Genomic DNA, 56746 nt, shown 5'->3' on the forward strand with positions numbered 1-56746 from the left:
GAGAAAGTCTTCGACACGACGGAGCCACTCGAGATAATCCCCGAAGTGATCAAACAGGGGGAGATCCAGATCACGGCCGAGCAGCGCCGCGAGATGCAAGAACAAAAGCGTAAGCAGTTGATCGACACGATCACGCGCAACGCGGTCAACCCGCAGATGGACAACGCGCCCCATCCGCCCGAACGGATCGAGAACGCCTTAGAGGAAGCTGGTTTCACCGTCGATCCGATGGAGCCAGTCCAAGCACAGGTCGACGACGCGCTCGACGCGCTGCGGCCGGTTATTCCGATCCGGTTCGAAGAAGTGACCGTCGCGGTTCAGGTCCCCGCCGACTACGCCGGCAGCGCACAGGCACAGATCCGTCAGTTCGGCGACTTAGAGCGCGAAGAGTGGCAAAACGACGGCTCGTGGATCGGCGTCCTCACCTTCCCGGCGGGACTGCAAAACGAGTTCTACAACGAGGTCAACGAATACACCAGCGGCAAAGCCGAAACGGAGATCATCAAGGACAAAGACGACCTGTCGACCCAATAGCGCTCAGGCGGCGCATTATCCTCGTTTGAAGCCGATCACGAAGCCGCCGGTAAAGCCCGCACCGAGTGACAGTGTCGAAATGAGTGACTGAACCACGCTGGTCGCTGTGTCCTGTGCCTGTGCTTGTGTTTGCAGGATTCCCGCCGAGAGTCGGTTCCAGTCGACGATGATGATGTCCTGCGACTCGAGATAGCGAAAGACCATCAACTGGACGCCGACGATGACCGCAAGCAGCTTTGCGATCTTTTTCGCGGCAAAGCCCATGAGGCCGCCGATAACGGCACCGCCCCCGAACTCGAGGCCGAGTGCGGTCGGATCGAGATCGATCATTATCCGCACCCATTCGAGTCGGTTCCTATGTCTGTTGTGATCGCACGATGCGCACGACACTGGTGGATTGGACTCGAGACGTGGCTCCCGCGACACCACGGTGGGGTACACGTAGGGACACCGAGCAAATCGGACGACAGGGCCGGGCACTGGATTCAAGACGATTCGTCACGTACGAGCGGATATGAGCCACGTCCGTCCAACGGAGGTGTTCGACCGGCATCGATAGCGGAACCGGGCCACTGTGGCAGTGTCCGTCTCGTCGAGACGCTCGGCGCGTGCAATCGATGCCGTGTCGAGTCGACGAGCAACAGCACTTGAGCGAACATGCCCGACCGCGCCCGGCGGACGCAGCTCTCTCTGTATGAACACGATAATCGTCAAACGCGTTGATTCAGGCACGCCCGATACGAGCGAGATCCGCGATCTGGCCCGGGCGGCGGGGTACACCGTCGTCGGTGAGGTCACACAGTCCAGACGCGCCGACCCAGCCCTTCAGATCGGCGAGGGGAAAGCCGAGGAACTGGCCGCGCTAGTCGAGGAAACCGACGCGACGACCGTCATCTTCGACAACCGGCTCGGTCCCTACCAGACGTACAACCTCGGCAAGCTCCTGCCCGAGGGCGTCGAGGTCAGCGATCGATTCACGCTCATCCTCGAGATCTTCGGCCAGCGCGCACAGACGCGCAAGGCCCAGCTGCAGGTCGAACTGGCCGAACTCAGATACGAACTGCCCCGCGCGGAGGCAAAGACCAGCCTCGCAAAGCGCGAGGAACACCCCGGGTTCATGGGGCTGGGCGAGTACGACGAGAGCCGCGAGCAGGACATCAAAGCCCAGATCAGCCGGATCAAAGACGAACTCGAGCGGATCGAGCAGACCGAACAGCACCGCCGGGAACGCCGGCGCGATTCGGGGTTCGATCTGGTTGCACTCGCAGGGTACACTAACGCGGGTAAATCAACCCTGTTGCGCCGGCTTGCGGCTGATCTCGACGTTTCCGAAAACGAAGATCTCCATCCCGATCTGGACGCGACGGCCGAATCCAAGGACAAGCTCTTTACCACGCTTGGGACGACAACCCGGCGTGCGGACATCGATCGTCGGGACGTGCTGGTGACCGACACCGTCGGGTTCATCAGCGATCTCCCCCACTGGCTGGTCGAGTCGTTCAAGTCGACGCTCGACTCGGTCTACCGAGCGGATCTGGTCTTGCTCGTCGTCGACGTCAGCGAGCCGATCGACGAGATCCACGAGAAGCTCGTAACGTCTCACGACACGCTCTACGAGCGTAACGAGGCGCCGATCGTCACCGTCCTGAACAAGATCGATCAGGTCAGCGACGCGGAACTGGCCGAGAAACGCGAGGCGCTCGCGTCTCTCGCGCCGAATCCGGTCGCGGTCAGTGCCAAGGAGGGACAGCACGTCGACCGGCTGCTCGAGCGAATCGACGAGGAACTGCCCGACTGGGAGGAAGAACGGCTGTTGTTGCCGATGACCGACGACACGATGAGCGTCGTCTCGTGGCTTCACGACAACGCACACGTCGATGATGTCACCTACGGAGACGAGGACGTCGTCGTCTCCTTCGAGGCTCGTCCCGCTGTGGTCTCGCAGGCGCGCTCGCGCGCAAGCGAGTTGCGGACGGCTGCAGCCGAATCCGCGTGAGCCTCGAGTCGGTGTCGACCACGGTCGATTACTGGTGGGTGGTATCGTGGGCTCATGTTGAAATAGTGAGTCAAGCAGCGAACACTGTCACGACCCCCCACATATAAATCACTGACTAGAGTCACCTGAGATATGGAACGTGTTGCGATCATTGGCGCCTCAATGACCCAGTTCGGGCAACGCGAGGGCGAGTGGATCACGGACCTCCTCGCGGAGGCTGGTATCGAGTGTCTCGAGGATGCAGGTGTCGACGCCGACGACGTCGAACATCTGTACGTCTCGAACATGGCAAGCGGCGAGTTCGAGGGACAGACCGGCGTCCCGAACGCGCTGGCACACGACCTCGATGCGATGCCGGCGTACACACAACGGATCGACCAGACGAGTTCTAGCGGCGGTGCAGGGATCTTCGCCGCCTGGCAGTCGGTCGCCAGCGGGGCCAGCGACATGACGCTGCTCGTCGGCGGCGAGAAGATGACCCACAAGACCACCGGCGAGGCAACCGACGTGATCGCGTCGCTGACCCACCGCGACGAGTACAAAACCGGCGTCACGCTGCCGTCGTTTGCCGGCCTGACCGCACGCCACTATCTCGAGCGATTCGATGCGCCTCGCGAGAGCCTGGCGAAAGTCGCGTCCAAGAACCACAAAAACGGCGTCGACAACCCCAAGGCCCAGTTCCAGAAGGAAGTCGACGTCGAGACGATCCTCGAGTCGCCGATCATCGCGGACCCGCTGCGACTGTACGACTTCTGTCCGATCACGGACGGCTCGGCGGCGCTGATGCTCTGTCCCGAGTCGGTCGCCGAGGAATACACCGACGACTACGTCGTCATCTCGGGGATCGACGGCGCGACGGACACCCACGTCGTCCACGAACGCGAGGACCCGACCGTGATGGGCGGCGTCGTCGAGAGCGGCAAGGGTGCCTACGAGATGAGCGGGCTCGGACCGGACGATATCGATGTCGCCGAACTTCACGACATGTTCACCATCCTCGAGTTCCTCCAGATGGAGGGACTCGGCTTCGCCGAGCACGGCGAGGCCTGGAAACTCGTCGAGGAGGGGTACACCGAGCGAGACACCGGCGAACTACCGATCAACACCTCGGGTGGCCTCAAGTCGAAGGGCCACCCACTGGGGGCAAGCGGCGTCGCACAGGCAGTTGAGATCTACGAACAGCTCATGGGCGAGGCGGGCCCGCGCCAGGTCGATGCTGAGACCGGCCTGTGCTGTAACGTCGGCGGCTTTGGTAACTGTGTGATTACTACGATTATGGAGGCAGCACAATGACGATGGACGCGACACGCTACGAGGACGGTTCGATCAGCTACCCCGGCCACCCGCGCGGTCCCGGTGGCTCGAATCCGGCGGAAACGATCGATCTCAGCGAGTACACCGCTGAAGTCGTCACGTGGACGACCAGCACCGCGACGCCGCCAGGCGTCCGCGAACCAAACCACCTCGCGATCGTCGAGTTCGACGTGGATGGCGAGTCGGTTCGTGCAATCGGTCAACTGACCACCGGCGATGTCGAAACCGGCGACGAGGTCCAGCCGGTCCACGTCGACGAACTCCGTGAACCCGGCGCTGGCATTCGCGAACCCGAGAGTCAGGACTGGGACGGCTATCGGTTCGAACCGGTCTAAGGTCGCTCGGCTCCGTCACCGCTGTTTTCTGAGCCGTCAGTCTCGTCACTAGTGTCCGGCTCGTCTCCAGTGCTGTCAGTTCCGTTCGTCTCCGCGTCGTCGGCGCCCTCGGTATCCTCACCGTACTGATCCCGAAGCGTCTCGAGTTCGGCGTCGACGTCGACAGCCGAGTTGGAGTCGTCGCGGTCCTCATCGGACGACTCTCCAGCGTTTCCCGGAGACCCATCATCGATGTCGATCGTGATCCCGGTCGCCGCCGATGGTGGCTCCGACGTGCTCGACTGAGGGGCCCGATCGGCGGCCTCTCGGAGGCGCGCGTCAACGTCGTCACGGAGCTCGAGTGCTTCCGTGAGCAGTTCGCGTGCCCCCTCGTCCGCCGGCAGGCTCCCCTCCGAGACGGCCCGGTTGAGTTCGACCAGCACCGTATCGAGTTGGGAGAGCGTCGTCTCACGGAGTGCGCTCGCGCGACTGCTCGTCGCCTCTGCAGCCGCCGTCGTCCGGTCACGGGCTGCCTCCTCGGTCCGGACGATTTGCAGGCCGCGCTGGAACGCCTCGAGCGTATGAACGCTGGCCTCGAGGATAGCCAGCGCGGCGGGAAGCGCTACCTCGTCGGTGAGTCGGAGCAACTCTCGCGGTGTCGGCGGTCGGAGCGGCGGCCGAAAGCGCCGGCGGGGCTCCTCGAATTCCGTGCGAAGTTCGTCGATCGTTCTCGTCAGTTCGCGAACGGCATCGACGAGTTCGTCGTCGCGGTCGGTCATACGAGTTCTACGGTCGCCCACATCAAAAAGCGGGCGCCCGGATCTACAACTCCAGTGTCGCGCTCACAGCCGATCCAAGCGCTTTTAGCCCCACCGGACCCCTGAACGGGTGTGCGAATCGAGAATAGCTTCATTCCCGTGCGTGGCGTCGGGGAAACCACGGAACGACGCCTCTGGGAAAACGGCGTGACTCACTGGGACGAGTTCGACGGCAGCGTCGTCGGCTCGACGCTCGCGGATCGGATCGAGACGTTCATCGACGAAGGCCGGACCCACCTGCAACGTGGCGATGTTTCCGTCTTCGCGGAGGCGCTGCCTGCCTCGAGTCGCTGGCGGTGCTACGAGAACGTCCGCAGCGAGACCTGCTTTCTGGACATCGAGACGACCGGCCTCAGCGCCGAGACGAACCACGTGACGACCGTCAGCCTCCACCAGGGCGGCGAGACGAAGACGTTCGTCAAAGGACGCGATCTGACGAGCGATCGCCTCACACGTGAACTCGAGGAATCGGCCCTGCTCGTCACGTTCAACGGACAGCGGTTCGACGTGCCCTTCCTCGAGACGTGTTTCGACGTCGAGATCGACGTCCCCCACGTCGATCTCATGTATCCCTGCAAGAAACTGGGGCTCGACGGCGGACTGAAAGTCATCGAGCAAAACCTCGGGATCGACCGGGACATGCCCGACATCAGCGGTCGCGACGCGGTTCGGCTCTGGCACGAGTACGAACGCGGCGATGAGCGGTCCCTCGAGACCCTTATCGAGTACAACCGCGCGGATACGGTCAATCTGGAACCGTTGATGGAGACCGTTGCCGACAGACTCCACGAGCGCGTCTTCGAGGCTGCGATGGCCGACGAGTGAGACGGCTGCTGTCCCGAGATCCCGGGCAACCGCGACCGTCTCAGTTGTTACTACAGGGGCGTAGTGAATCCCGGATGTGCTTAGGGAGCGCCGTCTTCATTCGAGATCGGAAACCTCGACATCGCCGTCACTCGTGACGACAACGTGATAGCCACAGAAGGGGAACTCGATGCGACCGGTTGGTCGCTCTCGACCGTTCTCGCGGGTCGCAAAGAGCGCGTCGAGCGCCTCGGGATTGATCACGTCGTAGAGGGCATCGTATTCGGGTGGCTCGAGGTCGATCGGGTCGACGCCTTCACGCTCGGCGACGGCCTCGATCACGTCGAAACTTACTGACTGCCCGACTGTCGGTTCCGAGCGATCGACTGAGAGTAGCATTGGCCGGACTCTTACATCGATCCAGTATAAATCCTCTGACCTCAACCTGATCGCAAAATCCAATTCTGGCCGTTAGCGTCCGAATGTGTGCGATAATGTATTTGTTGTCCCTTAATACAGCCATCATTTTATTGATTTCACACGATCTAAAACTGTTCAAGGACCGACATCAATCGGACAGTCATCGGTTGTAGCGGCGGGAAAACCGCAAGCCTGCAGCCCTATTTGAATTGATTGCGTTACATGTTCGGCAGGGACCACCTCATCGTCCGCACCGTGTCCGCGCTGGCGAGAGTTAGATTTCGAGGTAGCGGACGACTGGCAGCCACGGCCACCCCCCGAACATATTCGCAATGATGTGTTTACACGTGTGAGCCGTATCGTTCCCGTATGGGAGCCAACCGAGCCACCGGCACCGAGACCGACAGTCGAAGCGATGCTACGACGACAGTGACAGTCCGCTGTACTGGTCACGTCCGCGACGCTGTCGGCAGTCACGAACTCGAGTTTACCTTCGACGGCGACCGACTTCGTGACTTCCTCGAAGCCTTTTTCGAGGAGTACGGGCTCGAGGATATGCTCATTGCGGAAACCGAGTCCGAGGCGACCCACAGCGGGTGGGCACCGGTCCCCGATGACCTGCCCGGCACGTGGCGCAAGAATCCGGAGGGTGACCAGACCCGACCGTATGCGCGGGTCTGTGTCAACGGTCGGTTCAACGAACACCTCGGTGGGTTCGAGGCGGAACTGACCGATGGTGACCGCGTCGCGCTGATCTATCCCTTCATGTTCTGCTGTTGAGCGACCCCGCGTCGACGGTGACGGACTCAGTCTGCGGCACCGCCGACCATCGATCCCACTTCTCCACCGCGGACCTCGTCGTCGGAGAGGTAACACTGCGGGTCGGGTTCAAAGAGGTCGCCGGTCGATGCCAGCGCGCGCAACCGCGAGGCGCCGCGACAGATCGACTGATACTGGCAGTCCGAACACTTGCCTTTGAGGTGGTCCTCGCGGTTGCGAAGCGCCTCGAGCAGGGGGTTCGACTCGTCTTCCCAGATCTCGCCGAAGGGCCGATCCCGGACGTTGCCGAGGCTGTACCCCTGCCAGAACTGAGTCAGGTGGACGTTACCCTGATAATCCACGTCGGCGATCCGCTCGCCGGTCGGGTCGCCGCCGTTTCGCTCGAGGTAGTTGTAGACCGCCTGCGCTTTCGCCTCGCCGAACTCCTCGCGGGCGTACTCCACGAGGAAGGCCGCGTCGGCGTAGTTGCCCACCAGCAGCGTTTCGATTTCCTCGTCGCGATCGTGATACTCGAGCGTTAGATCTGCCACGCGCCGAACCGCTTCGCGTTTCTCCTGTGGGGAGAGATCGGCGTCGACGATTTCAGCTCCGCGACCGCCGTAATCGAGATGGTAGAAACAGAAGCGATCGAGCCCTTTCTCGGCGAGCAAGTCGACGACCCCCTCGAGATCGGGCGCGTTGGCTTCGGTGATCGTATAGCGTAGCCCGGTCTTGAGACCGACATCGAGACAGTTCTCGATGCCGCGGACGGCGGCGTCGAACGCGCCCTCCTCGCCGCGGAACCGATCGTTTCGCTCGGGGAGACCGTCGACGGAGATGCCGGCGTACTGAAGCCCGGCGTCGCGCAGCGCCGCGGCTTTCTCGCAGGTGATGAGCGTCCCGTTGGAGGATAGCACTGGCCGGAGTCCCTGATCGGCTGCATAGGAGACGAGTTCGACCAGATCATCACGCACGAGCGGTTCGCCGCCGGAGAAGAGCACGACCGGCGCGCCGTACTCGGCAAGCTGGTCGAGGAACGCCTTGCCTTCGGCAGTCGTGAACTCGCCGGCTGCGGGCTCGAGGTCCGCACCGGCATAGCAGTGCGAACAGTAGAGATTACACCGACGGGTCGTATTCCAGACGACGACCGGTCGTCGCTGTTTCTCCTCGGTGATCTGGGGCTTTTTCGAGCCCTCGGCGGCGTCGTAGCGTAGCCCATCGCCTTCCGCGTCGAGGTCACAGAGGAGTTTACTGATCGAGATCATGCGTCTTGGACCTCCGTGGCGTGCTCAGGGTTCGATTCTCTGTGTGGTTCATCGCTGTCGTCGTCGGCCTCGTTCGATCGGCTGTCGGCCGTCGCCGCGAGTCCGCGCGTCGAATGCCGTTCGACCGCCTCGGCCGGACAGAGCCAGATGTCGGCGGCGTCCCAGCCGAACAGCCGGGATGCGTGTTCGTGCGCTTCCGTCCCGCTGGCGGCAGCGACGCTCCCGACGTGGCGGAGTGGCTCGTCCGTCTCGGCGCGGATGAAAACCTCCCACTGCGGCGTTGGGTTCCCTCGGTCATCGCGTTCGGCAGATGACCCACGTGCGTTCTCGACCATATCGACACCTACGAGACGATACCGAAGGCCGTTCCGTCACCTCCCAGTGCGCGGGAATACCTCACCTTGCTACCCGGTCGAGCCGTCACCGTTGTGACTCGAGGCCGACTCCAGCTCAAACGGTCGGGTAACTCCAGTGCTTCTGATCGGCAAAAAACGAGATCGACTGAGTCGCTCGGCTGCGTTACTCGAGGACGACCAGCGTGTCGCCCATGTCGACGCTCTCGCCTTCTTCGACGGCGATCTGCGTGACCTCACCGCCCTGTGAGGCGACGATGTCGTTTTCCATCTTCATGGCTTCGAGGACGACCAGCACGTCGCCGGCGGCGACCTCGTCACCGATCTCGACTTCGACGTCGAGGATCGTGCCCTGCATCTCGGCGTCGACGGTCTCGCCGTCGCCTGCGATTTCGGCCTCGTCGCTGCTCGAGCCACCTGCTGGCTCCGGACGGCTGGCCTGTGCGCCGCCGGCGTCGATGTCGCCGGCCGGGATCGCGGGTGCGCCGTGTTCCTCGAGTTCGACCTCGAAGCGCTTGCCGTTGACTTCGACGGTGAACTCGCGTTCGACGGCCTCCTCGTCCTCTTCGCTGGCACCGTCGCCGGTGTCACCGCCCCACTGCTCCTGGGCCTCTTCGATACGCGTCTCGTCGAGTTCCTCGTCGAGGTACTTCGTGGTGTGGGTACTCGCGACGAACTCCTCGTCAGTCAGCATCAGCCGGTGGAACGGGATGATCGTCGGGATGCCCTCGATGTCGTACTCACGGAGGGCACGCAGCGACCGCTCGATACACTCGTCGCGGTCTTCGCCCCAGACGACGAGTTTGGCGATCATCGAGTCGTAGTCCGTGACGAGCTCGTCGCCCTGTCGGAGCGCGTCGTCCATCCGGACGCCGATCCCGCCTGGTGGGTCGTACGTCTCGAGCGTGCCGCCGGTCGCGGGCGCGAAGTCGTTGGCCGCGTTCTCGGCGTTGATCCGGAACTCGATCGCGTGGCCGTCGATGTCGACGTCCTCCTGTGCGAAGTCGAGTTCCTCGCCGGCGGCGATCTCGAGCTGGCGCTTGACGATGTCGATGCCGGTGATCTCCTCGGTGACCGTGTGCTCGACCTGAATCCGCGTGTTGACCTCGAGGAAGTAGAAGTTCGCGTCGGGACCGAGCAGTTCGCCCGCCTCGCGGCCAGGGTCCTCCTCGACGAGGAACTCGACGGTGCCGGCGTTGGTGTAGTCGGCCGCCGCGACGCCGCGACGGGCGGCTTCGCCGATCTTCTCGCGGAGCTCGTCCGACAGCGCCGCCGAGGGACCTTCCTCGATGACCTTCTGGTGGCGGCGCTGGAGCGAACAGTCACGCTCGCCGAGGTGGCGCACGTTGCCGTGCTGGTCGGCGACGATCTGGACCTCGATGTGACGAGGCTGCTCGAGGTAGCGCTCGAGGTAGACCGAGGCGTTGTCGAAGTAGGCTTCACCCTCGCGCTGGGCGCTCTCGAACTGGTCTTCGACTTCGCTTTCGTCCCAGACGACCTTCATCCCGCGGCCGCCACCGCCACCTTCGGCCTTGATGGCGATCGGGTAGCCGTGTTCCTCGCCGAACTCCTTGATCTGCTCGGGGTCGGTGACGGGGTCGGTCGTCCCGGGGACGATCGGCACGTCCGCGTCCTGCATGATCGTGCGGGCCTTGGTCTTCTCGCCGAGGGCCTCCATCGCGTCGCCGGATGGACCGACCCAGGTGATCCCCTCGGTCTCCTCGACCTTGCGGGCGAACTCGGCGTTTTCGGCGAGGAAGCCGTAGCCGGGGTGGATGGCGTCGGCGTCGGCCTTGCGCGCAGCCTCGATGACGGCCTCGTGATCGAGATACGAGTCAGCCGCTCGAGCCGGCCCCACGTTGTACGCTTCGTCGGCGTACCGGACGTGACCCGAGTCCTTGTCGGCCTCGGAGTAGACGGCGACGGTCCCGATATTCAGTTCTTCACACGCCCGCATGACACGGACGGCGATCTCCCCGCGGTTCGCCACGAGAACCTTCCTAAACATTCCTGTCGAAACCGTCGTGAGGGGCCTACCTTACTTTTTCGCAACTGATTCGTCGCGACGACCGTTTTTGTTACGTAGCGAACCAGTCTCACACACGGAAGACAGTGGAGTATGCTAGTTATGGACAAGCGTTATCCGAACTGAACCCCTCAATCACACGATGGACGAGCTGGTAGCCACTCCACTCCAGACACAATCGGTGCTCGAGGACCCGATCCTGCTGGTCGGGTCGATCGGGCTCGTACTCGTCGTGATCACGGTCTGGCAGATGGTCGAGATCGTCGACGCCTACGACAGAGCCGCGCTGACCGTCTTCGGCGAGTACCGCGAGCTCTTAGAGCCGGGCCTGAACATCGTCCCGCCGTTCGTCTCGCGGCTCTACACGTTCGATATGCGCACGCAGACGATCGACGTGCCGAGCCAGGAAGCGATCACGCGGGACAACTCCCCGGTGACCGCCGACGCCGTCGTCTACATCCGGGTGATGAACGCCAAGCGCGCGTTTCTCGAGGTCGACGACTACCAGCGGGCGGTCTCGAACCTCGCCCAGACGACGCTACGTGCAGTGATCGGCGATATGGAACTCGACGACACGCTGAGTCGACGCGAGCTGATCAACGAGCGTATCCGCACCGAACTCGACGAACCCACCGACGAGTGGGGCATCCGCGTCGAATCAGTCGAAGTCCGCGAGGTCACCCCCTCCCAGGGCGTCAAGGGTGCGATGGAAGAACAGACCTCCGCCGAGCGTCGCCGCCGGGCGATGATCCTCGAGGCCCAGGGTGAACGCCGTAGCGCCGTCGAGAAGGCCGAAGGTGACAAACAGTCGAACATCATCCGCGCCCAGGGTGAAAAACAGAGCCAGATCCTCGAAGCGCAGGGGGATGCGATCTCGACTGTCTTGCGCGCGCGCTCGGCCGAGTCGATGGGCGAACGTGCCGTCATCGACAAGGGCATGGAGACACTCGCCGACATCGGCCAGGGTGAGTCGACGACGTTCGTCATGCCCCAGGAACTCACCTCGCTGGTGGGCCGCTACGGCAAACACCTCTCGGGCAGCGACGTCAAAGAAGACGGTGCGGACCTCGAGAGCCTCGAGTTCGACGAGGAAACCCGCGAGCTGATCGGCCTCGATGACATCGCCGACATCATCGGCGAAATCGACGAGCAAGCAGAGATGGACGTCGAGGCGATGGAAGAACAGGCGCGTGCGATCAAAGAGGGCGGCGATGTGGGAACGGAGATCGACGTCTCCGAACCGTCGTCGGCTGCCGACTCGGAGTCGACTCCGGAATCGAAGTAGGACGGCTGTTTCTCTCGAGGGTCGATCTTTCTGAAATCCGATTCCGGTCGTGTCCGATGCGTATTTGGATTAACAGTAACTCACTCACTTGTTCAGCAGCGAACTATCGTTGCTACGGTGCAGCCCATCCATGCCAAGAGAACAAATAGCCATCATCCTCATATTCAATATATAAATGGCTTGTACCTGGCGGATGAGACCCGAATTCTAGATCTTCGTCAGTATTCTCCCAAAACTCCCTAGCTCTGGTTCGGATCTGGTCGAGAATCTCTCTTTGTGATTCGAATTTTTCATCATCTCTCGAGATAGAGTATCTTCCACCATTCTTTGCTACTCTGCCGAGGAACTCTCGGATATCCGCACTAAGGTCAGCTGCCGCAATAGCATAGTTCTCAGTAATATACTCACCAAACGAAGCGGAGTCTTTCGCAACAGGTGTCGCTGAATACCGAACCCGTTCCATCGATGTTGAATGCTGCCCTTTCTCTTCTAGCTTGATGTATCTATCGTTGAATTTTACAAACTCCTGATCGATACCATTGGCAAGCAGTGAATTTGATTGATAGGCTGAATCAAGATATCCTGACACAAACGTATCTGAAAATGGAATGACTCCGCCACTCTCTGAGAGAGTGAGCGAATTATGAAGTTGCCATTGATCATAATATGGGAGTTCTGTAAGTTGTAGGACCTCTCCTTCCGATGGATCTGGTTGGATCCCGCTCCGGGATATTTTATATTCTAAGCCAGTAACTGTCCCTGTCTCAAGCGTCGTTTTATCGATTCGGTAGAATGACTGTTCTTCGATATAGTGAAAAAACGATTCATACGTTGCTCGTTCGAAGAGCTCGAGATTACTTACTTCAAGCGTGATTTTGTCTCCGGTGAGCAATCTAGAAACAAAGTCTAGAATAAGTGGGGATGGAATCAAATCATCTTCGCGGCCTGCTATGCGGTCTTCGAACTTCCCGGCGGTTAGCGGCGTTAAAGAAAAGGAATACCCCGATTCATTGTACGATCCAATACAGCCAGCGACAGAAGAGATTGCAACCACAGGAACACTTCTCAGAAGATTTCTACGTTGCATATACATATCGAATTATCAAAAACATATATGTTTTGTGATGGGAAAGGGAGTTGGAATAAATAATATTAGAATGACATTTTTGCTGATCATTTTGCACACCGACGTTCTGGTTGACCCACAGGTAACCGAAACACGCCGTCAAAACAGGCCTCGAGCGACGTCCGTCTCGAAAAAACGGCTACCGGTGCGTTCAGAACCGGTCGGTCCGTCCCGCTGCCGACCACGCGTTGGTCGGCGCGTCACGCGGAACGCGAACGGTCCGGTGTTGCTGTGCGCGCACTCGACCGGCGAAGGCCCAGCGCTTGTCGTCCCACGTCTCCTCGCCGCCGGCCGCCGCTGCGGCGACTGCGAGCGCGTGATCGTGGAGATGGGCACCGATGGCGGCCGCGATCGCCGCGGCCTCCTCCTCGTCGGCGTCGTCGGGCAAGTCGATGGAGACGTCGCCGGGCAAGGCTGCCTCGAGGCCGGGCGCGGCGCCGTCGGCAACGGTCGTCTCGTCCGCCGGCGCTGACGCGGTCCCGCCGTCGGCGGTGGTCTGTTGCTGTGAGGTCATACTACAGCGGGATGTTGCCGTGTTTCTTGTCGGGCTTGTCCTCGCGCTTGGACTCGAGCATTTTCAGGTCGTCGATCAGCCGCGGGCGGGTCTCGGTTGGGACGATGACGTCGTCGAGGAAGCCCTTGTCCGTTGCAGTGTATGGGTTGGCGAACTCCTCGCGGTACTCTTCGATGAGTTCGTCGCGGAGTTCGTCGGGGTTGTCGGCTTCGGCGAGTTCCTCGCGGTAGAGGATGTTGACCGCGCCCTGTGGGCCCATGACGGCGATCTCGGCGGTCGGCCAGGCGTAGTTGACGTCTGCGCCGAGGTTCTTCGAGGCCATGACACAGTAGGCACCACCGTAGGCTTTCCGCGTGATGACGGTCAGCAGTGGGACGGTCGCCTCGGAGAAGGCGTACAGCAGTTTCGCGCCGTGGCGGATGATCCCACGGTGTTCCTGGTCGGTGCCGGGCATATAGCCGGGGACGTCGACGAACGTGACGATCGGGATGTTGAAGGAGTCACAGAAGCGGACGAACCGCGAGCCCTTCATCGAGGCGTCGACGGTGAGCGTGCCGGCGTTGACCCGCGGCTGGTTGGCGACGATCCCGACGGAACGGCCGTCGAGACGGCCGAAGCCGACGACGATGTTCTGTGCGAAGTTGTCCGCGACCTCGAAGAACGAGCCCTCGTCGACGACCGAGTCGATGACGTCGTTCATGTCGTAGGGCTTTTGCGGACTTGGCGGGACGATGTCTTTGAGTTTCTCGTCGCGTCGGTCGGGGTCGTCCCACGGCTCGACGCGCGGCGGGTCCTCGACGTTGTTCTGCGGGAGATACGAGAGGAGGCGTTTGATATCGTCGAGTGCCTGTTCCTCGCTCTCGCAGGCGAACTGGGCGACACCGGTCTTGTCGGAGTGGGTCATCGCGCCGCCGAGTTCCTCGTGGGTGACGTCCTCACCGGTGACGGTCTTGGTGACGCCGGGCCCGGTAATGTACATGTGGCTCGTGTCTTTCACCATGAAGATGAAGTCGGTGATCGACGGCGAGTAGACCGCCCCACCGGCACACGGCCCCATGATACCCGAAATCTGGGGAATGACACCGCTTGCTTCCTGGTTGCGTCGGAAGATTTCGGTGAAGCCGGCGAGGCTCTTGACACCCTCCTGAATGCGCGCGCCAGCGGAGTCGTTGAGCCCGATGACGGGCGCGCCGACCTCCATCGCCATGTCCATGACTTTGCAGATCTTCTCGGCGAAGACCTCACCGAGCGAGCCACCGAAGACGGTGAAGTCGTGGGCGAAGACGAAGGTGGTCCGGCCGTTGACCTCGCCGTAGCCCGTGACGACGCCGTCGCCCGGCACTTTCTTCTCTTCCATGCCAAACTGGCTCGTCTGGTGGGTCCGGAGCTGGTCGAACTCCGTGAAGGTCCCCTCGTCGAGGAAGTAGTCGATCCGCTCGCGGGCGGTCATCTTCCCCTTATCGTGTTGTTTTTCGATCCGTGCTTCGCCACCGCCCTTGCGGGCCTCTTCGCGGAGCTCCTCGAGTTCGTCGATGCGATCCTCCATCGTCATGCTGGGAACACCCCTGCGCGATTCATACCGCGTTGTGTGAGGACCAACTGCAAAAGGATTCCGTAACTCCCTCACGATTATTGGCCATTACTCACTACATGAGGGATTGCCCAAGGAAAGCTATATGGGCGTATCATAGATAACAGCGGGTATGGCACAACGCGAATCATGGGCAACACGAACAGGGTTTATTCTGGCTGCAGTGGGGAGCGCAGTCGGACTAGGTAACATCTGGCGGTTCCCCTATCAGGTGGGTGAACAGGGTGGAGCAGGATTCCTCTTTATTTACCTCCTGTTGATCGTCGGGATCGGGTTCCCAGTGATCCTCGTCGAATTCGTCGTCGGTCGGAATACCGAACGAAATCCCGTTGGAGCACTGAAACGGATCGGAAGCGGCGCGTGGACGAAGATCGGCTGGGTCTTCGTCACGGCTGGGTTCGTCATCCTTTCATACTACAGCGTCGTCGCCGGCTGGACGCTCAGATACGTTCTCCTCGGATTGCAAGGGGACTACACGGCTGATGGGGCACTCGAGCAGTTCCTCGGGGCCGCAAGCGGCATGGACGCTGTCGTCCTGCACGCGATCTTCATGGCCGCAGTCATCGCGATCGTGGCACTTGGTATCGAGCGTGGGATCGAACTTTCTGTCAAGTTGATGGTACCCGCGATTATCATCATTTCGGTCGGTCTCGCCGCGTACGCGTTTACCCTCGACGGAGCGACTGAGGCCTACGCGTACTATCTTTCGCCGAACTTCAGCACCATCGCGTCGAACTGGACGACGATTCTCCCGGCAGCAGCCGCACAAGCGTTCTTTACGCTGTCACTCGGGATGGGTGTGATGATCACGTACGCCTCCTACCTCGGTGAGGACCGGAACCTCGCCGAAGACGCCGGTATCATCGCCGTCCTCGACACCTTTATTGCCTTTACCGCCGGGTTGATTGCGTTCCCCATTCTGTTCGCAGCGGGGATCGAGCCCGGCGCGTCCGGTCCGGCGCTCATCTTCGTGAGTCTCGCTGCGGCGTTTGCCGAACTCCCGTTCGGTGGCATCCTCGGTGCGATCTTCTTCGGCACGGTCGCCATCGCCGCGCTCTCGAGTGCGATCAGTATTATGGAGGTCGTCGTCTCCTACTTGATCGACGAACGTGGCATCGGTCGCGTTCCTGCGACGGCTGCACTGGGCGTGGCCATGTTCCTCGTCGGAACGCCGGCCGCGCTCGACCTCGTCTTCATCGACCTCTACGACGGCTTCGCCAACAGCATCCTGCTCATGCTCGGCGGTCTCCTGTTGTCGATCTTCGTCGGCTGGATCGTTCCAGATCTCGCGCTCGAGGAGGTCAGCAAAGGCATCAAAAACGTCGGCTCGCTGGGATCGGCGTGGATCTGGTTCGTCCGAGTCCCGGTCGTTCTCGCGCTGATCGTTCTGATCGTGCTGAACGCGTGGGACTACTACGGGTTCCTGACTGGTGGCTTCGCCGAGTGGCTGGGTGCGAACCTCTGATCAGTCACTAAGAGTCGCTCCGATCGGTCGCTTGCCGCTTTTGAGCGAACCTCGAGTTGGTCTCAGGCCTCGCCGTAGACCGGCACCGCAGCGCCGCTGGTTACCGCCGCGCCGTCGCTACAGAGGAAGGCCATCACGTCGGCGATCTCGAGCGGCTCGACCCACGAATCGTGATCCGCGTCGGGCATCATTTCGCGATTCATCGGCGTATCGATCACGCTCGGCATGACGCAGTTCGCACGCACGGTCCCACGGTTCTCCTCAGCGAGCGTCTCCGTCAACAGGCGAATCCCGGCTTTCGTGATCCGGTAGGGACCGTCTCCCTCGCCGCCCTCGAGTGAAGAGCGCGCGCTGATACTGACGATCGAGCCCTCCGTCTCCTGCAGATGTGGCAGAGCGTGTTTCGAAGCGAGAAACGCCGTCTTCAGGTTGATATTCATGAGGAGGTCGAACTCCGAGAGATCGGTGTCCTCGATGTGCTCGCCGCCACGCCACGTGCCGGCGATGTTCAACAGATGATCGATTCGGCCATGATCGTCGATAACGGCGTCAACGAGCGCCGCCACGTCGTCTTCGTCGGTCAGATCGGCCTCGTAGAACGCGAAGTCGGAGTCGTCGGTCGGATCGCGCTCGAGCAGACTGTCCTCGTCGTCGGGTTCGACCACGTCGACGGCACAGACCGTCGCACCTGCCTCACGAAAGCGGTCGACGGCGGCGCTGCCGAGTGCGCCGCTGGCACCGGTGATTACCGCCACAGTGTCGCTGAAGTCGACGTCGAACGAAGTCGTCAATGACATACGGCCACATACACCATTCGGCTGCATCAAAGGCAGGGCTCACGCATCACAGGTCGTCATCCGGTCTGCTATCACTGGGTACCGGCGCATCCGCAGGACGGGTCGCGGGTGCGCCGGCACTGACTGAAAGGAGTCCGTATCAGTCGCCGACGGTCGTCACCGTAACCGTCCGCGTGCGCGGCCCGTCACACTCGAGCAGTAACACCGACTGCCACGTCCCCAGCGCTAACTCCCCGTTCTCGACGGGAATCGTGACGTCCGGTCCGACCAGCGCGGCCCGGAGATGTGAGTCCGCGTTGCCGTCGAGGTCGTCGTGTGCGTGTCCCTCGTCGGGGACGACCTCGCCCAGAAACGACTCGATGTCGCCCCGGAGTCGTGGCTCGTTTTCCTGCACGACGAGGCCAGCCGTCGTGTGCCTGACAAAGGCCGTACAGAGCCCGGCCTTGAGGTCGTCGGGAACGGCAGCAGCAACCTGATCGGTCACGTCGACGGTCGTCAGCCGTGTGTCGGTGTCGACGGAAAACGTCATACGCGAGGTTTCGGCTGCGAGGATCGATTACGTTCCGGTTGTATTCGCGTCCCTGACGGCGGAATTACGACAGGCGGCGCACGGCCCACGCCGCCCGATCGCGGACGGTCGGAGACGGATCCGTCCGTGCGAGATCGCGTAGCCGCGGCGTGGCCGCGTCGACGCCGCCGTGACCGAGCGCGATGCAGGCGCGTGCGCGGACGTGTGGATGGTCGTCCGCCAGCAACTCGAACACCTGCCAGTGCACCGGATCGATCGCCGTTTCGACGCCGGCAGCGATACGACCGATCGTAGCCGCCGCCAGTGCCCGGGTGTCGGGATCGGCAGCCGAAAGCGCCGCCTCGAACTCGGTCGCAACCGACGCGACCACGGCGGGATCGCGATGGGCGACATCGCCGAGACAGCCGATCGCGCTGTGTCGCAACGATGGGTCGTCGTGAGTGACGAGTGCGGCGGCGTCGCCGACGAACTCGAGTGACGGCACCGTCGCCTCGGAGCGCGCGAGTCGACCGAGCGCGCGGAGCGTCGGCCCGCCGTTCTCGGTCGGGTTCGCCGAAAGCGCATCGATGAGCATGGATCCCGCCGGTTCGACCGCCGTCGGCGCGTGATCCGAGACGTGTGCGAGTGCCTCGAGCCCACTGCGATCGTAGCCGTGGCGGCGCTCGAGGACGTCGACGATCCCGTCGGCGTGCTCGGCGACGACGTCCGGTCGCTCGGCTGCCACAGCCGCGAGGGCACGAAGAAGCTCGCGCGCGATCGGCTGGTCGGCACGCTCGCGGGCGACGGCGACGAGCGTCCCACTCGAAGGTGCGACGTCGGTGGGTGCTTCGGCTGCCAGCGTGGCGAGACAGGCGGCGACCTCGTCGTGAAAGTCGGCCTCCGGCTGTTCGAGCAGCGCCCGGAGTTTCGGCACCGTTGGGACGTACGCCGCTGCCTGCTCTCGGTCCTCGATGGCAGTCCGAATTCGGCGAACGGCTGCCCGTTGTTCTGTCGAGACATGATCGTCGAGTTGTGCAAGGATTGACGGTAGATCTGCTCTGATGGCCCCCCGACCACCAGGTTCGACGGTCTCCCCACCTTCCCGATTCATCGTGTCCCCTGCATGGGGGATAATCGGTAAAAACATTCTGGCTGACCGACGCGATTCGGTCGGAACGAACGGCGACCGGTTGCCTCTAGGCCAGCCACTCGTCGGGCTTGGTGTCGTAATCGACGTCGTCGGCTGCGAGATGTTCAACATCGTCCCACGGCACGTCTTCGACCGTCACCGTCTGCCCGTCGTAGCGGATCAGCTTGCCCTGCTCTTCGGGTTCGGGCTCGCGGTTGCGCCGCTTTGCGACCTCGATGTCGTGGTCGTCGACTTCCTTGACGATCGTCAGCAGGTTTACCGGTCGCCCCCACAACTCGAAGATCCGCTTGAGCGTCTCCTTGGCCTGCCCGAGATTGAGCATGACGCCGTTGTACTGGTGGCCAAGCAGGAGTTCGTTGGCGTTGTTGTAGTTGCCGTCGTAAACCGCGATCGTCGGCTTCCCGAAGTTGGTAAACTGCAACAGGAGCTTCTTTTTGACGTCTTCAGCCGCGTCACTCGTGACGTGGAACTGCCCGGTCGCCTTCGAGTGCTCGTAGGTGAAGTAGTTGTTCTCGGTGATGAACTCCTGGGTGAGGAACTCATCGAGGAACGTCACGTCGTTGTGGCTCTTCCGGACATCGAACAGCCGATCCCAGCCGACGGTGAAGTCGACGTCCGCGAGCGCCTCCTCAACCGACGAGTAGCGCGCGTCGTCGAACAGGTAGCGACCGATGCGCTCGAGTTCGTTCTGATTCACGCGCGCGAGGAACCCGCGGTTCTGGCGCTTGACCAGCGAGTAGTGACGCCGGGCCAGTCCCTCATAGGTCAGCACCTTCCAGGGGTACTGTTCGACATCGATCTCGCCCGCGCGGGCCCGCTCGAAGGCCTCGTGGTCGACCCACTCGTCTCGAACGTCCGTGAGATCGTCGAGCGTCTCGGGGGTAATCGTCGCGAGTGCTGCCGGGGGCTCGAGCGTCTCGAGCACCTCGTCGAAGTCGACGACATCGGTGAGGTTGCGCCAGGAGATACCCTCGACGCGCAGCAGGCGCTCTAAGACCTCCCGGCGGTTCGTGGTGTTCTCGACGTATTCCCAGAGTTCCATCCCGAGGCTGTAGGGGTTGAGTCCGCCCGACGCCAGGACTTTCGCCATGTGATCGGCGTAATTTAAGAACTCGTCGTCGCCGGCGAAGGTTTCGTCGGTCATCATCGTCGACTCCCAGTAGGCGGCCCACCCCTCGTTCATCACCTTCGTCATCTTCTGGGCGGCGAAGTAGTAGGCCTCCGCGCGCATCATATCGAGGATGTCGCGTTGCCACTCTTCCATCTCGACTGCCCGACCGGTCTCGTCGTCGTACTGCTTGCCGTGTTCGCGGACGAACGCCAGTACGTCCTTCTGGGGCTCTTCGGGGAAGCTGGCGGTGAGCTCCTCGTCCTCGAGTTTCTCGATCCACTCCTCGTTGAACACCTCGCCTTTGATCTCGTCGGAGAGCTCGAGCTCGTCGAGCCGCTCGGCGAGGTCCTCATCGATCTCCGCGCCCGCCGGCCCGTCGACGTCGAGTCGCCGGCTGAACACCTGGTGTTGGTCGATGTTGTCCTCGAGGCTGAGACAGTGGTCGATCCACTTCTCGACCTCGGCGCGGTCGATCTCTGGGTCGGACATGTATTCGTCGATCGCCCGCGCGTGCCGTTCGAGCATGGCGGCGGCGTTGACCTGTCCCTCATCGGACTGGCCGCGAGTGAACATACCGAACCAGTCGTTGTTCGCGAAGAAATCGGAGTGGGCCTCCACGTGGGTGATAACGGCCTTCTGGTCGGCAACCGTATTCGACTCCTGCAGGAACGCGTGGGCGGGATTGTCGTTGTTGACGATCTCGAAGGCCTTCCCGCCGCCGTACTGGCCCTGCTTTTGCTGTTTGTCGTACTGCATTCCCCACCGCCAGTGAGGGTACCGCGACTGGAACCCGCCGTAGGCGATGAGTTCGTTCATCTCGTCGTAGTCGATGATCCAGTACTTGACTGGATACGGCTCGAGGCCGAGTTTCTGTGCGAGGTTTCGAGCCTCCGTGACCGGCTCCTCGAGGTCGCTGGCGATCGCCTGTTTGCGGAAGCGATCCGCGTTAGAATTACGTTTACTCATCGGTTTCACCCTCCGTCGAGAGGATTTCGTAGATTGCGTCGGTGACGTCGTCTTTGCCGTTAACGTAGGCAACCGCGACGTCGTCGGCATCGGTACCGAAGTGGCGTTCGAGTTCCTCGGCGTGGGTGGCGTTGATCGCGTTGCCGCTCGGCTGGGTCTCCACGTAGGCGTGGAGGTTGGCCGGAATCTCTTCCATCAGCGGGATCACACGCTCGCCCGTGTCATTCGAGGAGTTCTCGGAGTCTCCCGCGGCGAAGACGTATCGGTTCCAGTCGCTCCAGGGGTACTCCTCTAACAGTTCGTTCGCGAGTTCGTAGGCGCTCGAGATCTTGGTGCCGCCGCCGCTGCGGATGCCGAAGAACTCGTCGCGTTCGACCTTCCAGGCATCGGCGTCGTGGGCGATGTAGACGAACTCGGCGTTGTCGTACTTGCCCTGGAGGTACCAGTCCAGCGGCGTGAACGTCCGCTCGACGAGTTCGCGTTTCTTCTCGCGCATCGAGCCCGAGACGTCGCGGATGTTGACGACGACGACGTTCTTCTCTTTCTCCTCGATGATTTCGGGGTGGCGGTAGCGTTCGTCCTCGCGGCGGAACGGGACGTGGTCGATCCCCTCGCGGCGGATTTTCTGTTGCACGTCTTCGCGCTCGACGTGGTCCTCGACCTCCTCGATCGAGGCCCATTTGCCGCGTTCCTCGTCGGGAATGTCCGCGTAGGCCTCTTCGATCCAGGCCATCGACACCGGGAGGTTCTCGCCGCGGGCCCACTCGAAGACGTCGCGCGGGGAGATGCCCTCGACTTTACAGAGTTCGCGCAGGAACTCCTCGTCGAAGTCCATCGCGAGCTTGCGCTTGAGCCCCTCCTTGAACATCCGCTCGAAGTCGAGCGTGCTGTTCGGGCCGGTCCGGGTGAGGTCCGTAAACGGCCCCTCCTTCTCCTCGACGACCGTCTTGCCCTTCGGGTCGAGGTCGAGCCCGAGTTCCTCGTCGAGTTCCTCGGCGAACTCCCCCGGGTCCATCTCGTAGTACTCGTGCTCGCCGCCTTCCTCGCCGGGTTCGCCGTCCTCGCCGTCGTCGTCGCCGGGCTGGGGCTGTGGCTGGCCGACCGGCTGGCCGGTATCCGGCGTGCCGTCCTCGCCCTGTCCGACGCCGCCTTTGTCGCGCTGGTCGTACTCGAACTCCGGCAGCGAGACGATTTTCACCGGGATGTTGATCTCGCCCGGGCCGCTCCTGCCGAGTTCGCCGTACTGGATGAAGTCGGACAGATCTTCGCGGCGCTCTTCACCGACTTCACGGAATCGCTCGAGGTCGTCTCTCAGTCCCATCGGTAGCTCACCTGTCCCATAACGTGTCTGCTCGTCAGTTCGGCCGACGCCTCCGAGTAGCCGAAGAGGTCGACCATCGTCTCGATCGTGTCTTCCTTGACCGCCGCTGTCTCGGTCCCGCTCGGCGGATCGTCCCACTGGCGCGGGTCGAAGTCCTCGAAAGTACGCTCGACGTCGTCCCAGTCGTGGCTCTCGAGGACGGTCTTGATCACTGGGATCGCCGTCAGGTCGACATCTTCGACCGCGAAATCCGCGTCGCGGTGCTCCCAGGCGTGGCGGTTCAGCGACGTGATGACCTTCTCGCGTCGGAAGTTCCGGACGCTCTCGCGGGGGAGGTTCCCCTCGTATTCGGCCTCGGAGAACCGTCCCAGGTGTTCGACCTCGAACAGCTTCATCTTCAGCGGATCGGGCTCGACGCGCTCGCCGCGGTCGTTGTACAGCGGCTCGTCGGTCTCCCAGGCGTAGACGTGTTCGACGTACTCGGCGACGGTCTCCTCGTCGACGCGTTTGTCGTGCATGATGGCCTCGATGACGTCGGACTCCTGCTGGTCGTAGACGTAGTTTTTCACGGGGACGACGCGGTTTTCGAACTCCGAGCGCTCGCCCGACGAGAACACCGGTGCGTCGGCCAGCCCCTCGACCATGGCGTTTAACACGTCGCGGGGCATGACCACGTCCTCGACCGGCAGGTCGGCGTGGTGGCGGTCGCGGTCGGTCTGGAGCAACTCCGCGAGCGTATCCCGCGTGTACGTGACGGGAACCCCGTGATCGCCATCTGCCCCATCGTCGTCGAAGTCGAACTCCTCTTTTTCCCGGCGGCTGTCGCCCTCCTGCAGGTAGCCCTGATCGTAGATCAGCGCCTTGTCGACGAGATCCAGCCCGTTCGGGAGGTTTTCCTCGTCTAAGCGCGTGACGACTGCGTACAGCGCGGCCGCCTCGATCGCATGCGGTGCGAACTCCTGGACGCGCGTCTGGCCGTCGCGGTCCTTGACCGTTACCCGCACCGGCTCGCGGATCCGGTCCGCGAGTTCGTCGTAGCTCTCGGCCTCCCAGACTGCAGTCTCACCCGTTAGTTCGCGCCGGATCAGCTCCGTCTCGAGCGAGAGGTTCGTCAGATACCCGAAACGATGTTTGTCCAGCCGCCGTTTCAGCGCCTTCAGCGGGTCCATCCCGTTGCGGTCGGCGTGCTGGTTGAGCTGGGCCTCGAGGTCGGGATTTGAGATGATCAGCAGCTGGCTGTCGACGTCCATCCCGATCCCCTTGTCCAGTTTCACCGACTGCTCGTCGGGGACGTTCAGCAGCTTCTGGAGCAGGTCGGCGTGCTGGGCCGCGTCCTCGACGATGGTGAGGACGCCGTTGCCCTGCGAGAGGACGCCGTCGTAGCTGAACGCCTGCGGGTTCTTGCGCCCGCGCGAGTCGAGTTCCTGGAGCATCCCGTGCATCCACGAGCCGACGAGCCGTTCTTTGGGACGACCGTCGTCCTCGCTGTGGAGGACGCCGACGCCCTGGCCGACGTCGACGACGTAGTTTTTCACCCGGAGGTGGTCCTCGTCGGTGATCGCCGAGAACAGCTCGTCCTCGCCCTCTCGGCGGTACCGTTCCTCGAGGAACTCGTAGGCCTCTCGGGAGAACGGATCGAGCTGTGCGCCGACCTGGATCGGGACGTGATCGTCGAGTTCGCCGTTGAGTTGTGCAAGCAGATCCGCGCGGACGTCTTCGGGGAAGACCGACAGCGGGTGGGCTTGCACGGGGCTTTCGTACCAGTTCTGCTCGTCGGCTGCGGTGGCGTCGCCACCGTAGCTCAGCCCGCGCTCGCCGGCGTCGGCGGTCGTGACGTTCCACTCGACGGTGTATCGGCGGCCATCGGGTGTCTTCGAGTACTCACGCAGTCCGTTGACCAGACAGCGCTTGAGTTCGGACTTACCGGTCGCGGTTGGCCCCTCGAACCAGATGATCTTCTCGTCTTTCGCCCGACCGGCGGCGATCGACCGCAGATCGTCAACGAATCCGTTGAGTACCTCGGTGTTGCCGAGGATCGCGTGTTCGCCGTCGTTGTGCGGATCGTCGAAGAAGCGATACCGCTCTTTCTCCTCGCCTTCCTCGACCACGGTCCGGGTGCCGGCGGCCTCGATCGCCTCGAGCAAGTACTTCGAGGCGTGGGAGGCGATCGACGGGTTCTCGAAGATCCGGTCGACGTACGCCGCGAGGCTCATCGGCTCCTCGTAGGTCTCCTCTAGGGCGCGGTCGGCGTCACGGACGTAGTCGGTTCCTCGTGGCATGTTAGTCTTCCATCTCGGCTTTGGCGACCTCCGCGCCGGCGAACTCGAGTACTTCCTTGGCTCCCTCCTCGGAGTAGCCCTGTTCGATCAGCGCGTCGATCCACGACGAGCGTTCGTCGTCGTCGAACTCGTTGGCGCTGACCAGCGCGGAGAAGTTGATGTTGTGTTTCTTGTCTTCCCAGAGCTTGCGCTCGAGTGCGCGGCGCAGGCGCTCGTTGTCCTGCGGGTTGAACGCCTCGCCTTCGCGAGCGCGTCGGGAGACCCAGTTCGAGACCTCCTGGCGGAAGTCCTCCTTGCGGTCCTCGGGGATGTCGAGTTTCTCCTCGACCGATCGGAGGAACGTCTCGTCGGGCTCCTGTTCGCGGCCGGTGAGTTCGTCCTCGATGGTGTCGTCGTCGATGTATGCCATCACGTGATCCATGTACTTCTCGCCCTGGCGCTGGATCTCGTCGATGTCGTAGGCCAGCGCGTGGCGGACGTCCTCGATGGCGCGCTCACGGTACTCCTCGCGGACCGTCTCGAGGTAGCGGTAGTACTTTTCGAAGTTGTCTTCGGGAATGGAGCCGTGGTGCTCTAAGTTCTCCTCGAAGAAGTTGAACACCGTCAGTGGCGAGAGGAAGCCACGCTGGCGGTGTTTCGAGTCCATGATCGCCTCGGCGATCTCGTCGCCGATGAAGCGCGGTGAGATGCCGACCATGCCCTCGCCGATCTCGGCTTTGCTTTCGGCTTCCTCGCGGAGCTTCTTGACGTCGATATCGTCGCCCTCGTCGATCTCGCCGTTGTAGGCTTTGGCCTTCGAGAGCAGATCGACGGTCTCGGTGTCGGGCTCCTCGATGCGCGTGAGGACGCCGAACAGGCCTGCCATCTCCAGGGTGTGGGGCTCGACGTTGATGTCGGGGACGTCGGCGTTGTTCAACATCTTGTTGTAGATGTTGGCCTCGTCCTCGTAGGAGAGGACGTAAGGGAAGTCGATCCGCTTGGTGCGGTCGTTAAAGGCCTCCATCTTCTCGTCGCCCTTCTTGTCCTTGTACTCGGGCATGTTCGTCCGCCCGACGATCACCTGGTCGATGTCGATCCGCGGGTTGTTCTTGGGCTTGATCGTCTGTTCCTGGGTCGCGTGCAGGAAGTCGTAGAGGAACTCCCGCTGGAGTTTGAGCAGTTCCTCGCCGGAGAAGATCCCGCGGTTCGCATTACAGAACGCCCCCGAGTAGTCGAACGCACGCGGGTCGCTTTCGCCGTAGATGGCGATCTTCGAGTAGTTGACGTCGCCGGTGAGTTCGGTCTCGTCCTGGTTTTTCTTGTCCTTGGGCTCGAACGTCTCCAGGCCCTGGCGTTTGTTCTCGTCGGCGACGAAGCGGACGATCTCGACGTGGTTCTCTAAGACCTGCTGGAGGTCGTCGTCGTAGTACGCCAGCAGCTTGTCCATGTAGAACTCGCTTTCGGGATCCAGCGCCTGCTCGTTCTGGATGGTGTAGGGCGCGTCTAAGTTCTCGTTGAGATCGTCGATAACCCGCTGGCGCTGCTCGAGCGGCAGCAAGACGAGCGGGTCCTGGTTCATCGGCGAGCGGACGACGTCGTCGGCCGGGTCCTGGTCCTGGATGACGTCACAGAGGTTGGTCCACCGGAAGGTGTACATTCGGCCCTCATCGCGGAGGGTGTAGTCCTCGAAGTAGCGCCGGACCTGCTTGTCGAAGTGGGACTTCCCGGAGCCGACGGGACCGAGCAGGAGTTTGATCCGGCGTTCGGGACCCAGCCGTCTGGCGCCCGATTTGACCTTGTTGACGAACTCGTGGATCGACTGGTGGATCACCTTGCCGTAGAAGGTGTTCTCGCCGTCGTTGAGCGGATCCTCGCTCGCAAGCTGGTACTCGACCATCCCTTCGGTTTCGTCGTAGGTGGTGCCGTAGTAGTCGAACATGTCCGCGACGCGCTGGTGGGCGTTGCGGGCGATCTTCGGGTCCTCGTAGACGGCTTCCAAGTACCAGTCGAAGGACTTGGTTTCCCGCAGGTCTGCGGGTATCGATTCCTTGTAGTCCGTACTGAGCTGCTCGAGTGTCTCGATGTCACCGGTCATGGTATCATTGGGTGCGGGTTCCCCCGATTGCGGTCGTCCGTGATCGCACGGGACGTGGAAGCGGACGTCGGTCGATCTGCCGAGTCATCTCGTGGCCGAACTGTCGAACTCCGTCGCGTCACCCGGCGTGACGGGATCGGCGCGCCTCTCGTCAATGGAAGTGATACTAGCCCCTCGAGCGGGGTCCCGAGGAGCGTGGCCCTGTCGTGGGCGGCTGTCTGTCGTGTCATGTGTCACCTATCACCACTTTCCGTCGCGTGACACCCTCACGGGTATCGAGCAACGGTGCGCCGGGGACGGGCGCGGAGTGGATCGGTCCGGCGAACGGATACCGATAGTATTTAATGAGTGAGTAATCCAGCTACTTAGCCTTAGCCCCAAAAGGTATTTACCAGGACTTAATTGCGAGAAAATATTGCCAGAAGTCTATACTGATGAGAGGTATCACACCACACATTCGGCGATCTAGCACATAAGTTGTGGGCCTGCAGTGGCCGTGTTGGCTCGCGCGCGCCAGTCTCAGGGTTCGCGACACGCCGTCGATTCGGTCCGTTGGTGACGAGTCATACTGCCGGACAAAACGGTTCATACTTCGATCGCGTCTCGACGGCGACAGCGGGTGCTCGCCACCACTGCACGCCACGCACGCCACCTTCGTCTGTGCTGTCACGGACCGGTGTCCGGCAGTATATACGGTCGGCACACCTACCGATCGGTATGTCGGATTCGGACGGAAACGGTGGCATCGATCGCTCGAGCGTGCCGGACGGCTGGGAGGTCTGGAGTGAAGGAGCCGACGGTCGGCTCGTCCTCGCGTACCGGCCTGACGTCTTCAACGCCGCGGACTTTCCCGCCCCGTGTCTCCCGACGCTGTATCTCACCCACGGCAAGCGAACCCGTCGTCCGGGCGTCAACCCTGCCGACACCGCCGATTCCGAAGACTGGTTCGTCACGCTCTATCTCGAGCCGGATGTGTCGCTGAATGAGACCATCCGCGTCCCGACCCGCGAGGTGGCTATCGAGCGGACGGTCGAACTTGCGCGGCAGTTCGACGCCGGCGAGATCGACTACCGGGAGCTGTATCAGGTGCCGCGAGAGGCGTATTTCGAGCGCCTCGACGAGTTGACCGGCGAGAATCGTGACGACTGATCCGTCCGTCACTCCTGTCTCGATTTATTCCGCCGGGACGTGACCCTTAACCGCCAGTGGCGACTATCGATTCCTATGTCGACCGTTACGCTCATCGGCTCCCGGCTGGCCGAGCCGGGATCCGAGTTCGTCTACGAGGGTGAAGCCGACGCCTGCGCCGGCTGTCCCTACCGCAGTCAGTGTCTCAATCTCGAGCCGGGCACCAAATACCGTGTCACCGACATCCGCGAAAACGCCCAGACCCTCGAGTGTGCGATGCACGACGGCGGGGTTCGTGCCGTCGAGGTCGAGCCCGCGCCCACGCGCGCGAACATCACCGGAAAGGGTGCCTTCGCCGGCAGCAAGACGAGCCTCCCCGGCCCTTGTCCGTACGTCGCGTGTCCGAGCCACGAGTACTGTGAGCCAGACGGCGTTTCCTTCGACGAGGAGTACCGCATCCGGGAGATCGTCGGCGAGCCACCACACGACATCTGTCACCTCGACCGGTCGCTCGAGCTGGTCGAACTCGAGACTGGCGACTAACAGGAGTCCGTATGAGAGGGCGTGCCTGTCCCGAGTTGGCGGCGACGCTACTCGAGTGCACTCTCCTCGAGCCAGGAGCCGGCCCAGCACTCGATCTCGCCGAAGACGGGCTCGAGCGATTCGCCCTTGTCGGTGAGACTGTAGTACGTCGCGATCGGGGCGTCTTCCTCGAGTCGGCGTTCGACAAAGCCCATCTCGCCGAGGTCGTCGAGGACGCGCGAGAGCGTCCGGGCGTTCGCGCCGGTCGAGCGTTTCAGCTCGTTAAAGCGCTGTTCGCCGTCCAGTAGTTCGTGCAACACTGCGAGTCGCCACTTCGAGCCGATCTGTTCGAGGGAGGCGATGACAGGACAGGCGTCGACGGGGTGCTCGGACGGCTTCGTTTGTGGGGATGACATCAATACGACCTGCTATCGTTTAGATCGCGATCGGCTTTAGTGGTTCGGATCCGAACCAGCTAACGGAACGATAGTGTCTTGCCTTCGGCCTGGTGTGGGTCGACCGGCTACTTCGTGCTGCCGGCGCGACCGGCTGTGGTCCCAAACGATTAGATGGTTCCTGTGGTAAGCGCCGCTATGGATATCTGCGAGGCACTCCGGGCCGAATCCGGCGTCGTCGCCGTCGTCGGTGCTGGTGGCAAGAAGACGACGCTGTATACGCTGGCTGCACGGGCCAGCGAGTCGGCCCGTCAGGCAGTCGTGACGGCGACGGTTCGGATTCCAATTTTCGACCGCCACGTCGAGGAGGTCATCGTGACCGACGAGCCAGAGACAGCACTCGAGCGTACAGACGCGTGGCCGGTCGGCGTCGTGCCTGAACGCGAGAGCGAGGATCGGTACGTGGGGTACGATCCCGAGACGATCGACGATCTCGCCGCAGCCGACATCGCCGATGTCGTGCTGGTCAAAGCCGACGGAGCACGGACACGCGAATTCAAAGCGCCGGGTGACCACGAACCCCAACTCCCGCAACGCACCGATACGGTGGTTCCGATCGCGAGCGTCCACGCAGTCGGAAAGCCACTCGCTACTGAACACGTCCACCGACCGGAACGAGTGGCCGCGATTACGGGACGCGAGGTCGGTGAGACGATCCGACCCGTGGATGTCGCCGACGTGCTCGCGAGCGACCGCGGCGGACTGAAAGGTGTTCCGGACGGCGCAACCGTCGTCCCACTGCTCAACAAGGTCGACGATGCGACTCACCGGCGGGACGCCGAGGAGATCGCGACGACCCTCTTCGAGCGAGCCCCAGCCGTCTCCCGCGTGGTACTGGCACGACTGATCGACGACGACCCGGTGATCCAAGTGCTCGAGCGGTGACAATCCGGACAGGCAGTCTCAGTCTTCGAGTCGCCGAGTGACCGCCTCGAACTCCTCACGGGTGTTGACGTTCTCGAAGGTCGAAAGCGGTGCCTGATCGCGAATCTCGGCTTCGTCGACGACGACGTAGTCGAGGTCGAACAGCGGCTCGATGATCTTTCGCTCGTCGCGCTCGAGTGCGCGTTCGCAGGCGGCGGCCATCGGTTCGGCCCGGTAGACGGCCTGCGTGGTCTGGAACCACTGGTCGTCGAGTCGCGGGACCGCAGCGTCGTGACCGACCGCGCGGTCGAAGAGGTGCGCGATGAGGTCGGGGTCGACGAAGGGCATATCGCAGGCGACGACGGCGGCGTACTCCCCCGTGGCCACACGCAAGCCGGTCATGATCCCCGCCATCGGGCCGCGGTCGGGGACCGGATCGACCGCGAACGTGACCTCGTGACCGCCCTCGAGTGCCGTTTCGATCGCTGCCACCTGTTCGTCCCGGCAGTTGACGACGAGTTCGTCGACGAGTGGCGCGAGCCGGTCGACGACACGCCGGATCATCGGCGTCCCGGCGAGGTCGGCGACGGCTTTGTCTCCATCGCCGAACCGGCTTGAGTGGCCGCCCGCGAGGACGACCCCCGTGCGCTCGGTTCGCCCGGTCTCGAAGGGCATGCTCGGCTGTTCGTCGAGCGATACCAAAAGGCCACGGTCGTATCGCCCCGTCGTCGCTGCTCACACCGACAGCCGCCAGAGCGCCCGGTACAGCGTCCACAGCTCACAGTCGAGTCGCTCGGCCACCGAGCGACAGCACTCGAGATAGGTTTCGTACTGCGATCGCGACGGCGGGTCGGGGTAGGCCGTGGGGAGTTCGCCCGCGTCCCGGAGTGCCGACCACTCGCGGGGGCCGACGACGACGTATTCGTGGGGGTCGATGAACATACAAAACGCCGAGGCGACGGGGACGTCGACGGCCTCGAGAGCGGTCAGCGCGTCGATCATCGCGGCAGTATCGTCGGCGTCGACAGCGTCGCCGACGGCATCGCGGACGGCCTCGAAGTCGTTGTCCCAGAAGCGCTCCTCGGCGTCCCGTCGCTCGGCGTCGGGATACGCGCCGAGAAATCGCCGGTAGTACCATCTGACGACCCAGGCCGCGTCCCGGCGACCGTACGCACCGGACGCAAACGCAGTTGGAAGCGTCTCTCTGTTCTCCGCCTCGACGGTGTACAGGGGCTCGTGCCGTCGGTAGTCGCGCGCCTGCGATTCGATGACCGACTTCGTAAGCGCCATCGTGTGCTAGTTTCACATGTGGTGCTGTCAGCGTTTCCCCGCCCCAGTAGAGACCTCGCGCGAGCCGTCGTTTCTCGGGACGTACCAGTAGTGTGGTAGAAAGCCTCATGCACGCGCAGATGATGGCTGTACACAACGGGTGCAAACACCTGGAGGACCCACAATGTCCAGTGACCAAGAGCCAGTCAAAACGATCTGTCCGTACTGCGGTGTCGGGTGTGGAATCCAAGTACAGCCGGGCGAGGAACCCGGTGACGTCCAGTTCATGCCGTGGGGCGACGCCCCGGTCAACGAGGGCCGGATCTGTATCAAAGGCGGGGCGGCGACGGAGGTCGTCGACCACGAGGACCGCCTGACCGAGCCGCTGCTCAGAGACGACGACGGCGAGTTCCGCGAAGCCACGTGGGAGGAAGCTTACGAGTACATCGTCGACGAACTCGAGCGAATTCTCGACGACTACGGCCCGGACGCGATGGGCTTTTTCTGCTCCTCGAAGGTAATGAACGAGGAGAACTACCTGCTGCAGAAGCTGGCCCGTCGCTACGGCACCAACAACGTCGACAACTGCACGCGGATGTGCCACGCGTCGACGGTCTGGGCACTTCGCACGAGTCTGGGCGCGGGCGCGATGACCAACAGCATGCGCGACCTCCGCGAGGAGTGTGATCTGTTCTGGATTCAGGGCGCGAACCCCGGCGAGCAACACCCCATCGCGAACAGCCAGTACTTCCGGCAAGCAGTGCTGGATGGGGCGACCGTCATTCAGGTCGACCCGCACGCGAACAAGACGACGCGGTCGTTCCAGATCGACGACACGGACCGCCACCAGCATCTCCAGTTGAATCCCGGGACCGATATCCCGCTCTTGAATATCGTCCTCAAGACGATCCTCGAGCACCACGACGAAAACCCCGACGACGGCTGGATCGACGAGGAATTTATCGAGGAACGCACCGAGGGGTTCGAGAACCTCAAAGAAACACTCGCGGACTTCGACAAGGAGGCCGCAGCCGAGGAGTGTGGCCTCGACCTCGAAGAGATCGAACGCGCGGCGGAGAAGTACGCGAAGGCGGATAACGCGGCCATCTTCACCGGCATGGGGATGAGCCAGCACGCATGCGGGGTCGACAACGTTCAAAACGAGATCAACCTGGCGCTGATCACGGGTAACCTCGGTCGTCCGGGAACGGGGGTCAACCCACTGCGCGGGCAGAACAACGTCCAGGGTACCTGTGACGTCGGCGCGATGCCGAACGTCCTACCAGGCTACCAGCTCGTCGACGACGACGAGGCCCGCGAATCGGTCGAAGATGTCTGGGGCTTCGAAATCCCCGACGAGCCAGGGCTGACGAACGTCGAGATCTCCTACGAAGCCGGCGACTCGGTCAAGGGGCTGTACGTGATGGGCGAAAACCCCGTGATGAGCGAACCAGACGCCAACAGCGTCGCAGACCGGCTACAGGATCTCGAGTTCATGGTCGTCCAGGACATCTTCATGACCGAGACCGCGGAGTTCGCGGACGTAATCCTCCCGGCGACGACCTGGGCCGAACGCGGCGGCACCGTCACGAACACCGATCGGCGCGTCCAGCGCATGCGCGGCGTCGGGAAGGTCCACGAGAACACGAAACACGACCTCGAGATCGTCAGCGAGGTCGGGAAGCGGTTGTTCGAGGAGGAGGTGTTCGACTTCGACGACCCCGAGGTCGTCTTCGAAGAACTCCGGCAGGTCTGTCCGAGCTACCACGGGATGACCTACGACCTGCTTGGCGAGGAGGGTCTGCACTGGCCCTGCTACGAACTCGGCGACGAGGGCGATCCGTTCCTCTACGAGGACGAGTTCGACACCGACAGTGGCCTCGGCCACATCGAGGGCGTCGAACACACCCCACCGGCGGAGACGCCCGACGACGAGTATCCGCTGATCCTCACGACCGCGCGACTCGAGGAACACTACAACACCGGGACGATGAGCACGCGCTCGCCGACGCTCAACCGGCAGACCCCGGAGAACTTCGTCGACGTCCACCCCGAAGACGCCGAACGCTACGGCATCGAGGACGGCGAGTACGTGAAGCTGCGCTCGCGACGCGGCGAGATCACGCTCGAGGCCCACGTCACCGAGGACACGAAGGAGGGCGTGGTGTGGACGACGCCACACTTCGCCGCCGCCTCGGCGAACAAGCTGACGAACCACGTGCTCGACGAGCGGGCGAAGATCCCCGAGTACAAGGCCGCCGCCGCGGAGATCGACGTCGACATCGAGCCCGCGGATCGAGCGGCTGGCGACGACTGAGATCGGCGGTATCAATCGGTGCCAGCACACTCCCGCCCCGTCGTGCGGACGCATCGAGTTAGACACCGAGGCCGGCACCGAACGGCAGTCTGACAGCGACAGCCACGTCCGCGCCAACACTGTCTCGAGGTGCGGATCGATCAGACAGCCTGAGTTTCATGGTGAATCGGGATAGCGGTAAGTTTTACAACGAGGTTCGTGGTGCGTTGCATGAGGTTCGATACCTAATGTCAATGGACGCAGTCGTATACCAGGGACCGCACGACGTAGCCATCGAAGAGGTTGACGAACCAGAGATCGAGCACGAGAACGACGTGATAATCGATATCACGACGACGTGTATCTGTGGTTCGGACCTCCATATGTACGAGGGACGAACCGCAGCCGATCCGGGAATCGTCTTCGGTCACGAGAACATGGGAACCGTCACCGAAGTCGGCGACGCCGTGACGACTCTCGAGGAGGGTGATCGCATCGTGCTGCCGTTCAACGTGGCCTGTGGCTTCTGTCGGAACTGTGAGAACGGCTATACCGGCTTCTGTACCAACGTCAACCCCGGCTTCGCCGGCGGTGCGTATGGGTACGTCGCGATGGGGCCGTACAAGGGCGGCCAGGCCGAGAAACTCCGCGTGCCGTTTGCGGATTTCAACGCGTTGAAACTGCCGGAAGGCGACACACACGAGGACTCCTTCGCGCTGCTGGCGGACATCTTCCCGACGGGGTGGCACGGCACCCGACTCGCGAATCTCCAACCCGGCGAGTCGATCGCGATCTACGGGGCCGGTCCCGTCGGCCTCATGGCCGCCTACAGCGCCAAGATTCAGGGCGCGTCCGAGATCTACGTCGTCGACCGCGTCGACAGTCGCCTCGAGATGGCCGAAGACCACTGTGACGCCCACGCTATCAACTTCGAGGAGGGCGACCCGGTCGAGCAGATCGTCGATGCCCACGGCGATGAAGTCGACAAGGGCGTCGACGCCGTCGGGTATCAAGCGATCGACCCCGAGACGGATCCGGGCGACGACGCCTACGATCCGGCCCGGGAGAACCCTGCGGTCGTCCTCAACCAGCTCATCGAGACCGTTCGACCGACCGGCCAACTCGGCATTCCGGGGCTGTACGTGCCGTCCGATCCCGGCGCACCCGACGAGATGGCGGCACAGGGACGGCTCGGCATCGACTTCGGCAAGCTCTTCGAAAAGGGGCTGAAGCTCGGAACTGGCCAGTGTAACGTCAAAGAATACAACCGGGAGCTACGAGATATGATCATCGAGGGACGGGCTGACCCCAGCTGGGTCGTCTCCCACCGCGTCGACTTAGAGCAGGCACCCGAGATGTACGAGAAGTTCGACGAACGCGAGGAAGGCGTCACCAAAGTCTTGCTCGAGCCATAGCGCTCCGTCGTCGACCGCCATTTTTCCTCGAGGTCTCGGACTGTCGTCCGCCAGTCTCAGCTTCGCAGCCAGGCTTTCGGGTGGTCGTCGCGAAGGTGATCCTGGTACCGCTTGATCAGCGCGGGGTACGATCCCGCAACCGCATACCAGTCGCAGTGGTCGCATTCTCGTTCGACCGTGTCAGTCGCGCTCTGTACGTATCCGCCGCGTTGGTGCATGCTCATCGCGCTCTGCTGTGACGATATAACCTTTCTGTCTCGGCCGGAGAAACAGGTATGGTCCAGACTGACATAGCCTGCTGTATGTGCCAGTACTGCAGTTACTCCTTTCACGACGGCTGGACGCAACTGCTCGAGTACGACGACATCTATCAAGATGCCCTCCCCGACCGAGTGACCGACCAGTCGACACACGGCTTTCACGAGTCCTGGGAGGAACTCAGCGACGAACTCGAGTTGTAGGACAGCGAGTGGCGAGCTTGCCACTGCACCCCATCCGTCCGATCACACGACGGCCCAGCGACCGGCGCAGAGCGCGGTTCAGGTGGCATGCGAGAGCGGGAACGGATCGGTGACGGACTCGGCCAACTCTGATTCGTCGCCATCGATCACACACGCCTCGAGTTCCTCGCGAATCCGCCGTTCGTTCATCGAGCGACCGATGATCACCAGTCGCGTGCAACGGTCGTCTTCGGGCCGCCACTCGCCGATCGGGCCAGCTTGAACCGACGGACCGGCCTGACTGACGCCGATTACGTCGTCGTGGGTGGCGACATGACAGACGCCTTTGGCCCGGACGATCGGCCCGTCCCAGTCCTCGAGCCAGGCCGCAAGTCGTGCCGGGTGGAACGGTCGATCAGACTGGAAGACGAACGACGAGACGCCGTGTCGGTCGGCCACGCTCTGTTCGCTGTCGTGGGCGTGGTCGTCTCCACCTCGATGTCCCTCCTCGCCGTGATCGTGTCCCTCACCACGCAGGTGGCGTTTCCATCCCGGCGAGCGCTTCGCCGTCTCGAAGTCGAACGCTCCAGTATCGAGGACGATGTCCGGGTTCACCTCACAGTAGGTCGTCCGGAGCCGTTTCGCCCGCGGTTGGAGAGTGTCGACGACGGCCTCGATCTCTGCGAGTGCCTCCTCGGGGACCATATCGGACTTGTTGAGCAGCAACACGTCACAGAACTCGATTCCCTCCACGAGAACCTCACTCAACGGTCGGTCTTCGTCAGGCTGGGCGGTCTCCGGGAGTTGCTCCCCAGCGTCGAACTCCTTCCAGAACCCGTACGTATCGAGGACGGTCACCATGGTATCCACCCGGAACAGATTCGTCGGATCGACGTCGCTTTCGTCCGTCCCGTCGGTGAACACCTGCGCGATCGGAATCGGTTCGCTGATCCCCGACGCCTCGACCAGCAGGTAATCGAAGTCGCGACGCCGTGCCAGTCGCGTTGCTTCCTCGAGGAGATCTCCCTGCAGCCGACAGCAGATACAGCCGTTCGAAAGGTCGACGATCCCCTCGTCGTCGGACTCTCGAGCGAGTAGTTCCGCGTCGACGTTTATTTCACCCATATCGTTGACGATCACCGCGATCCGCCGGTCGCCCGGATTCGACAGGACGTGGTTGATGAGCGTCGTCTTCCCCGCACCGAGATAGCCGCTGACGATCGTTACGGGAGTCGTGTCGTTGCGAGCCATGCGATACCAGATGTCACGATAGAAGCGCTACTAAGTGATCGGGTCGCTGTCACTGACAGTATCGCACACAGAACTGTCGCGAGTCGACCTCGAGCGATGTGTCCCCGCTCTGGACGGCTTTACGGTTGGGCGATCCGATTCAGACACAGTCCGGACGAGTGTCGATACGTCGCTCACTCGCCAACGCGGTCGCCGACCACGTCACTCGCACTCGAGAACTCGCCCCGGTTTGAACGCGTTGCTGTCGACAGGACGGCGCGTTACTCGTCAGGAAGGCGGCTCTTGCGGTAGATTTTCGCGGTTTCCATGTCGACCTCATCGAGCCCGACGATGATGTCCGCTTCGGGGGACAGATCCTCGGCCTCCCAGCTCTCGAGGAACATGACAGCGTCGCTACGGTGGGCGTAGGGGCGTGGGTCGATACCCATCGGGTCGTCGGCGGCCTCCTTGTCGGTGATGAGAACGAAGTTGGCCGTCGTCGCGTCGATGAGATCGTGGGTCTCGTAGTCGGTCGTCCACGCGCCCTGGATCGGCGAGTCGGGCGTTGACGACACTTTGTATGCGAACAGACACCCTGGGAGATCGAAGACGGCCGCCTGCCCGTTTTCGTGGACGAGTTGGCTGTTGCCGAAGTACTTCATTACCGGCATGCCACAGACATCACAGCGTTGTGATCTGGTGAATTCGACTGGCCCCTCTTCGACACCCTCGATCGAGGGTTCGTACACCTGTGCCTGTTCGTCGTCACCGTCCTCGGAGCCGTTCACGCCGAGACAGCCGGCAATGCCCACTGTCGCGCCGGCTCCCAGCGCGCCCAGCAGCCGACGTCGCCCGAGACTGTCGTGTTCGCACATACTCGTCTGTAGCCACCCGGTAATCAAAACCGACATGGTTCACCCATCGAATCTTGCCGTGGCGTGTTCACTCGAGTCGCGCTTTCGCCAGTCGGTGACGGGCGCGAAACATGGCCGCGAAGCCGGGCTTCGAGAACGGGTCGGCAATGTCGCCGAGCGGACCGAACGGCAGCTCGTAGTCGACGCGATCTCGGATGACGGTCCGATCGCCGTCAGCGAAAAAGCTGTGCGTGTGTTCCCACCGATCGAACGGTCCGTGGACCATCTCGTCGCGGAAGTACGCCGCGCCGTCCTCGCGCTCGCGGGCCGTAATCACCGACGTCCAGTGCTGGCGCGGCCCCACGCCGAACGGCTGGATCGACAACGCGACTTCCGAGCCGGGCTCGAGCACGTCCGGGTCCGGCTGGCCGTCCGGCCCGATCACGCGTTCGACCTGCAGATGCATCCAGTCAGGGGTCACTGCCTCGAGCCCGGAGATCCGAGCGTGAAACCCCCAGACGTCGTCGAACGACGACCGGACCGTCGTCTCGCGTTCGTACGTTGGCATGGGCACGTCTACGGTTGCCATCCTGAAAACATCGGTCCCGAAATCAGCGGCGACGGAGCACGCCAAGCGGTGTCTGTTCCGCTGTCTTATTTCAGTCGCTCCTGCAGGAACGACGGGTGAGCTGCGGTGACACCGTCGATTTCGAGCAGTTCGTCGGAGATGATCTCGCCGAGTGCGTCGCCGTCTTCGGCACGCACCTCGGCCATCAGCATATGGTCGCCGCTGGAACTGTAGAGGGCCTCGACCTCGTCGAGGTTCTTGATTGCCTGTGTGGCTTCGACGTAGCGTTCGCTCGCGACGTCGAGTCCGACCAGCGCGATCGTTTGGCTCGAGAGCTTCTTCGGGTCCACGTCGGCGGAGTAGCCGACGATGACGCCCTCCTCTTCGAGCTGGTTGATGTACTTTCGCACCGTCGGTTTCGAGACGTTCGCCCGGTCGGCGATCTCGGCGTAGGACGCCTGTGCGTCCTCCTCGAGCACCTCGAGAATTCTATCTTCCGTCGCCTGCGCACTCATAGCAGTACGTTTTGCTTCGACGGGAAAATATCTTTTGTATACGAAAACGACGGATATCCAATCAGAAGGACCCGACGTTTTGGCTGGCGAGCACGGTGCTTGCAGGCGATTTCGACCGCGGATTCGCAGTCGGCTTCGCGAGCGACCGACTCTCGAGGCGGACTCGACGCGAAACCGACGTGAAAAACGAAACCGCTGCGGACAGGTGGACTCGAGACGGCACCCGACTGTCAGCTATGGGACAGCGTCGACAGTCGGCCTACGTGTGTCGCTCGAGCAGGTCGTAGCTGCGTTCCCACTCGGCGTCGTCGTCGAAGTACCGCTCTGCCAGTGGCTCGTCGGGCAGTTCGCCGACGGCGTGTTTCTCCTGCTGGTAGGAGGGTCGATCGTCCTCGACGTAGTAGCGGCCGGTCAGGACGGTTCCCTCGTTGAGGACGTCCTCGGTCTCACGCATCATCCGGGCAGCTTCTTCCCGGTCGGAGACGTCGAAGTCGTAGTCGTCGGACTCCTGGACGTCGACGTAGGGGACGTACTGGCGCGCGTCCTTGTTCCAGGTCGGACACTGGGTCAGGAAGTCGATGTGGGCGAAGCCGTCGTGTTCGATGGCCTCCTTGATGATCTCTTTGGCCTGGTTGGGGTTGACGGCTGCGGTGCGGGCGACGTAGCTCGCACCGGCGTTCAGCGACATCGACAGCGGCCGCAGCGGCGTCTTCGCGCTGCCCGATGGCTGGGTCTTGGACTTGTGGCCCTTGGGACTCGTCGGCGAGGTCTGGCCCTTCGTCAGGCCGAAGATCTCGTTGTTGAAGACGATATACGTGATGTCGTGGTTCTCCCGGGCCGAGTGAATGAAGTGGTTGCCACCGATCCCGTAGCCGTCGCCGTCACCGCCCGCGGCGATGACCTCGAGTTCGGGGTTTGCGAGCTTGGCGGCTCGAGCCACGGGCAGCGAGCGACCGTGGATCGTGTGGAAGCCATACGTGTCCAAGTAGCTGTTCAGCTTGCCGGAACAGCCGATACCGGTGACAGTCAGCACTTCTTCGGGCGTCTTGCCGACCTCCGGCAGCGCCTGTTTCAGCGCCTTCAGGACGCCGAAGTCACCACAGCCCGGACACCAGGTCGGCTGTGGTTCGACACCGGGCGTGTACTCGTCCCGGTCGATTTCCCGTTCCTCTCCGATCGCGTTGAATGCACTCATTGGTCAGTCACCTGCAGCTGGTTCGATTCGTACCTGTGCGGTCGGTTCGCGGTCTTCCTCGACGAAGTTGACTTCGTAGCCCTCGACGATCTCGGCGGGCTCGAAGGGGTTGCCGTTGTACTTCAGCAGGCTGGTCAGCTTCTCGCCGAACCGGCCCAGTTCCTTCTGGAGCAGGCCGCGGAACTGCGCGGTCGCGTTCATCTCGACGACCATCGCCTCGTCGACACTCTCCAAGAACTCGGTCACCTCGGCCTCCGCGAACGGCATCATGTCGGAGACGCTGATGCCTTTCACCGAGTGGCCGTCGTCGTTGAGTCGCTTGACGGCCTCCTCGACGGCACCCTGACTCGAGCCCCACGTGATGACGCCGTAGTCGGCCGTCTCGTCGCCGAAGTAGGTCTGAGTCGACGACTCTCGGCTGTCGAGGTCCTCGCGGATCGACTCGAGTTTCTCGAGGCGTCGGTCCATCTGGGCGACACGGTTGTCGGGGTCCTCATTGATGTGGCCGACGGGGCTGTGTTCGTTCCCGGTCGCGAGGAAGCGCCCGCCCTTCTGGCCGGGAATCGAGCGCTGTGAAACGCCGTTTTCGGCGTCCTCGTAGTTGAAGCGCTTGAACTTCCCGGAGTTGTCGTGGGCGGCTTCCCGGAGTTCCTCCTCGGTCAGCGTCGCGCCCAGATCCGGCTGCGGTTCGCGGTCGAAGAACTCGACATCGACGTTGGTGTTCTCACCGGAGAGCTTCTGGTCGTAGATGATGATCGACGGAATCTGATAGTCCCAGGCGATCTCGAACGCCAGTCGAGTCTGCTCGTAGGCTTCCTCGATGTTCCCGGGCGCGAAGACGACGCGCTGGGAGTCTCCCTGACTCGTATAGAGGATATGCTCTAAGTCGGACTGCTCGGGTTTCGTCGGCATCCCGGTCGAAGGACCGGCACGCATGGCCTCGATGAGGACCAGCGGCGTCTCGGTCATCTCTGCTAAGCCCAGCGGCTCGCTCATCAGAGCGAAGCCACCGCCGGAGGAGCCGGACATGGCTTTGACGCCGGCGTGGCTCGCACCGACGGCCAGCGCCGCAGCAGCGATCTCGTCTTCGACCTGCTCGGAGACGCCACCCATGTCGGGGAAGTTCTGACTGAGGATGGTAAAGACGTCCGTCCACGGCGTCATCGGGTAGCCAGCGATGAACCGACAGCCGGCGTCGATCGCGCCGTAGGCGATCGCGTTCGAACCCGACAGCAGCGCCTGCTCGGTCTCGTGGGAGCCCTCGGGGGCTCGCAGGTCGTGCTCGAAGTCGTATTCCTCGGTGACGGTGTCGTAGGCCTCGTGGAGGATCTCGAGGTTCGCCTCGAGAATGTCCCCGCCCATCGCGTCGGACATCAGGTCCTCGATGTGTTCGAGATCCATCTCGAGCAGCGCAGCCGTCGCGCCGACGCCGGCGGTGTTACGCATGACCTCACGACCGTGTTCCCGGGCGAGTCCGCGGAGGTCCATCGGGAAGACGTGCCAGTCGTTCTCCTCGGCACGAGCCTCGAGATCGAGCGCTTCGACGTCCTCCTCGCTGATGAGTCCCTCGTCGTAGATGATGATCCCGCCCTCGCGGAGTTCATCGAGGTTCTCCGAGAGAGGCTTGATCTCCTCGTTGCCGTAGAAGGCGTCTTCCTGCGGGTTGCGGGCGAAGGAGTCACCCAGTGCGAGCAGGAAGTTGTAGCCGTCTCCACGTGACTGTACCTCGTGGTCTGCGGCACGAATCTCGACGTACGTGTGGCCGCCGCGAATCCGCGACGGATAGTGTCGGTGAGTGAATACGTCGAGCCCCGAGCGCATCAGCGCCTTGGCGAAGTTCTGGCTCGTCGAGTCGATCCCGTCACCGGAACCGCCTGCGATTCGCCAGATAAGTTCGTCGCTACTCATAGTGGATCAGTGGCCGATGGGCCAACCGTATCCGAATTTTCGCACTACCGTGCCTAAAGCCTTTGCTATGGATTGACAAGTATCTTTCGTGAAGGATGAACATCCGTTGAAGAATATGTGTGATCGATCATTACTATCGGGGCGAAACGAGTAGTCCACCACCATATTCACTTACCGAGTCGAGACTCCCCACCGAACCAAACGGTCCCACCACCGTCATTACAATCAACACACAGAGACGGACACCACTCAGTGGGTGTCATATGGTCTCCTATCCCGGTGCAACCGCGACATCGTGACAGGGGACCGCATGAAACAGACACCACGGATGCCTGCGGTTTCGTCGGTAGCTTTTATACGGCCCCCATGTTGTATGTTCCCATGGGATACATCGTCCGGATGCCGAAACTCGGTCTCGAGATGGAACGCGGAACACTTCTCGAGTGGGCCGTCAGCGAGGATGAGTCGGTTTCTGAGGGGGACCTGATCGCCGAAGTCGAGTCCGAAAAGAGTATCGGAGAGATCGAAGCCCGCGAAGACGGAGTCGTGCGACGGACCTACCTCGAGGTCGACGAGACGGTTCCGCCGGGGACCCCGATCGGGATCGTCGCGCCGAGCGAGGCCGACATCAGCGACCTCGAGGCCGAAGCGACGAGCGACTTAGAGGCCAACGTCGAGGTCGAGGAGGCTGAACCCGAGCCCGAACCGGACGAGCCCGCGGCTGAAACAGCCGCGAGCGAGCCCGAAGCAGGCGCCGGCGGCGAGACAGCGGATGAGAGCAGGGCCTCACCCCGTGCTCGAGACCGGGCAGCGGAACTGGGTGTCGAACTGGCGACCGTCGAGGGAACCGGCTATCAGGGCGCGATCACCGAGGACGACGTCGAACGGGCGGCAAGTGAGGGAACGGGCGCGGGCGGCGGTGAGCCGGACGCCTCGCCGCGAGCGCGCGCTCGCGCTGACGAACTGGGTGTCGACCTCGCGAGCGTCGAGGGGACCGGCTATCAGGGGGCGATCACCGAAGACGACGTCGAGGCAGCTGCCACAGCGGAGACCGGCGGAACGAGCCGGACCCTTGCCGAACAGCGACCGTTCGGTGGGATGCGCAAGACGATCGCCTCGCGACTGAGCGAGAGCGACCGCGAGGCCGTCCACGTGACCGTCCATCGCGAGGCCGACGCCGAGGCGCTGCTTTCGGCTGCCGACGCCGCAGACGCCACTCTCGCAACCGACGTCTCGGTTCAGGACGTGCTCCTTCAGGTCATCTCGGCGACGCTCGCGGACCATCCCGCGTTCAACGCGACATTCGAAGACGACGTCCACGAACTCTGGGAGGAACACAACCTCGGTATCGCCGTCGACATCGAACAGGGACTGATTGCGCCGGTGCTTCCGGATGTCGGGGCAAAATCGCTTGCCGAAATCGCCGACGAACGACGTGATCTCGTTGGCCGCGCAACCAGCGGCGACTACACCATGGACGACTTACAGGGTGGGACGTTCACCGTGACAAATCTCGGCGTTCTCGGCGTCGAGGCGTTCGATCCGATTATCAACCCGCCACAGGTCGCCATCCTCGGCGTCGACGCCATCGCCGAGCAGCCGACTCGCGGCGACGACGACAGCATCGAGTGGCGACGCCACCTCCCGTTCGATCTCTCGTTCGACCACCGGGTCGTCGACGGCGCGGACGCGGCTCGTTTCCTCGAGACGCTCGTCGACTACGTCGAAAATCCGTGGCCGCTCCTTCCCGAGGACGTCGCCGACGCGGCCGACCGCGGGGCTGCCGGGGCAGAGACGGAGATGCCCGGCCGATCGGTCACCGCCACGAACCCCGAGGGAATGCACGGTCGCATCGAGGCCGGCTCCTTCGAGTGGACGTACGACGAACCCGAATCCAGCGGTGGCACCGAGACCGGCCCGACCCCGGTCGATGTCGCGCTCGGCGGCCTCGCCTCGTGTCTCTCGTTGAGTACCAGATTTCAGGCGAGCAAACGCGACATGTTGGTCGAGGAGATCCAGGTCGATGTGGACGCGACGCCAGAGGAGGGAGGCGTCGAGGACATCGCAGCGACGATCCGGCTTGCGACCGACGAAGACGACGAGAGCGTCGATCGGCTCGTCGACCTCGGCGAACGAGGCTGTCACGTCTCGCAGATGCTTCGGGAGGATCTGGAACTCGACCTCTCCTGGGAGCGCCTCTAAAATCGGACGGGCTGTTCGGCAGTCCGCTACTCTGGATAGGTCCGATCCGGCTCCGGCATCGCGTCGACGTTCGCCGCAGTCTCGAAGATCGCGCCGTTGAGTTCGTCGGCGGTGTCGAAGTACCAGTATTCGGTGCCGCCGTAGTTGCCGCTCTGGATGACCGGCAGGCCGGCGTCTTCGAACTCCTCGACGACCGCGTGGGGGTCGTCGAAGGCAAAACAGGCGACGTGATGCAGCCCTTCGCCATGTTCCTCGAGGTGCTCCGTGTAGATACTCTCTCCCTCGAGCGGTTCGATCAGCTCGATCATCGTCTCGCCGAGCTGAGTGAGCGCGAGCACCATCGAATACTCGTGGGACTCGCCGTGGTAGGTCCGGTCGGTGAGCGTCGGCGGCTCGAACCGGTAGACGTCCCACGGGCCGACGCCGAGGATCGAGCCGAACCGATCCATCCCGTCGTCGATGTCCTCGACGACGAACGCGACCTGTGACAGCTCCGGAATCTCGACCGCCAATTGTGGAATGTTGTCAGGCACCATTGTGGCGACCACCGCTACCACGACGGTCGAGGTAATGGTTTGCCCTCGGGCTCAGCGCGGGCTACTCCGTCCGCCCCTCGTCGACAGCGTCGACCTCGAAGCCACCTGCTCGCGCACCCGCCTCGAGCGTCGCGTGGACATCTACGAGCCGCGGCCCATCGGGGACGGGCGTCAGTTCGACCATCGCGTCGGTGAGCTCGAGTTCGCGCTCGCCGTCGGCACCGACGACGCCGTCGGGCACGTCGAACGTGGCGGACTCGTTCGGCTCGAGTCGCTCGCACGACGCGACGCCGACCGTCGCGGTGACGCCCGGCGCGACGATTGCACGGACGGACCGCGGTGCATCTGCGGGATCGTCGAGTCGGACGGTGATACCGCCGGGGTCGGTCGGTGACAGCGGCTCGAGCGCACCCGCAACGGCTGGGAGCCCGATGTCGCCGGGATGGGCCTGCGAGACGACCCCGCCGCGGAGATCAGCCGGATCGAGCAACGCGCGGGTCCCAATAAACGACTTCGAGGAGACCTCGGCTGCCGCAAGGCCGGTCAGCCGCCGCTCGCCAGTCGGTGTCTCGGCGCGTGCCTCGACCGTCCCGTGGCGGGTCGTCACAGTCTCGGCCGCGACGGTCCCGGTGGCGACGAGTGCCGCAGCCGCGCCCGCGACGGTGCCATCGACGGCTGCAGGGACGACGTTGTTCGTGCCCGTCGAGACGGCAACGAGCGGCACGTCGCCGAGTTCGAGCGCGGCGTCGCGGGTCGTCCCGTCGCCGCCGAGGACGACCGCGACATCGACGGCGTCGCGAAACCGGGCTGCTGCTCGGCGGGTATCGGTCGCGTTCTCTTCGATCGGCATCTCGAGCGTCGTCGCATCGATCTCGTCGGGTGCTTTCGCGACCGCGTGGTCGGCGATTCCTGTCCGGTCAGGCATGACGAGCACTTCGACGGGCTCGCCTGCAACCGTCAGGCCATCGCAAACGCACTCGGCGACCCGGCGCTTCGCGTAGTTGTCGACGACGCTCGCACCGCCAGTGAGCCGGCGGATGTCACGACCTGCAGCGGGGTTGACGATCAGTCCGAGAGTCGCCACGCACGGACCCCGCTACGCGATCCGCTCGATGGCGGCTCTGACATCGTCGTCACCGGGTAGGACCTCCTGCTCGAGCGGTGGGCTAAACGGCATGTGCGTATCCGGCGTGCCGACCCGCTGGATCGGTGCATCGAGGCTGAAGAACGCCTCTTCCTGGACGCGGGCGATGATCTCCGCGTGGGTGCCATACGAGAGCGGGCTCTCGTCGGCGACGACCAGCCGACCGGTCTTCTCGACGCTCTCGACGATCGTGTCGGTATCGAGCGGGTACAGCGAGCGCGGATCGATGACCTCGACGCTGACGTCGCCTTCGAGGGAGTCGGCCACGCCGAGGGACTCACCGACGAGTCGCTGGGTGGCGACGACGGTGACGTCCTCGCCCTCGCGTTCGACGGCTGCCTCCCCGAGTGGGACCGTATAGTCCTCGTCGGTCGGCACTTCGCCCGACTGCTCGTAGATCATCTTGTTCTCGAAGACGAAGACGGGATCGTCCGAGCGGATGGCGGCTTTCGTCAGCCCTTTCGCGCTCGCGGCGGTTCCCGGTGCGACGGCTTTCAGCCCAGGGAAGTGGGCGATCCAGGTGTGGACCGTCCCCGAGTGCTGGCTGGCAGCGCCCATCCCACCGCCCTCGGTGGTTCGGACGGTGACCGGCAGTTCGGCTTTCCCGCCGAACATGTAGTGCATCTTTGCCATCTGGTTCATGATCTGTTCCATCGAGACGCCCATGAAATCCGAGAACATGAGTTCGACGACCGGTCGTGTGCCAGTCGCCGCCGCACCGGTCGCCGCGCCCATGAAGCCGGCCTCGCTGATCGGCGTATCCCGGACCCGCTCCTCGCCGAACTCCTCGTAGAGGCCGCTCGTTACCTCGAGGACGCCGCCGAAGAGCCCGACGTCTTCGCCCATCACGTAGACGTCTTCGTCGCGCTCGAGTTCTTCGCGGAGGCCCTGTCGGATCGCCTCCCGGACGGTCATCGTCTCGGTCTCCTGTTCGAGTTCTGCCTGTGCAGTCATCGGTGGTCACCTCCGTTCGCGCCGCCGTCGGTACGTGCGACGTTCGCGAATCGCTCGAGTTCCGGCGGCTGCTCGACGAACATGTCTTCGTAGGCCGCGCTCAGTTCCGGATAGTCCGTCTCCTGTGCATATTCGACGGCGTCGTCGATCGACGCCTCGATCTCGGCTCGAAGGTCGTCGAACTCCTCTTGGGTCAGTTCGCCGCGCTCGATCAGTCGGTCTTTGAACGACTCGATCGGGTCCTGCTCCCGCCAGCGCTCGACCTCCTCGTCGTCGCGGTAGGGTTCCTCGTCGCCCTCGTAGTGGCCGCGGTAGCGGTACGTCTGGGCCTCGACCATCGTCGGCCCATCGCCGGCCCGCGCTCGTTCCCGGGCTTCGGCGACCGCCTCCGCGACGGCGGTGATGTCCATCCCGTCGACGGTTACGCCGGGAATGTCGTAGGCCTGGGCCGTATCGCTCAGGTTCTCGAGGTTGTGTTGCTTCTCGACTGGGGTCCCCTCCCCGTAGTGGTTGTTCTCGACGACGAAGATCGCTGGCAGGTCCCACGTCGAGGCGAGGTTGATCGCCTCGTGGACCTGTCCCTGGGCGACCGCACCATCGCCGAGGAAGCCGACCGCGACCTGGTCGCGGTCCTGATAGTCGATCGACAGGGCCGCGCCGGTCGCCATCGGCGGCCCCGCGCCGACGATACCGTTCGCGCCGAGCATCCCGGCGTCGACGTCTGCGATGTGCATCGAGCCACCCTTGCCGTTACAGTAGCCCTCGGCCTTGCCGTAGAGCTCGGCCATCATATACTTCGGATCGAGTCCCTTCGCGATGCAGTGGCCGTGACCGCGGTGCGTGCTCGCGATATAGTCGTCGGAGTCGAGCGACGCACAGGTGCCGACGCCCACCGCTTCCTCGCCGATATAGAGGTGGACGAACCCCGGTATCTCCCCGTCTGCGAATCGATTCCCCGCCTCTTCGTCGAACGCCCGGATAGTTACCATCCGGCGTAGTGCTTCCCGTCGACCGTCTGCAGTTTCAATGTCAAAATTTGCCATGTGGCTATCCTGTGGTACGACACCATCCCACATATATCTAGCATTTATAATTGTGTAGTACCACCCGATGAACATCATAGAGAACATGACTTTCAAGGTCCGATACTGATCCCACCCGATGGACGCCACTCGACGACCGATCACACCGGCAGCGACGATGGGATCACACCCCCCTCGACTGTCGCACCGGCTGACCCAGCGGCGGATCGCCGGCTGCGTGTAGTCGTGGACGACCGCTCCTCGTCACCGCTCGAGTCCGTCGGGAACGACCGGTTCGAGGCCGGTTTCAGCAATAAAATCGGCGAGGAAGTCGGCACGATCGGGAATCTCGGTCGGCCGATGGGAGTCAGTGCCGACGGTCACGGCCACGTCGTACTCGCGCAGGACCGACAGGAACCGATCCGACGGATGGACGACGCCGGCGTCGGACAGCGCCCGCCCGGCGTTGAGTTCCGGAATCGTTCGCGACTCGGTAAACGCCCGTGCCACACGCCGATAGTGGTCGTCGGTTGCCCGGCCCTGCAGCGGCGGCGTCCGCTCGAGCAAGTCGACGTGGGCCGCGATCTCGAACAGTTCCGATTCGACGAGTGCAACGAGTTGTTCGAAATACGCGTCGACGATCGCATCGCGCTCAGCCTCGCTCATTGTGTCGAAGTGGGACGACACTTGGACGTTTTGGCCGTCGACATCGTGGACGCTGCCGATCGCGTAGTCGAACCCCGCCTCCGCGAGGAACGTCTCGATCGCAGCCTCGTCGCGTGGATCGTAGTCCATCTCGACGGCGTCGTAGATCGCGAGATCGAACTCCTCCCGCAGGCGGTCGATCCCCCGTCGGCGGCGCTCGTAGGTGAGATCGAGATTGAAGCCGTAGATGCTGCGCATCGACGCGTGATGTTCGCGCGTGGCCACGTTGCAGTGGTCGGCGACACCGACGCCCTCGAGGTCGGCCGACTCGGCTGCTCGGACCATCGACCGGAGGAACTCACCGTCCGAGTAGTTCGAGTGGACGTGAAAATCCCGCATACGTCGTCGACCACGGAGGGCGGGTTAGGTGTTACGCTCGAGAAACACCGCTCGAGCCGATATGCTGGCCGGCTGTGATAGTTTGTAAACGGAAATGCGTGGGTGTGAGGAGAACGAAGTGTCCTGCTACTGTGGCGGCATGGAATCGCCACACCCTCCCCAGCCGATTCGCTCACGCTGTTCGCTCATCCCTCGCGCAGCTTCGGGCCGCGGTTCGCTCTCCGCTCACCGCGGCACAGCGCGCGCCACCACAGGTCAGAACTGAACGCTGGTGACGGAGCGTTACTCGTTGCGCGGGTTGCTGGGGTGGTAGTCCGTGTCGTACTCGCCGGGCTGGCCGTCGACGCGGTCGGGGTTGAGCCGGCCCGACAGGAGCATGAAGTCGACGAGCGTCAACGCGAGCATCGCCTCGACGACGGGGACGCCACGCGGTGGGAGCACGGGGTCGTGACGGCCGATGACCTTCTCCTCTTTTATTTCGCCGGTCTCCCAGTCGGCGGTCTGCTGGGACTTGGGGATCGACGTGGGCGCGTGGAGCGTGACCTCGCCGTAGATCGGTTCGCCGCTCGAGATGCCGCCCTGGATGCCGCCGTGGTCGTTCTCGACCGGCGTCGGGTTGCCCTCGTCGTCGAATTCCCAGTCGTCGTTGCGCTCCTTGCCGGTCCACTCGCGGGCCTCGCGGCCGAGGCCGAACTCGAAAGCGGTCGCCGCTGGGACGGCCATCATGGCCTGGCCGAGTCGCGCGGACAGCGAGTCGAATCGGGGTGCGCCGAGGCCGACGGGAACGCCCTGGGCCTCGAAGTAGATGCTCCCGCCGATGGAGTCGCCCTCGTCCTGATACTCCGCGATCAGGTCCTGCATCTCCTCGGCGGTTTCGGGGTGAGCACACCGGACGTCGTTTTCTTCCGAGTGCTCGAGCATCTCCTCGAAGCTCACTTCTGGGGCCTCGACGTCGCCGATCTGGTTGACGTGGGCTTTGAGCTCGATCCCTTCGCGTGCGAGTAGTTTCTTCGCGATTGCGCCCGCAGCGACCCAGTTGACCGTCTCACGCGCGGAGGAACGGCCACCGCCGCCCCAGTTTCGCGTGCCGAACTTGGCCGAGTAGGTGAAATCGCCGTGGCTCGGTCGCGGCGCGGTGATGAAGGGTTCGTATTTGCCCGAGCGGGCGTCCTTGTTCTGGATGACGAGCCCGATCGGCGTCCCCGTCGTGTAGCCGTCCTGAACCCCCGATTTGATCGCGACGTCGTCGGGCTCGCCGCGGCTGGTCGTGATCATCGACTGGCCCGGTTTTCGCCGATCGAGGTCTTCCTGAATGTCCTCTTCGGAGAGCTCGAGGCCGGCGGGACAGCCCGAGATGGTACAGCCCATCGCCTCCCCGTGGCTCTCGCCGAACGTGGTCACCTGAAACAGGCGACCGAAGCGGTTGCCGTTCATTACCACGTCCTCGGGGACGGGGACACTTAGCCCTGCAGGATTCTCGCACGACGGTCGAATCGCCGACCGGACGATCGGATCGAACCGTCACCGACAGTGTTGCGCCGAAAGCGTGTGAGACGGACTGCTGTCAGTCAGTGCCAGCACACCTCAGAGAGGGTTGCGGGTGTGTCGGGAACTCGAGACGGCGATCCGTACGCGTGTCGGCAGAACGCGTAGCACGATCGGTGCTGTCTGTCGCTGCAGGCGACGTGCTCATCTATTTGTGATGTGGAAACACACGACTAGCTATGGGCGACGAACAGTTCGAACCCGATCTGCGTGCGCTCCGCGCAGCGACCGATGAGTTCCCGTTCGACGACGTCGTCCGCTTGCTTGGAGACTGTCACGCTCGCTCCGTGCTCGTCTCCCTCCACGACAATCCAACGCCGACGCTCGAGGAACTGGCCGACGTGGTCACCGCCACAGCCGCCAGTGAGACGGGAACGATCGCCGCACCGTCCGACCGCGACCAGATTCGACTGCGGCTGTATCATTCGATCCTGCCTCAACTCGAAGACCTGGGATTCATTACGTTCGATACTGCGGCGAAGACCGTCACCGACACCGACATCCCGGAGGCTGTCAGCGCCGCGCTGGGGGTGAGCGACTCGGAGCCATGAACGAACTTGGTGATCCAATCGAGACGGTCGAAGGCCAACGGAAAACGCTCGAGGTCCACACGGACGACGACGCGATCTTCGAGGGGCTCCGCCGGCAGTTCGAGACGCGAAACGTCGACGTGCGCCGCCAGTTGCTTGGCTCGCTCGACGGGGCGGGGTTCGTGATCATCCGGAGCGCCGACGGCACGTTCCGCGGTGCGTTAGGACTCGATCAGTTTGCGGCGATCCTCTCGCCGCGGACCCATCCACCGTGGGAACTCGCCGAGACCGACGACGATCGAGCGGAACTGTTCAGCTTCCTCGAGGAGACGTTGTTTACCTCCTACAGTCGTCGGCAGATGCTGGCAACGACCCGCGAGATCGAAGACCGGGCGTGGCGTGTCGGGGCCGGCCGGTTATACGCGGGGTTCGAACGCGCGCGGGCGTTCGCGGCACAGACGGACGTCTACGAGCGATTCGGGCGTCACGATTCGCTTTCGGTCGCGGTGTTTATAGACGACGAGTGGACCGAGCCGGTCCCCGAGGGTGTGGCCGTCGTCTCGGAGCGCGGTAGCGAACTCGGCGACTACTGGTTCGTCGTCTTCGACGGTGGCGACAACGACCAGGAAGCCTGTGCGTTACTCGCAGAAGAGCGCCATCCAGGGTCGTTCTACGGGTTCTGGACGTACGATCCGGCGATGGTCGCGGAGCTGATCACGTATCTCGAGACGACGTACGACGTGCCAGCGCCGTCATAGCGCGGTGAGTGCCCACGCGTCAGCACGGCTTGGACACGACCACGGCTCGAGTCGTGTTTCGCTGGCGTCGTACCCGCGGATACCGAACGGAGACGGACTTCTGGGAAGGAGACGCTAGATGTGATTAGGTATGTGACAGACTATGTCGGCTCGCTGTCGGACCAGTTTGGATTGGGCGGTGCCGACCCGCCAGCCGGTGTCGATAGACCGGATTCGCCGCCGTCGACAACTCCGCCGGCGGAGGTGTTATACGTCCAAGGCGATGTAGGGGTGGCAATGACGTCTTCTGCGTTGACCGACAATCTCCGGGAAACGCTTGCATGTTTCGATGGCGCTGGAGTCCCGCGGACGACCAACGAGGTGGCTACCAAGCTCGACCTCGGTCGACGGAGCACGTACGACCGGTTAGAGCGCCTCGTCGAGCACGACCGACTCGAGACCAAGAAAGTCGGGGCGAGCGCTCGTGTCTGGTGGCGACCGCCGTCGGCGGTCGATCGGCCAACCGAAACCGGTGGCCACCCGGCAGGTACTGGGCCGCTGATCGACGATGTGATCAACGACGCCGAGATCGGCCTGTTCGTTCTCGATGCGGATCTCGAGGTCGTGTGGCTCAACGAGACCGCCGAGCAGTACTTCGATCTCGATCGCGAACACGCACTCGGTCGCGATAAACAAGCGCTCGTGACGGACCACCTCTCGAGCGTCGTCGATGACGGTGCATCGTTCGCCGATACCGTGCTAGCGACCTACGAGAATAATACGTATGCCGAACGGTTCGAGTGTCGCGTCACGGCGAGTGAAAACCGTGAGGCGCGCTGGCTCGAGCACCGGAGCAAACCGATCGAGTCCGGCGACTACGCTGGCGGGCGGATCGAACTCTACTACGACGTGACCGACCGGAAACGCTCGGAGCACGCCCGTCTCACGGAACGGACGCTCCTCGAGCGCGTCCTCGAGGTAAGCCCGACGGGGATCGGTATCTTCGACACCGACGGCGAGGTCCGACGCGTGAACCGGCGGTTTACCGAGAATCTCGGATTATCTGGAGCGGATCCCACAACGTACGTGATCGGCGACGTTCCCCTGTTCGACGAGCATGGCGAGGAAATTCCGTACGCAGAGCGTCCGGCAACGCGGGTACTCGCAACTGGTGAGTCAATCAACGATCAACACATACAGGTCGACAGTCCCGATAGCCAGACACGGTGGCTTTCCGTAAACGCCGAACCGCTCGACGACGGCGCCGGTGTTGTCGTCACAACGGCCGACATTACGCAACTCAAAGCACAGACACAGCGCCTCGAGCGCCAGCGCGAGGATCTCGAGACCGAACTCGACGCGGTCTTCGAGCGGATCGACGACGCGTTCTACGCACTCGACGACGAACTGCGATTTACCTACGTCAACGACCGCGCTGAGACGCTGCTGGGCCGGCCCGAGTCCAAGTTGCTCGGCAGGAACATCTGGCAGGCGCTGTCCGTCTCCGACGATGACCTGCTCCGTGACCGATACGAGACGGCGCTGACTACCCAGACTGCGACGAGTTTCGAACGCTACTCCGACCCGCTCGACATCTGGGAGATCGTGAGGGTGTACCCCTCGGAGTCCGGCCTCTCGGTCTATTTCACCGATATCAGTGACCGGAAGGAAAAAGAAACTCGACTCCGCGAACGCGAGGCCAGTCTCGAGCGAACGACGGAACTGCTCGAACAGTCCCAGCAACTGGCGAACGTGGGTGCCTGGCAACTCGACGTGACCACGACGCCCGCCGAACTCCGATGGACCGACGAGGTCTATCGGATCCATGGTCTCTCACCCGAGCAGGAGGTCGACCTCGAGCAATCGATCTCGTTCTACCATCCCGAGGATCGACCGCGGGTCCGCGAGGCGGTCGAGCACGCGCTCGAGGACGGCGAGCCGTACGATCTCACGCTTCGAATCGAACCTGCCGACGGCGGCCTGCGATGGGTTCGGACCATCTGCAACCCCGTGCAAACCGACGGCGAGGTGGTCGCACTCCGTGGCGCGTTCCAAGACATCACTGAGCGCAAAGAATATGAACAGGACCTCGAGCGCCAGCGCGAGCAACTCGCCGCACTCAACAACCTCAACGATGTTGCCCGCAGTATTACCGACGAGGTGATCGACCAGTCCACACGCGAGGAGATCGAGCACGTCGTTTGTGAGCGCCTCGCCGAGGCGGAGTCGTATCTGTTCGCTTGGATCGGCGATGCCGATGTCTCTTCACAAACCGTGAACATGCGAACAGGGGCCGGCGTCGAGGGCTATCTCGACGAGATTACGATCTCTGCTGACCCGACCGACGAGCGCAGCAAGGGACCGACGGGGCAGGCGATTCTCGAGCGCGAGATCCAGACGGCACAGGACATCGAAACTGATAGCAGATACGACCCCTGGCGCGACCACGTCAAGAAGTACAACTTCCGCTCGTCAGCGGCGATTCCGATCGTCTACGAGGACACCGTCTACGGAGTGTTGAACGTCTACACTGACCGACCGAACGCGTTCGAAGAAGAGGAACGAGCGGTCATCAGTCAACTGGGCGAGATCATCGGCCACGCGATTGCCGCCACCGAGCGCAAGCGGGCGTTGATGAGCGACGACGTTGTCGAACTGCAGTTCCGCATTCGAGATATTTTCGACGCCACTGGAACCGACACGCCAGCCGAGGGCACAATCACGTTTGATCAAAGAGTTCCCATCAAGAAAAATGAATTCCTCGTCTATGGGACGGTGACGGAAGACGCCGTCGAGGGTTTGGATGGGCTCGTCGAGGCATTCCCGCACTGGACTGCTGTCACCTACCGGTCTACCGATGGGGTGACGAACTTCGAACTTCGGCTCTCTGGGTCGCCAGTGCTTTCGGAACTCGCTTCATTGGGTGGCACTATCGACAGTGCTGTTATTGAAGACGGCGACTATCAGATAACACTTCACTTCGCACCGGGTGTAGATAGCCGGCAGGTCATCGATGCCGTTCGAACGACGTTCCCAACCGCGGAACTGCTGAAACACCGCCAGATCTCGCGCCCCGAGACCACCGAACGTGTTCGTCATGTGTTAACTGGCGAACTTACCGAACGCCAGCGAGCGGCTCTCAAGGCCGCATATCACGCGGGCTTTTTCGAGTGGCCCCGCGATGCCACCGGCGAGGACATCTCCGAATCGCTCGAGATCGCACCGGCGACGTTCCATCAACACCTCCGGCGCGCACAGAAGCAGGTGTTCGAATCGTTGCTCTCGGGGTCAAGGGCGCCCTGACTGCGTCGCGTCGTGTGTCGACCGTCTAGGTGTCTTACGGCTGTCGCTCGAGGGTACCGCCCAACTCCTCGAGCATGCCGAAGAAGCCGGGGAAGGAGACGTCGACGTGGTCGGCCCCCTCGATGGTTGTCTCGCCGTCTGCGACCAGTCCTGCAAGCGCGAGCGCCATGATGATCCGGTGGTCGTCGCGGCCCGAAACGGTCGCCCCCTCGAGTGCCGACGTGCCGCCGTGGATCGTCAGCGAGTCCTGTTCTTCGGTGGTCTCGACGCCCATCTTGCCTAACTCCTCGGCCATCGCACTCACGCGGTCGGTTTCCTTGTAGCGGACGTGCTCGGCGTTCGTAATCCGTGTGTCGCCGTCGGCGACGGCCCCCAGCGTCGCGATCGTCGGCAACAGGTCGGGTGTATCCTCCACGTCGACCTCGATACCCTCGAGTGACGCTCCGGAGACGTCGATCGACCCTGCGTCTCGGTTCCAGTCGACATCGGCACCCATGCGCTCGACGATCTCGACGATCGCGCTGTCGCCCTGTGCGCTGGGGTGGGCACCGTCGATGCGGACCGTCTCGCCCTCGGCGGCAGCGATCGCACCCGCCGCCAGCGGGTAAGAGATCGACGAGAAATCGCCGGGGACCGCGTACTCGCCGCCCGCGGGCGCGTAGGACTGCCCGCCGTCGACCGCGAAGCCGGTCTCCGTCTTGTGCGCGTCGACGTCGAAATCGGCGAGCACCTCGAGCGTGATGTCGACATAGGGCGCGGACTTGAGCTCTGTCTCGAGGTCGAGTTCGATTCCCTCGTCGGTGACCGCACCGGCCATCAGCAAGGCGGTGATGTACTGCGAGGAGACGTCACCCGGAATCGAAACCGCGCCGCCCGCGAGCGGACCGGTGACGACCAGCGGGGCCTGCCCATTCCCCCGTGTGCTATCCGCTTCCACACCGAGATCGTCGAGGGCCTCGAGCAGCGGCCCCTGCGGGCGCGAGCGCAGCGACTCGTCGCCGGTCAAGACGGTCGTGCCGTCAGCGAGCGCCGCCGCCGCGGTGACGAGCCGCATCGTCGTGCCGCTGTTCGCACAGTCGATGACGTCCGCCGGCACGTCGGGGCGGCCGTCGAAACCGTCGACCTCGAGCGTGCCGTCGTCGCGCTGGTCGACATCGCCGCCGAACAGTTCGACGGCGCGGGCGGTCGCCTGCGTGTCAGCGCTCCAGAGCGCGTCGCGGACGGTCGCTTCGCTGGCGTAGCCCGCTGCGAGGATAGCCCGGTGGGTGTAGCTCTTCGATGGCGGTGCCCGCACCGTCCCGGCGACGCGCGAGGGCGTGATAGTGACGTTCATGGTCGCCCTGTGGGGTGGCCCCGTCTTACCGATACCGATCCTGCGAGTCCGACCCGCTCGAGCGGATCGAAAGCGAAACCCCCTAACCCGCTCCGAGAGTGGGTGCGAGCATGCACGACGACAGCGAGGTCGCCGTCCTTCGGCTCGGCCACCGCCCCGGTCGGGACGAGCGGATGACGTCCCACGTCGGCCTGACCGCGCGGGCACTGGGTGCCGACCGCGTCCTCTTTCCCGACAACGCCGGCCAATCGCTCGAGACTGTCAGAGACATCACCGACCGCTTTGGCGGCCCCTTCGACGCCGAACTGACCGATTCCCCCCACGCCGTCATCCGCAACTGGGAGGGCAAGGTCGTCCACCTCACGATGTACGGCGAACGCGTCCAGGACGTCGACGCCGAGATCCGGACGGTCCACGACAGCGAGGGCGAGCCGCTCTTGCTCGTGGTCGGCTCCGAGAAGGTTACCTTCGATGTCTACGAGGAAGCCGACTGGAACGTCGGCGTCACCAACCAGCCCCACTCCGAAGTCGCGGGGCTGGCCGTCTTCCTCGATCGATTGTTCGAGGGCCGCGAACTCGAGCAGGAGTGGGCCGACGCCGATCGAACGGTGATCCCGATGGAGACGGGCAAGCGGGTCGTGCCGGCCGACGACGACGAGGAGCACCACGACTGAGGTGGTTGTCTCCTCGCGACGCGGCGAGACATGATGCGCGGGAGTTAACAAGACTTAATGGCTTCATGCCGTTACGTGTAGGCAATGGCTTTTGAGGACCTGCTCGAGGACCCAGTAATTCAGAAATATTTGCACGAGCTGGTCGGTCCCACGGGGATGCCCGTCGCAGCGGCACCACCGGACGGCGAGGTGACCGACGAGGAACTCGCCGAGGAACTCGACCTCGAGTTAAACGACGTGCGGCGCGCGCTGTTCATTCTCTACGAGAACGAT

The 56746-nt window shown here is 63.1% G+C and carries 53 protein-coding genes (2 of these 53 running past the window's edge); 20 read left to right on the forward strand and 33 right to left on the reverse strand.

From position 1 onward, the window contains the following. On the forward strand, positions 1-534 hold the 3' portion of the coding sequence (locus tag ACERI1_RS02865) for a ribosome assembly factor SBDS (RefSeq protein WP_373616514.1). 192 nt of this gene lie to the left of the window's left edge; the window shows 534 of its 726 coding nt (coding positions 193-726); the start codon falls outside the window, past its left edge; it ends in the stop codon at positions 532-534. A 15-nt stretch (positions 535-549) separates the two neighbouring features. On the opposite strand, the gene ACERI1_RS02870 is transcribed toward ACERI1_RS02865, so the two are convergent. Next, entirely contained in the window at positions 550-864 is a 315-nt protein-coding gene (locus ACERI1_RS02870; RefSeq protein WP_373616515.1) for an FUN14 domain-containing protein, read from the reverse strand. A 364-nt stretch (positions 865-1228) separates the two neighbouring features. Here ACERI1_RS02870 and hflX point away from each other — a divergent pair, with 364 nt between their 5' ends. The 3 genes from hflX to ACERI1_RS02885 all read left to right on the forward strand — a co-directional run bounded on the left by hflX (position 1229) and on the right by ACERI1_RS02885 (position 4179). Next, entirely contained in the window at positions 1229-2530 is a 1302-nt protein-coding gene (gene hflX / locus ACERI1_RS02875) for a GTPase HflX (RefSeq protein ID WP_373616516.1), read from the forward strand. 132 nt (positions 2531-2662) lie between these two features. Further along, positions 2663-3823, forward strand: a complete 1161-nt coding sequence (locus ACERI1_RS02880) for a thiolase family protein (protein ID WP_373616517.1) — start codon at positions 2663-2665, stop codon at positions 3821-3823. Further along, a complete protein-coding gene (locus ACERI1_RS02885; protein ID WP_373616518.1) occupies positions 3820-4179 on the forward strand; it encodes a nucleic acid-binding protein in 360 nt (119 codons plus the stop codon). The genes ACERI1_RS02880 and ACERI1_RS02885 overlap by 4 nt, the downstream gene beginning before the upstream one ends. Here the strand turns inward: ACERI1_RS02885 and ACERI1_RS02890 are convergent. Beyond that, on the reverse strand, positions 4176-4937 hold the full coding sequence (locus ACERI1_RS02890; protein ID WP_373616519.1) for a hypothetical protein: 762 nt from the start codon (positions 4935-4937) through the stop codon (positions 4176-4178). The two genes, ACERI1_RS02885 and ACERI1_RS02890, sit on opposite strands and share 4 nt — an antisense overlap. A 111-nt stretch (positions 4938-5048) precedes the next feature. Between ACERI1_RS02890 and ACERI1_RS02895 the strand changes: the two genes are divergently transcribed. After that, positions 5049-5801, forward strand: a complete 753-nt coding sequence (locus tag ACERI1_RS02895; protein ID WP_373616520.1) for a ribonuclease H-like domain-containing protein — start codon at positions 5049-5051, stop codon at positions 5799-5801. 96 nt (positions 5802-5897) lie between these two features. Here ACERI1_RS02895 and ACERI1_RS02900 read toward each other — a convergent pair whose 3' ends face one another. Continuing rightward, positions 5898-6179, reverse strand: a complete 282-nt coding sequence (locus ACERI1_RS02900; protein WP_373616521.1) for a HalOD1 output domain-containing protein — start codon at positions 6177-6179, stop codon at positions 5898-5900. A 390-nt stretch (positions 6180-6569) separates the two neighbouring features. Here ACERI1_RS02900 and ACERI1_RS02905 point away from each other — a divergent pair, with 390 nt between their 5' ends. Beyond that, positions 6570-6980, forward strand: coding sequence for a pterin cluster protein (locus tag ACERI1_RS02905; protein WP_373616523.1), 411 nt, complete (start codon positions 6570-6572; stop codon positions 6978-6980). 26 nt (positions 6981-7006) lie between these two features. On the opposite strand, the gene ACERI1_RS02910 is transcribed toward ACERI1_RS02905, so the two are convergent. From ACERI1_RS02910 to ACERI1_RS02920, 3 genes are all read right to left on the reverse strand, one after another. Further along, the gene (locus tag ACERI1_RS02910; RefSeq protein WP_373616524.1) at positions 7007-8224 is read right to left on the reverse strand and encodes a TIGR04347 family pseudo-SAM/SPASM protein; all 1218 of its coding nucleotides are present in this window, start codon (positions 8222-8224) and stop codon (positions 7007-7009) included. Beyond that, entirely contained in the window at positions 8221-8559 is a 339-nt protein-coding gene (locus tag ACERI1_RS02915) for an Htur_1727 family rSAM-partnered candidate RiPP (protein WP_373616525.1), read from the reverse strand. The genes ACERI1_RS02910 and ACERI1_RS02915 overlap by 4 nt, the downstream gene beginning before the upstream one ends. Before the next feature lie 184 nt (positions 8560-8743). Then, positions 8744-10585: an acetyl-CoA carboxylase biotin carboxylase subunit gene (locus ACERI1_RS02920; protein ID WP_373616526.1), complete on the reverse strand. Its 1842-nt coding sequence runs from the start codon at positions 10583-10585 to the stop codon at positions 8744-8746. Positions 10586-10745: 160 nt separating this feature from the next. Between ACERI1_RS02920 and ACERI1_RS02925 the strand changes: the two genes are divergently transcribed. After that, positions 10746-11888 (forward strand): SPFH domain-containing protein, encoded by a 1143-nt coding sequence (locus ACERI1_RS02925; protein ID WP_373616527.1) that lies wholly within the window; start codon positions 10746-10748, stop codon positions 11886-11888. A 112-nt stretch (positions 11889-12000) separates the two neighbouring features. Here the strand turns inward: ACERI1_RS02925 and ACERI1_RS02930 are convergent, their stop codons facing one another. The 3 genes from ACERI1_RS02930 to ACERI1_RS02940 form a co-directional block, all read right to left on the reverse strand. Next, entirely contained in the window at positions 12001-12975 is a 975-nt protein-coding gene (locus tag ACERI1_RS02930) for a hypothetical protein (RefSeq protein WP_373616528.1), read from the reverse strand. A 190-nt stretch (positions 12976-13165) separates the two neighbouring features. Beyond that, complete coding sequence (locus ACERI1_RS02935; RefSeq protein ID WP_373616529.1) at positions 13166-13528, reverse strand: hypothetical protein; 363 nt, start codon at positions 13526-13528, stop codon at positions 13166-13168. Between the two features lies 1 nt (position 13529). Then, positions 13530-15074 (reverse strand): acyl-CoA carboxylase subunit beta, encoded by a 1545-nt coding sequence (locus ACERI1_RS02940; protein WP_373616838.1) that lies wholly within the window; start codon positions 15072-15074, stop codon positions 13530-13532. 157 nt (positions 15075-15231) lie between these two features. Here ACERI1_RS02940 and ACERI1_RS02945 point away from each other — a divergent pair, with 157 nt between their 5' ends. After that, entirely contained in the window at positions 15232-16584 is a 1353-nt protein-coding gene (locus ACERI1_RS02945; protein ID WP_373616530.1) for a sodium-dependent transporter, read from the forward strand. Positions 16585-16646: 62 nt separating this feature from the next. Here ACERI1_RS02945 and ACERI1_RS02950 read toward each other — a convergent pair whose 3' ends face one another. The 7 genes from ACERI1_RS02950 to ACERI1_RS02980 all read right to left on the reverse strand — a co-directional run bounded on the left by ACERI1_RS02950 (position 16647) and on the right by ACERI1_RS02980 (position 26790). After that, positions 16647-17381 (reverse strand): SDR family oxidoreductase, encoded by a 735-nt coding sequence (locus ACERI1_RS02950; protein ID WP_373616531.1) that lies wholly within the window; start codon positions 17379-17381, stop codon positions 16647-16649. 139 nt (positions 17382-17520) lie between these two features. Next, positions 17521-17910 carry a secondary thiamine-phosphate synthase enzyme YjbQ gene (locus ACERI1_RS02955; protein ID WP_373616532.1) on the reverse strand — a complete coding sequence of 130 codons (390 nt, stop codon included), beginning with the start codon at positions 17908-17910 and terminating at the stop codon, positions 17521-17523. 64 nt (positions 17911-17974) lie between these two features. After that, on the reverse strand, positions 17975-19000 hold the full coding sequence (locus tag ACERI1_RS02960) for a HEAT repeat domain-containing protein (protein WP_373616533.1): 1026 nt from the start codon (positions 18998-19000) through the stop codon (positions 17975-17977). 85 nt (positions 19001-19085) lie between these two features. Beyond that, a complete protein-coding gene (locus ACERI1_RS02965; RefSeq protein ID WP_373616534.1) occupies positions 19086-21116 on the reverse strand; it encodes a SpoVR family protein in 2031 nt (676 codons plus the stop codon). Then, the gene (locus ACERI1_RS02970) at positions 21109-22437 is read right to left on the reverse strand and encodes a YeaH/YhbH family protein (protein ID WP_373616535.1); all 1329 of its coding nucleotides are present in this window, start codon (positions 22435-22437) and stop codon (positions 21109-21111) included. Before ACERI1_RS02970 ends, ACERI1_RS02965 begins: the two co-directional genes overlap by 8 nt. Next, positions 22428-24716 (reverse strand): PrkA family serine protein kinase, encoded by a 2289-nt coding sequence (locus ACERI1_RS02975; protein WP_373616536.1) that lies wholly within the window; start codon positions 24714-24716, stop codon positions 22428-22430. The genes ACERI1_RS02970 and ACERI1_RS02975 overlap by 10 nt, the downstream gene beginning before the upstream one ends. Position 24717: 1 nt before the next feature. Continuing rightward, positions 24718-26790, reverse strand: coding sequence for a PrkA family serine protein kinase (locus ACERI1_RS02980; RefSeq protein ID WP_373616537.1), 2073 nt, complete (start codon positions 26788-26790; stop codon positions 24718-24720). A gap of 717 nt (positions 26791-27507) precedes the next feature. Here ACERI1_RS02980 and ACERI1_RS02985 point away from each other — a divergent pair. Both ACERI1_RS02985 and ACERI1_RS02990 read left to right on the forward strand, forming a co-directional pair. Next, complete coding sequence (locus ACERI1_RS02985) at positions 27508-27939, forward strand: DUF5820 family protein (RefSeq protein WP_373616538.1); 432 nt, start codon at positions 27508-27510, stop codon at positions 27937-27939. 75 nt (positions 27940-28014) lie between these two features. Further along, the gene (locus ACERI1_RS02990) at positions 28015-28461 is read left to right on the forward strand and encodes a UPF0179 family protein (RefSeq protein WP_373616539.1); all 447 of its coding nucleotides are present in this window, start codon (positions 28015-28017) and stop codon (positions 28459-28461) included. Positions 28462-28508: 47 nt separating this feature from the next. Here the strand turns inward: ACERI1_RS02990 and ACERI1_RS02995 are convergent, their stop codons facing one another. Next, positions 28509-28856 (reverse strand): winged helix-turn-helix transcriptional regulator, encoded by a 348-nt coding sequence (locus ACERI1_RS02995; protein WP_373616540.1) that lies wholly within the window; start codon positions 28854-28856, stop codon positions 28509-28511. A gap of 177 nt (positions 28857-29033) precedes the next feature. Here ACERI1_RS02995 and yqeC point away from each other — a divergent pair, with 177 nt between their 5' ends. Then, positions 29034-29780 carry a selenium cofactor biosynthesis protein YqeC gene (gene yqeC, locus ACERI1_RS03000; protein ID WP_373616541.1) on the forward strand — a complete coding sequence of 249 codons (747 nt, stop codon included), beginning with the start codon at positions 29034-29036 and terminating at the stop codon, positions 29778-29780. A gap of 18 nt (positions 29781-29798) precedes the next feature. Here yqeC and ACERI1_RS03005 read toward each other — a convergent pair whose 3' ends face one another. Together ACERI1_RS03005 and ACERI1_RS03010 are read right to left on the reverse strand one after the other, a co-directional pair. Continuing rightward, on the reverse strand, positions 29799-30434 hold the full coding sequence (locus ACERI1_RS03005) for a molybdenum cofactor guanylyltransferase (protein WP_373616542.1): 636 nt from the start codon (positions 30432-30434) through the stop codon (positions 29799-29801). A 60-nt stretch (positions 30435-30494) separates the two neighbouring features. After that, positions 30495-31049, reverse strand: coding sequence for a hypothetical protein (locus ACERI1_RS03010; protein ID WP_373616543.1), 555 nt, complete (start codon positions 31047-31049; stop codon positions 30495-30497). A gap of 163 nt (positions 31050-31212) precedes the next feature. On the opposite strand from ACERI1_RS03010, the gene fdhF reads away from it, so the two are divergent. Both fdhF and ACERI1_RS03020 read left to right on the forward strand, forming a co-directional pair. After that, positions 31213-33345 carry a formate dehydrogenase subunit alpha gene (fdhF, locus tag ACERI1_RS03015; RefSeq protein WP_373616544.1) on the forward strand — a complete coding sequence of 711 codons (2133 nt, stop codon included), beginning with the start codon at positions 31213-31215 and terminating at the stop codon, positions 33343-33345. 233 nt (positions 33346-33578) lie between these two features. After that, a complete protein-coding gene (locus ACERI1_RS03020; protein WP_373616839.1) occupies positions 33579-34739 on the forward strand; it encodes a glutathione-independent formaldehyde dehydrogenase in 1161 nt (386 codons plus the stop codon). 56 nt (positions 34740-34795) lie between these two features. Here ACERI1_RS03020 and ACERI1_RS03025 read toward each other — a convergent pair whose 3' ends face one another. Next, entirely contained in the window at positions 34796-34957 is a 162-nt protein-coding gene (locus ACERI1_RS03025; RefSeq protein WP_165396973.1) for a hypothetical protein, read from the reverse strand. Positions 34958-35041: 84 nt separating this feature from the next. Here ACERI1_RS03025 and ACERI1_RS03030 point away from each other — a divergent pair, with 84 nt between their 5' ends. Continuing rightward, the gene (locus ACERI1_RS03030) at positions 35042-35200 is read left to right on the forward strand and encodes a hypothetical protein (protein ID WP_373616545.1); all 159 of its coding nucleotides are present in this window, start codon (positions 35042-35044) and stop codon (positions 35198-35200) included. Positions 35201-35278: 78 nt separating this feature from the next. Here ACERI1_RS03030 and ACERI1_RS03035 read toward each other — a convergent pair whose 3' ends face one another. From ACERI1_RS03035 to ACERI1_RS03060, 6 genes are all read right to left on the reverse strand, one after another. After that, the gene (locus tag ACERI1_RS03035; protein WP_373616546.1) at positions 35279-36430 is read right to left on the reverse strand and encodes a GTP-binding protein; all 1152 of its coding nucleotides are present in this window, start codon (positions 36428-36430) and stop codon (positions 35279-35281) included. Positions 36431-36690: 260 nt separating this feature from the next. Continuing rightward, the gene (locus ACERI1_RS03040; RefSeq protein WP_373616547.1) at positions 36691-37284 is read right to left on the reverse strand and encodes a nitrous oxide reductase accessory protein NosL; all 594 of its coding nucleotides are present in this window, start codon (positions 37282-37284) and stop codon (positions 36691-36693) included. Between the two features lie 67 nt (positions 37285-37351). Further along, positions 37352-37831 (reverse strand): SRPBCC family protein, encoded by a 480-nt coding sequence (locus tag ACERI1_RS03045; RefSeq protein WP_373616549.1) that lies wholly within the window; start codon positions 37829-37831, stop codon positions 37352-37354. A gap of 86 nt (positions 37832-37917) precedes the next feature. Beyond that, entirely contained in the window at positions 37918-38346 is a 429-nt protein-coding gene (gene lrpA1 / locus ACERI1_RS03050; RefSeq protein ID WP_373616550.1) for an HTH-type transcriptional regulator LrpA1, read from the reverse strand. A gap of 259 nt (positions 38347-38605) precedes the next feature. After that, on the reverse strand, positions 38606-39541 hold the full coding sequence (locus ACERI1_RS03055) for a thiamine pyrophosphate-dependent enzyme (protein ID WP_373616551.1): 936 nt from the start codon (positions 39539-39541) through the stop codon (positions 38606-38608). 3 nt (positions 39542-39544) lie between these two features. Then, positions 39545-41449 carry a 2-oxoacid:acceptor oxidoreductase subunit alpha gene (locus tag ACERI1_RS03060; protein ID WP_373616552.1) on the reverse strand — a complete coding sequence of 635 codons (1905 nt, stop codon included), beginning with the start codon at positions 41447-41449 and terminating at the stop codon, positions 39545-39547. 381 nt (positions 41450-41830) lie between these two features. On the opposite strand from ACERI1_RS03060, the gene ACERI1_RS03065 reads away from it, so the two are divergent. Continuing rightward, positions 41831-43651, forward strand: coding sequence for a 2-oxo acid dehydrogenase subunit E2 (locus tag ACERI1_RS03065; protein WP_373616553.1), 1821 nt, complete (start codon positions 41831-41833; stop codon positions 43649-43651). Between the two features lie 26 nt (positions 43652-43677). Here the strand turns inward: ACERI1_RS03065 and ACERI1_RS03070 are convergent, their stop codons facing one another. The 6 genes from ACERI1_RS03070 to aroC form a co-directional block, all read right to left on the reverse strand. Further along, complete coding sequence (locus tag ACERI1_RS03070; protein ID WP_373616554.1) at positions 43678-44187, reverse strand: VOC family protein; 510 nt, start codon at positions 44185-44187, stop codon at positions 43678-43680. Between the two features lie 61 nt (positions 44188-44248). After that, on the reverse strand, positions 44249-45271 hold the full coding sequence (locus ACERI1_RS03075; RefSeq protein ID WP_373616555.1) for an NAD(+)/NADH kinase: 1023 nt from the start codon (positions 45269-45271) through the stop codon (positions 44249-44251). Between the two features lie 12 nt (positions 45272-45283). Then, positions 45284-46285, reverse strand: coding sequence for an alpha-ketoacid dehydrogenase subunit beta (locus ACERI1_RS03080; protein ID WP_373616556.1), 1002 nt, complete (start codon positions 46283-46285; stop codon positions 45284-45286). After that, positions 46282-47328 carry a thiamine pyrophosphate-dependent dehydrogenase E1 component subunit alpha gene (locus ACERI1_RS03085; RefSeq protein WP_373616557.1) on the reverse strand — a complete coding sequence of 349 codons (1047 nt, stop codon included), beginning with the start codon at positions 47326-47328 and terminating at the stop codon, positions 46282-46284. Before ACERI1_RS03085 ends, ACERI1_RS03080 begins: the two co-directional genes overlap by 4 nt. 243 nt (positions 47329-47571) lie before the next feature. Beyond that, positions 47572-48351 carry a PHP domain-containing protein gene (locus ACERI1_RS03090; RefSeq protein WP_373616559.1) on the reverse strand — a complete coding sequence of 260 codons (780 nt, stop codon included), beginning with the start codon at positions 48349-48351 and terminating at the stop codon, positions 47572-47574. A 282-nt stretch (positions 48352-48633) separates the two neighbouring features. Then, complete coding sequence (gene aroC / locus ACERI1_RS03095) at positions 48634-49785, reverse strand: chorismate synthase (protein WP_373616560.1); 1152 nt, start codon at positions 49783-49785, stop codon at positions 48634-48636. Between the two features lie 290 nt (positions 49786-50075). On the opposite strand from aroC, the gene ACERI1_RS03100 reads away from it, so the two are divergent. The 3 genes from ACERI1_RS03100 to ACERI1_RS03110 all read left to right on the forward strand — a co-directional run bounded on the left by ACERI1_RS03100 (position 50076) and on the right by ACERI1_RS03110 (position 54466). Beyond that, positions 50076-50447, forward strand: coding sequence for a hypothetical protein (locus ACERI1_RS03100; RefSeq protein ID WP_373616561.1), 372 nt, complete (start codon positions 50076-50078; stop codon positions 50445-50447). Beyond that, positions 50444-51184 carry a DICT sensory domain-containing protein gene (locus tag ACERI1_RS03105; RefSeq protein ID WP_373616562.1) on the forward strand — a complete coding sequence of 247 codons (741 nt, stop codon included), beginning with the start codon at positions 50444-50446 and terminating at the stop codon, positions 51182-51184. The genes ACERI1_RS03100 and ACERI1_RS03105 overlap by 4 nt, the downstream gene beginning before the upstream one ends. A 276-nt stretch (positions 51185-51460) precedes the next feature. Beyond that, positions 51461-54466, forward strand: a complete 3006-nt coding sequence (locus ACERI1_RS03110) for a PAS domain-containing protein (RefSeq protein ID WP_373616563.1) — start codon at positions 51461-51463, stop codon at positions 54464-54466. A gap of 34 nt (positions 54467-54500) precedes the next feature. Here ACERI1_RS03110 and aroA read toward each other — a convergent pair whose 3' ends face one another. Next, a complete protein-coding gene (gene aroA, locus ACERI1_RS03115) occupies positions 54501-55799 on the reverse strand; it encodes a 3-phosphoshikimate 1-carboxyvinyltransferase (RefSeq protein WP_373616564.1) in 1299 nt (432 codons plus the stop codon). Between the two features lie 110 nt (positions 55800-55909). Here aroA and ACERI1_RS03120 point away from each other — a divergent pair, with 110 nt between their 5' ends. Further along, positions 55910-56473, forward strand: coding sequence for a tRNA (cytidine(56)-2'-O)-methyltransferase (locus ACERI1_RS03120; RefSeq protein ID WP_373616565.1), 564 nt, complete (start codon positions 55910-55912; stop codon positions 56471-56473). Between the two features lie 84 nt (positions 56474-56557). Next, positions 56558-56746, forward strand: partial view of a transcription factor gene (locus ACERI1_RS03125; RefSeq protein WP_373616567.1) — the 5' portion only. Its footprint extends 336 nt past the window's final position; only the first 189 of its 525 coding nucleotides appear in the window; the start codon lies at positions 56558-56560; its stop codon lies off the right edge, out of view.

The organism is Natrinema sp. HArc-T2 (assembly GCF_041821085.1).
In the GTDB taxonomy this organism is placed as follows: Archaea; Halobacteriota; Halobacteria; order Halobacteriales; family Natrialbaceae; genus Natrinema.

Coding starts and splice junctions, on each gene's coding strand:
- ACERI1_RS03035 (WP_373616546.1), bottom strand. CDS start 36,430: ATGGCTCGCAACGACACGACTCCCGTAACGATCGTCAGCGGCTATCTC.
- ACERI1_RS03065 (WP_373616553.1), top strand. CDS start 41,831: ATGGGATACATCGTCCGGATGCCGAAACTCGGTCTCGAGATGGAACGC.
- ACERI1_RS02975 (WP_373616536.1), bottom strand. CDS start 24,716: ATGCCACGAGGAACCGACTACGTCCGTGACGCCGACCGCGCCCTAGAG.
- ACERI1_RS03070 (WP_373616554.1), bottom strand. CDS start 44,187: ATGGTGCCTGACAACATTCCACAATTGGCGGTCGAGATTCCGGAGCTG.
- ACERI1_RS03080 (WP_373616556.1), bottom strand. CDS start 46,285: ATGACTGCACAGGCAGAACTCGAACAGGAGACCGAGACGATGACCGTC.
- ACERI1_RS02880 (WP_373616517.1), top strand. CDS start 2,663: ATGGAACGTGTTGCGATCATTGGCGCCTCAATGACCCAGTTCGGGCAA.
- ACERI1_RS03105 (WP_373616562.1), top strand. CDS start 50,444: ATGAACGAACTTGGTGATCCAATCGAGACGGTCGAAGGCCAACGGAAA.
- ACERI1_RS02905 (WP_373616523.1), top strand. CDS start 6,570: ATGGGAGCCAACCGAGCCACCGGCACCGAGACCGACAGTCGAAGCGAT.
- aroA (WP_373616564.1), bottom strand. CDS start 55,799: ATGAACGTCACTATCACGCCCTCGCGCGTCGCCGGGACGGTGCGGGCA.
- fdhF (WP_373616544.1), top strand. CDS start 31,213: ATGTCCAGTGACCAAGAGCCAGTCAAAACGATCTGTCCGTACTGCGGT.
- ACERI1_RS03060 (WP_373616552.1), bottom strand. CDS start 41,449: ATGAGTAGCGACGAACTTATCTGGCGAATCGCAGGCGGTTCCGGTGAC.
- ACERI1_RS03120 (WP_373616565.1), top strand. CDS start 55,910: ATGCACGACGACAGCGAGGTCGCCGTCCTTCGGCTCGGCCACCGCCCC.
- ACERI1_RS02915 (WP_373616525.1), bottom strand. CDS start 8,559: ATGGTCGAGAACGCACGTGGGTCATCTGCCGAACGCGATGACCGAGGG.
- ACERI1_RS02920 (WP_373616526.1), bottom strand. CDS start 10,585: ATGTTTAGGAAGGTTCTCGTGGCGAACCGCGGGGAGATCGCCGTCCGT.
- hflX (WP_373616516.1), top strand. CDS start 1,229: ATGAACACGATAATCGTCAAACGCGTTGATTCAGGCACGCCCGATACG.
- ACERI1_RS02990 (WP_373616539.1), top strand. CDS start 28,015: ATGTCGACCGTTACGCTCATCGGCTCCCGGCTGGCCGAGCCGGGATCC.
- ACERI1_RS03055 (WP_373616551.1), bottom strand. CDS start 39,541: ATGAGTGCATTCAACGCGATCGGAGAGGAACGGGAAATCGACCGGGAC.
- ACERI1_RS02890 (WP_373616519.1), bottom strand. CDS start 4,937: ATGACCGACCGCGACGACGAACTCGTCGATGCCGTTCGCGAACTGACG.
- ACERI1_RS03110 (WP_373616563.1), top strand. CDS start 51,461: ATGACGTCTTCTGCGTTGACCGACAATCTCCGGGAAACGCTTGCATGT.
- yqeC (WP_373616541.1), top strand. CDS start 29,034: ATGGATATCTGCGAGGCACTCCGGGCCGAATCCGGCGTCGTCGCCGTC.
- ACERI1_RS02935 (WP_373616529.1), bottom strand. CDS start 13,528: ATGACCTCACAGCAACAGACCACCGCCGACGGCGGGACCGCGTCAGCG.
- ACERI1_RS02965 (WP_373616534.1), bottom strand. CDS start 21,116: ATGAGTAAACGTAATTCTAACGCGGATCGCTTCCGCAAACAGGCGATC.
- ACERI1_RS02970 (WP_373616535.1), bottom strand. CDS start 22,437: ATGGGACTGAGAGACGACCTCGAGCGATTCCGTGAAGTCGGTGAAGAG.
- ACERI1_RS02955 (WP_373616532.1), bottom strand. CDS start 17,910: ATGACGTTTTCCGTCGACACCGACACACGGCTGACGACCGTCGACGTG.
- ACERI1_RS02930 (WP_373616528.1), bottom strand. CDS start 12,975: ATGCAACGTAGAAATCTTCTGAGAAGTGTTCCTGTGGTTGCAATCTCT.
- ACERI1_RS02960 (WP_373616533.1), bottom strand. CDS start 19,000: ATGAATCGGGAAGGTGGGGAGACCGTCGAACCTGGTGGTCGGGGGGCC.
- ACERI1_RS03010 (WP_373616543.1), bottom strand. CDS start 31,049: ATGGCGCTTACGAAGTCGGTCATCGAATCGCAGGCGCGCGACTACCGA.
- ACERI1_RS03040 (WP_373616547.1), bottom strand. CDS start 37,284: ATGTGCGAACACGACAGTCTCGGGCGACGTCGGCTGCTGGGCGCGCTG.
- ACERI1_RS02925 (WP_373616527.1), top strand. CDS start 10,746: ATGGACGAGCTGGTAGCCACTCCACTCCAGACACAATCGGTGCTCGAG.
- ACERI1_RS03045 (WP_373616549.1), bottom strand. CDS start 37,831: ATGCCAACGTACGAACGCGAGACGACGGTCCGGTCGTCGTTCGACGAC.
- ACERI1_RS02870 (WP_373616515.1), bottom strand. CDS start 864: ATGATCGATCTCGATCCGACCGCACTCGGCCTCGAGTTCGGGGGCGGT.
- aroC (WP_373616560.1), bottom strand. CDS start 49,785: ATGAACGGCAACCGCTTCGGTCGCCTGTTTCAGGTGACCACGTTCGGC.
- ACERI1_RS03100 (WP_373616561.1), top strand. CDS start 50,076: ATGGGCGACGAACAGTTCGAACCCGATCTGCGTGCGCTCCGCGCAGCG.
- lrpA1 (WP_373616550.1), bottom strand. CDS start 38,346: ATGAGTGCGCAGGCGACGGAAGATAGAATTCTCGAGGTGCTCGAGGAG.
- ACERI1_RS03090 (WP_373616559.1), bottom strand. CDS start 48,351: ATGCGGGATTTTCACGTCCACTCGAACTACTCGGACGGTGAGTTCCTC.
- ACERI1_RS03030 (WP_373616545.1), top strand. CDS start 35,042: ATGTGCCAGTACTGCAGTTACTCCTTTCACGACGGCTGGACGCAACTG.
- ACERI1_RS03085 (WP_373616557.1), bottom strand. CDS start 47,328: ATGGCAAATTTTGACATTGAAACTGCAGACGGTCGACGGGAAGCACTA.
- ACERI1_RS02980 (WP_373616537.1), bottom strand. CDS start 26,790: ATGACCGGTGACATCGAGACACTCGAGCAGCTCAGTACGGACTACAAG.
- ACERI1_RS03020 (WP_373616839.1), top strand. CDS start 33,579: ATGGACGCAGTCGTATACCAGGGACCGCACGACGTAGCCATCGAAGAG.
- ACERI1_RS02940 (WP_373616838.1), bottom strand. CDS start 15,074: ATGGAGGATCGCATCGACGAACTCGAGGAGCTCCGCGAAGAGGCCCGC.
- ACERI1_RS02945 (WP_373616530.1), top strand. CDS start 15,232: ATGGCACAACGCGAATCATGGGCAACACGAACAGGGTTTATTCTGGCT.
- ACERI1_RS02950 (WP_373616531.1), bottom strand. CDS start 17,381: ATGTCATTGACGACTTCGTTCGACGTCGACTTCAGCGACACTGTGGCG.
- ACERI1_RS03025 (WP_165396973.1), bottom strand. CDS start 34,957: ATGCACCAACGCGGCGGATACGTACAGAGCGCGACTGACACGGTCGAA.
- ACERI1_RS02910 (WP_373616524.1), bottom strand. CDS start 8,224: ATGATCTCGATCAGTAAACTCCTCTGTGACCTCGACGCGGAAGGCGAT.
- ACERI1_RS02985 (WP_373616538.1), top strand. CDS start 27,508: ATGTCGGATTCGGACGGAAACGGTGGCATCGATCGCTCGAGCGTGCCG.
- ACERI1_RS02885 (WP_373616518.1), top strand. CDS start 3,820: ATGACGATGGACGCGACACGCTACGAGGACGGTTCGATCAGCTACCCC.
- ACERI1_RS03005 (WP_373616542.1), bottom strand. CDS start 30,434: ATGCCCTTCGAGACCGGGCGAACCGAGCGCACGGGGGTCGTCCTCGCG.
- ACERI1_RS02900 (WP_373616521.1), bottom strand. CDS start 6,179: ATGCTACTCTCAGTCGATCGCTCGGAACCGACAGTCGGGCAGTCAGTA.
- ACERI1_RS02995 (WP_373616540.1), bottom strand. CDS start 28,856: ATGTCATCCCCACAAACGAAGCCGTCCGAGCACCCCGTCGACGCCTGT.